This is a genomic window from Paenibacillus sp. LX16 (assembly GCF_036252815.1).
GTDB lineage: Bacteria > Bacillota > Bacilli > Paenibacillales > Paenibacillaceae > Paenibacillus > Paenibacillus polymyxa_B.
Genome location: NZ_CP141152.1, coordinates 1,087,501 through 1,145,171 on the forward strand (window position 1 = coordinate 1,087,501; position 57,671 = coordinate 1,145,171).

38 protein-coding genes, 14 tRNA genes and 2 rRNA genes (2 of these 54 only partly in view) are annotated in these 57,671 nt (G+C 48.5%); 46 read left to right on the top strand and 8 right to left on the bottom strand.

The genetic code is table 11. The annotated features are described in order from the left end of the window. From T3H97_RS04915 to T3H97_RS04990, 16 genes are all read left to right on the top strand, one after another. Positions 1–2,138, top strand: a 23S ribosomal RNA gene (locus T3H97_RS04915) (it extends 788 nt beyond the left edge of the window). Between the two features lie 150 nt (positions 2,139–2,288). Further along, positions 2,289–2,405 (top strand): 5S ribosomal RNA (gene rrf, locus T3H97_RS04920). Between the two features lie 70 nt (positions 2,406–2,475). Next, positions 2,476–2,551, top strand: a tRNA-Ala gene (locus T3H97_RS04925). A gap of 4 nt (positions 2,552–2,555) precedes the next feature. Continuing rightward, positions 2,556–2,631: transfer RNA gene (locus tag T3H97_RS04930), tRNA-Asn, on the top strand. Positions 2,632–2,634: 3 nt separating this feature from the next. Continuing rightward, a tRNA-Ser gene (locus T3H97_RS04935) sits at positions 2,635–2,726 on the top strand. Positions 2,727–2,746: 20 nt separating this feature from the next. Continuing rightward, positions 2,747–2,818 (top strand) — tRNA-Glu (locus tag T3H97_RS04940). Between the two features lie 9 nt (positions 2,819–2,827). Then, positions 2,828–2,903 (top strand) — tRNA-Val (locus T3H97_RS04945). Positions 2,904–2,913: 10 nt separating this feature from the next. Continuing rightward, positions 2,914–2,987, top strand: a tRNA-Met gene (locus T3H97_RS04950). Between the two features lie 26 nt (positions 2,988–3,013). Beyond that, positions 3,014–3,090: transfer RNA gene (locus T3H97_RS04955), tRNA-Asp, on the top strand. A 13-nt stretch (positions 3,091–3,103) separates the two neighbouring features. Beyond that, positions 3,104–3,179, top strand: a tRNA-Thr gene (locus T3H97_RS04960). A gap of 4 nt (positions 3,180–3,183) precedes the next feature. Beyond that, positions 3,184–3,269, top strand: a tRNA-Tyr gene (locus T3H97_RS04965). Positions 3,270–3,276: 7 nt separating this feature from the next. Further along, positions 3,277–3,352, top strand: a tRNA-Lys gene (locus T3H97_RS04970). Between the two features lie 12 nt (positions 3,353–3,364). Then, positions 3,365–3,445 (top strand) — tRNA-Leu (locus tag T3H97_RS04975). 10 nt (positions 3,446–3,455) lie between these two features. Next, a tRNA-Gly gene (locus tag T3H97_RS04980) sits at positions 3,456–3,530 on the top strand. Between the two features lie 7 nt (positions 3,531–3,537). Further along, positions 3,538–3,614: transfer RNA gene (locus tag T3H97_RS04985), tRNA-Arg, on the top strand. 12 nt (positions 3,615–3,626) lie between these two features. Further along, positions 3,627–3,706: transfer RNA gene (locus T3H97_RS04990), tRNA-Leu, on the top strand. Positions 3,707–4,287: 581 nt separating this feature from the next. Here the strand turns inward: T3H97_RS04990 and T3H97_RS04995 are convergent. Then, complete coding sequence (locus T3H97_RS04995) at positions 4,288–5,409, bottom strand: NADH-dependent flavin oxidoreductase (protein WP_328801863.1); 1,122 nt, start codon at positions 5,407–5,409, stop codon at positions 4,288–4,290. Between the two features lie 170 nt (positions 5,410–5,579). Between T3H97_RS04995 and T3H97_RS05000 the strand changes: the two genes are divergently transcribed. Next, complete coding sequence (locus T3H97_RS05000) at positions 5,580–6,002, top strand: MerR family transcriptional regulator (RefSeq protein WP_328801864.1); 423 nt, start codon at positions 5,580–5,582, stop codon at positions 6,000–6,002. Positions 6,003–6,235: 233 nt separating this feature from the next. Here the strand turns inward: T3H97_RS05000 and T3H97_RS05005 are convergent, their stop codons facing one another. Continuing rightward, the gene (locus T3H97_RS05005) at positions 6,236–6,556 is read right to left on the bottom strand and encodes a hypothetical protein (RefSeq protein WP_328801865.1); all 321 of its coding nucleotides are present in this window, start codon (positions 6,554–6,556) and stop codon (positions 6,236–6,238) included. Between the two features lie 553 nt (positions 6,557–7,109). On the opposite strand from T3H97_RS05005, the gene T3H97_RS05010 reads away from it, so the two are divergent. Continuing rightward, a complete protein-coding gene (locus T3H97_RS05010) occupies positions 7,110–7,574 on the top strand; it encodes a DUF8821 family protein (protein WP_025721510.1) in 465 nt (154 codons plus the stop codon). 490 nt (positions 7,575–8,064) lie between these two features. Here the strand turns inward: T3H97_RS05010 and T3H97_RS05015 are convergent, their stop codons facing one another. Both T3H97_RS05015 and T3H97_RS05020 read right to left on the bottom strand, forming a co-directional pair. Then, positions 8,065–8,895, bottom strand: a complete 831-nt coding sequence (locus T3H97_RS05015) for an SDR family oxidoreductase (protein ID WP_328802777.1) — start codon at positions 8,893–8,895, stop codon at positions 8,065–8,067. A 47-nt stretch (positions 8,896–8,942) separates the two neighbouring features. Beyond that, on the bottom strand, positions 8,943–9,695 hold the full coding sequence (locus tag T3H97_RS05020) for an SDR family oxidoreductase (RefSeq protein ID WP_134902808.1): 753 nt from the start codon (positions 9,693–9,695) through the stop codon (positions 8,943–8,945). A 148-nt stretch (positions 9,696–9,843) separates the two neighbouring features. Here T3H97_RS05020 and T3H97_RS05025 point away from each other — a divergent pair, with 148 nt between their 5' ends. Together T3H97_RS05025 and T3H97_RS05030 are read left to right on the top strand one after the other, a co-directional pair. Further along, on the top strand, positions 9,844–10,521 hold the full coding sequence (locus T3H97_RS05025) for a TetR/AcrR family transcriptional regulator (RefSeq protein ID WP_328801866.1): 678 nt from the start codon (positions 9,844–9,846) through the stop codon (positions 10,519–10,521). Between the two features lie 407 nt (positions 10,522–10,928). After that, the gene (locus T3H97_RS05030) at positions 10,929–12,245 is read left to right on the top strand and encodes a collagen-like domain-containing protein (protein ID WP_328801867.1); all 1,317 of its coding nucleotides are present in this window, start codon (positions 10,929–10,931) and stop codon (positions 12,243–12,245) included. Positions 12,246–12,503: 258 nt separating this feature from the next. Here T3H97_RS05030 and T3H97_RS05035 read toward each other — a convergent pair whose 3' ends face one another. Continuing rightward, on the bottom strand, positions 12,504–13,355 hold the full coding sequence (locus T3H97_RS05035) for an aldo/keto reductase (protein WP_328801868.1): 852 nt from the start codon (positions 13,353–13,355) through the stop codon (positions 12,504–12,506). A 640-nt stretch (positions 13,356–13,995) separates the two neighbouring features. On the opposite strand from T3H97_RS05035, the gene T3H97_RS05040 reads away from it, so the two are divergent. Beyond that, positions 13,996–14,376, top strand: coding sequence for a winged helix-turn-helix transcriptional regulator (locus tag T3H97_RS05040; RefSeq protein WP_025685981.1), 381 nt, complete (start codon positions 13,996–13,998; stop codon positions 14,374–14,376). A 46-nt stretch (positions 14,377–14,422) separates the two neighbouring features. Here T3H97_RS05040 and T3H97_RS05045 read toward each other — a convergent pair whose 3' ends face one another. Beyond that, on the bottom strand, positions 14,423–15,493 hold the full coding sequence (locus tag T3H97_RS05045) for an SDR family oxidoreductase (RefSeq protein WP_328801869.1): 1,071 nt from the start codon (positions 15,491–15,493) through the stop codon (positions 14,423–14,425). 913 nt (positions 15,494–16,406) lie between these two features. Next, positions 16,407–16,808 (bottom strand): VOC family protein, encoded by a 402-nt coding sequence (locus tag T3H97_RS05050; protein ID WP_328801870.1) that lies wholly within the window; start codon positions 16,806–16,808, stop codon positions 16,407–16,409. Positions 16,809–17,332: 524 nt separating this feature from the next. Here T3H97_RS05050 and T3H97_RS05055 point away from each other — a divergent pair. The 20 genes from T3H97_RS05055 (at position 17,333) to T3H97_RS05150 (ending at position 48,934) form a co-directional block, all read left to right on the top strand. After that, entirely contained in the window at positions 17,333–21,358 is a 4,026-nt protein-coding gene (locus tag T3H97_RS05055; protein ID WP_328801871.1) for a DUF5695 domain-containing protein, read from the top strand. Between the two features lie 135 nt (positions 21,359–21,493). Then, positions 21,494–22,792, top strand: a complete 1,299-nt coding sequence (locus T3H97_RS05060) for an alpha-glucosidase/alpha-galactosidase (RefSeq protein WP_328801872.1) — start codon at positions 21,494–21,496, stop codon at positions 22,790–22,792. A 13-nt stretch (positions 22,793–22,805) separates the two neighbouring features. Beyond that, a complete protein-coding gene (locus T3H97_RS05065; RefSeq protein WP_328801873.1) occupies positions 22,806–24,632 on the top strand; it encodes a cache domain-containing sensor histidine kinase in 1,827 nt (608 codons plus the stop codon). A gap of 16 nt (positions 24,633–24,648) precedes the next feature. Next, on the top strand, positions 24,649–26,241 hold the full coding sequence (locus T3H97_RS05070) for a response regulator (protein ID WP_328801874.1): 1,593 nt from the start codon (positions 24,649–24,651) through the stop codon (positions 26,239–26,241). A 123-nt stretch (positions 26,242–26,364) separates the two neighbouring features. After that, a complete protein-coding gene (locus tag T3H97_RS05075) occupies positions 26,365–27,720 on the top strand; it encodes an ABC transporter substrate-binding protein (protein WP_328801875.1) in 1,356 nt (451 codons plus the stop codon). A gap of 33 nt (positions 27,721–27,753) precedes the next feature. After that, positions 27,754–28,659, top strand: a complete 906-nt coding sequence (locus T3H97_RS05080; protein ID WP_328801876.1) for a carbohydrate ABC transporter permease — start codon at positions 27,754–27,756, stop codon at positions 28,657–28,659. After that, positions 28,656–29,582 carry a carbohydrate ABC transporter permease gene (locus T3H97_RS05085; protein WP_190298712.1) on the top strand — a complete coding sequence of 309 codons (927 nt, stop codon included), beginning with the start codon at positions 28,656–28,658 and terminating at the stop codon, positions 29,580–29,582. Before T3H97_RS05080 ends, T3H97_RS05085 begins: the two co-directional genes overlap by 4 nt. A 175-nt stretch (positions 29,583–29,757) precedes the next feature. Further along, positions 29,758–30,867: a M24 family metallopeptidase gene (locus T3H97_RS05090; RefSeq protein WP_442955634.1), complete on the top strand. Its 1,110-nt coding sequence runs from the start codon at positions 29,758–29,760 to the stop codon at positions 30,865–30,867. A 71-nt stretch (positions 30,868–30,938) separates the two neighbouring features. Next, the gene (locus T3H97_RS05095) at positions 30,939–32,465 is read left to right on the top strand and encodes an Ig domain-containing protein (RefSeq protein ID WP_328801877.1); all 1,527 of its coding nucleotides are present in this window, start codon (positions 30,939–30,941) and stop codon (positions 32,463–32,465) included. 46 nt (positions 32,466–32,511) lie between these two features. After that, positions 32,512–33,720, top strand: a complete 1,209-nt coding sequence (locus tag T3H97_RS05100) for an NAD(P)/FAD-dependent oxidoreductase (RefSeq protein ID WP_328801878.1) — start codon at positions 32,512–32,514, stop codon at positions 33,718–33,720. Next, on the top strand, positions 33,717–34,718 hold the full coding sequence (locus T3H97_RS05105) for a proline racemase family protein (protein ID WP_328801879.1): 1,002 nt from the start codon (positions 33,717–33,719) through the stop codon (positions 34,716–34,718). The genes T3H97_RS05100 and T3H97_RS05105 overlap by 4 nt, the downstream gene beginning before the upstream one ends. 63 nt (positions 34,719–34,781) lie before the next feature. Further along, entirely contained in the window at positions 34,782–35,669 is an 888-nt protein-coding gene (locus T3H97_RS05110; RefSeq protein ID WP_328801880.1) for a dihydrodipicolinate synthase family protein, read from the top strand. A 15-nt stretch (positions 35,670–35,684) separates the two neighbouring features. Further along, on the top strand, positions 35,685–37,121 hold the full coding sequence (locus tag T3H97_RS05115) for an aldehyde dehydrogenase family protein (RefSeq protein ID WP_328801881.1): 1,437 nt from the start codon (positions 35,685–35,687) through the stop codon (positions 37,119–37,121). After that, a complete protein-coding gene (locus tag T3H97_RS05120) occupies positions 37,114–37,428 on the top strand; it encodes a (2Fe-2S)-binding protein (protein WP_328801882.1) in 315 nt (104 codons plus the stop codon). Before T3H97_RS05115 ends, T3H97_RS05120 begins: the two co-directional genes overlap by 8 nt. Next, complete coding sequence (locus T3H97_RS05125) at positions 37,425–37,760, top strand: (2Fe-2S)-binding protein (protein WP_023987257.1); 336 nt, start codon at positions 37,425–37,427, stop codon at positions 37,758–37,760. The genes T3H97_RS05120 and T3H97_RS05125 overlap by 4 nt, the downstream gene beginning before the upstream one ends. Continuing rightward, the gene (locus T3H97_RS05130) at positions 37,757–38,980 is read left to right on the top strand and encodes an NAD(P)/FAD-dependent oxidoreductase (protein ID WP_328801883.1); all 1,224 of its coding nucleotides are present in this window, start codon (positions 37,757–37,759) and stop codon (positions 38,978–38,980) included. Before T3H97_RS05125 ends, T3H97_RS05130 begins: the two co-directional genes overlap by 4 nt. Before the next feature lie 86 nt (positions 38,981–39,066). Continuing rightward, positions 39,067–41,367, top strand: coding sequence for a glycoside hydrolase family 127 protein (locus T3H97_RS05135; protein ID WP_328802779.1), 2,301 nt, complete (start codon positions 39,067–39,069; stop codon positions 41,365–41,367). A gap of 434 nt (positions 41,368–41,801) precedes the next feature. Next, positions 41,802–42,746: a copper amine oxidase N-terminal domain-containing protein gene (locus T3H97_RS05140; RefSeq protein ID WP_328801884.1), complete on the top strand. Its 945-nt coding sequence runs from the start codon at positions 41,802–41,804 to the stop codon at positions 42,744–42,746. Between the two features lie 3 nt (positions 42,747–42,749). After that, positions 42,750–46,043: a DUF5704 domain-containing protein gene (locus T3H97_RS05145; protein WP_328801885.1), complete on the top strand. Its 3,294-nt coding sequence runs from the start codon at positions 42,750–42,752 to the stop codon at positions 46,041–46,043. Positions 46,044–46,417: 374 nt separating this feature from the next. After that, positions 46,418–48,934 carry a rhamnogalacturonan lyase gene (locus T3H97_RS05150; protein WP_328801886.1) on the top strand — a complete coding sequence of 839 codons (2,517 nt, stop codon included), beginning with the start codon at positions 46,418–46,420 and terminating at the stop codon, positions 48,932–48,934. 347 nt (positions 48,935–49,281) lie between these two features. Here the strand turns inward: T3H97_RS05150 and T3H97_RS05155 are convergent, their stop codons facing one another. Beyond that, the gene (locus T3H97_RS05155) at positions 49,282–50,322 is read right to left on the bottom strand and encodes a substrate-binding domain-containing protein (RefSeq protein ID WP_103049025.1); all 1,041 of its coding nucleotides are present in this window, start codon (positions 50,320–50,322) and stop codon (positions 49,282–49,284) included. A gap of 501 nt (positions 50,323–50,823) precedes the next feature. On the opposite strand from T3H97_RS05155, the gene T3H97_RS05160 reads away from it, so the two are divergent. The 5 genes from T3H97_RS05160 to T3H97_RS05180 all read left to right on the top strand — a co-directional run. Continuing rightward, complete coding sequence (locus T3H97_RS05160) at positions 50,824–51,144, top strand: glycoside hydrolase family 32 C-terminal domain-containing protein (RefSeq protein WP_328801887.1); 321 nt, start codon at positions 50,824–50,826, stop codon at positions 51,142–51,144. 92 nt (positions 51,145–51,236) lie between these two features. Further along, positions 51,237–54,494, top strand: coding sequence for a glycoside hydrolase family 32 protein (locus T3H97_RS05165; RefSeq protein ID WP_328801888.1), 3,258 nt, complete (start codon positions 51,237–51,239; stop codon positions 54,492–54,494). Between the two features lie 189 nt (positions 54,495–54,683). After that, positions 54,684–54,836 carry a hypothetical protein gene (locus tag T3H97_RS05170; protein ID WP_328801889.1) on the top strand — a complete coding sequence of 51 codons (153 nt, stop codon included), beginning with the start codon at positions 54,684–54,686 and terminating at the stop codon, positions 54,834–54,836. 240 nt (positions 54,837–55,076) lie between these two features. Beyond that, entirely contained in the window at positions 55,077–56,813 is a 1,737-nt protein-coding gene (locus T3H97_RS05175) for an ABC transporter ATP-binding protein (RefSeq protein ID WP_328802780.1), read from the top strand. Beyond that, on the top strand, positions 56,794–57,671 hold the start of the coding sequence (locus T3H97_RS05180; RefSeq protein ID WP_328801890.1) for an ABC transporter ATP-binding protein. The gene runs 961 nt beyond the window's last position; the window shows 878 of its 1,839 coding nt (coding positions 1–878); it begins with the start codon at positions 56,794–56,796; the stop codon falls past the right edge of the window. The genes T3H97_RS05175 and T3H97_RS05180 overlap by 20 nt, the downstream gene beginning before the upstream one ends.

The window sequence follows — 57,671 nt, forward strand, 5'->3', positions numbered from 1 at the left end:
CGCATGTTGAAAAATGCGGGGATGAGGTGGGGGTAGCGGAGAAATTCCAATCGAACCCGGAGATAGCTGGTTCTCCCCGAAATAGCTTTAGGGCTAGCCTCGGAAATAGAATCGTGGAGGTAGAGCACTGATTGGGTGCGGGGCCCGCAAGGGTTACCAAGCTCAGTCAAACTCCGAATGCCATAGATTTAGTTCCGGGAGTCAGACAGTGAGTGCTAAGATCCATTGTCGAAAGGGAAACAGCCCAGACCATCAGCTAAGGTCCCCAAGTGTGTGTTAAGTGGGAAAGGATGTGGAGTTGCACAGACAACCAGGATGTTGGCTTAGAAGCAGCCACCATTGAAAGAGTGCGTAATAGCTCACTGGTCGAGTGACTCTGCGCCGAAAATGTAACGGGGCTAAACACACCACCGAAGCTATGGCTTGATGCTTGCATCAGGGGTAGGGGAGCGTTGAATGCGGGTTGAAGGTGTACCGTAAGGAGCGCTGGACTGCATTCAAGTGAGAATGCCGGTATGAGTAACGAAAAGATCTGTGAGAATCAGATCCGCCGAAAGCCTAAGGGTTCCTGAGGAAGGTTCGTCCGCTCAGGGTAAGTCGGGACCTAAGGCGAGGCCGATAGGCGTAGTCGAAGGACAACAGGTCGAAATTCCTGTACCACCGTAATCCGTTATGAGCAATGGGGTGACGCAGTAGGGTAGTGACGCGGACTGATGGATGTCCGTCTAAGCAGTGAGGCTGATGTGTAGGCAAATCCGCACATCGTAAGGCTGGGCTGTGATGGGGAGCGAAAATTATAGTAGCGAAGGTCATGATCTCAGACTGCCAAGAAAAGCCTCTAGCCAGGAGAAGGTGCCCGTACCGCAAACCGACACAGGTAGGCGAGAAGAGAATTCTAAGGCGCGCGGAAGAACTCTCGTTAAGGAACTCGGCAAAATGACCCCGTAACTTCGGGAGAAGGGGTGCCTCGGTAGGGTGAATAGCCCGAGGGGGCCGCAGTGAAAAGGCCCAAGCGACTGTTTAGCAAAAACACAGGTCTGTGCGAAGCCGCAAGGCGAAGTATACGGGCTGACGCCTGCCCGGTGCTGGAAGGTTAAGGGGAGTGGTAAGCCCTTCGGGGCGAAGCTATGAACCGAAGCCCCAGTAAACGGCGGCCGTAACTATAACGGTCCTAAGGTAGCGAAATTCCTTGTCAGGTAAATTCTGACCCGCACGAATGGCGTAACGACTTGGGCGCTGTCTCAACGAGAGATCCGGTGAAATTTTAATACCTGTGAAGATGCAGGTTACCCGCGACAAGACGGAAAGACCCCATGGAGCTTTACTGCAGCTTGATATTGAATTTGGGTACGATCTGTACAGGATAGGTGGGAGCCGTTGAATCTTGAGCGCCAGCTTGAGAGGAGGCATCCTTGGGATACCACCCTGATCGTATCTAGGTTCTAACTTGGTACCGTGATCCGGTACGAGGACAGTGTCAGGTGGGCAGTTTGACTGGGGCGGTCGCCTCCTAAAGAGTAACGGAGGCGCCCCAAGGTTCCCTCAGAATGGTTGGAAATCATTCGAAGAGTGCAAAGGCAGAAGGGAGCTTGACTGCGAGACCTACAAGTCGAGCAGGGACGAAAGTCGGGCTTAGTGATCCGGTGGTACCGCATGGAAGGGCCATCGCTCAACGGATAAAAGCTACCCTGGGGATAACAGGCTTATCTCCCCCAAGAGTCCACATCGACGGGGAGGTTTGGCACCTCGATGTCGGCTCATCGCATCCTGGGGCTGAAGTAGGTCCCAAGGGTTGGGCTGTTCGCCCATTAAAGCGGTACGCGAGCTGGGTTCAGAACGTCGTGAGACAGTTCGGTCCCTATCTGTCGTGGGCGTAGGAAATTTGAGAGGAGCTGTCCTTAGTACGAGAGGACCGGGATGGACGTACCGCTGGTGTACCAGTTGTTCCGCCAGGAGCACCGCTGGGTAGCTATGTACGGAAGGGATAAGCGCTGAAAGCATCTAAGCGTGAAGCCCCCCTCAAGATGAGATTTCCCAATTAGTAAGACCCCTTGAAGACGACGAGGTAGATAGGTTGGGGGTGGAAGTGCAGTAATGCATGGAGCTGACCAATACTAATCGGTCGAGGGCTTATCCTAAAATAAAACGCAAATGAGTTTCGGATCCAGTTTTCAGGGTGTAACCTTGAAGGTATGTAGAAATACATACAACAAGCGCATGGCTATTCATTCACACGATAAGTGATGAACCGAATAACCGTACGGAAGAATTTGCTCAGCAAATTCATGTTTGGTGGCGATAGCGGAGGGGTTCCACACGTACCCATCCCGAACACGACCGTTAAGCCCTCCAGCGCCGATGGTACTTGGACCGCAGGGTCCTGGGAGAGTAGGACGTCGCCAAGCAACCCCATAATGGGGATTTTTTTTCGCCTATCATGCTATTGATTATACATACAAAATTGAATTTTTAGATGGGGCTATAGCTCAGCTGGGAGAGCGCCTGCCTTGCACGCAGGAGGTCAGGGGTTCGATCCCCCTTGGCTCCACCAATATTCCCTGATAGCTCAGTTGGTAGAGCACTCGACTGTTAATCGAGTTGTCACAGGTTCGAGTCCTGTTCGGGGAGCCATGTGGAGAGGTGTCCGAGTTGGCCGAAGGAGCACGATTGGAAATCGTGTAGGCGCCAAAAGCGTCTCGAGGGTTCGAATCCCTCTCTCTCCGCCAGCTCTTAATAATAGATATATGGCCCGTTGGTCAAGGGGTTAAGACACCTCCCTTTCACGGAGGTAACAGGGGTTCGAATCCCCTACGGGTCATAGTAATTCGGAGGCTTAGCTCAGCTGGGAGAGCATCTGCCTTACAAGCAGAGGGTCGGGGGTTCGATCCCCTCAGCCTCCACCATATTTTATGTCGCGGGGTGGAGCAGTTCGGTAGCTCGTCGGGCTCATAACCCGAAGGTCGCAGGTTCAAATCCTGCCCCCGCAATTACTTCATCTAAGAAAGTTTCCTCTGGAACCGTGGTGTAGAGGCCCAACATGCCTGCCTGTCACGCAGGAGATCGCGGGTTCGAATCCCGTCGGTTCCGCCATTTAACTTAATATGCCGGTGTAGCTCAACTGGTAGAGCAACTGACTTGTAATCAGTAGGTTGGGGGTTCAAGTCCTCTCGCCGGCACCATTTTGGAGGATTAGCGAAGTGGCCAAACGCATCAGACTGTAAATCTGCTCCCTTACGGGTTCGGTGGTTCGAATCCATCATCCTCCACCAGTTTTACGAGCCATTAGCTCAGTTGGTAGAGCACCTGACTTTTAATCAGGGTGTCGAAGGTTCGAGTCCTTCATGGCTCACCATTATCATTGTATGCGCGTGTGGCGGAATTGGCAGACGCACTAGACTTAGGATCTAGCGTCTTTGACGTGGGGGTTCAAGTCCCTCCACGCGCATCTTGTATTTGCGGACGTGGCTCAGCGGTAGAGCATCGCCTTGCCAAGGCGAGGGTCGCGGGTTCGATTCCCGTCGTCCGCTCCATTTATTAGTCCCCTTAGCTCAGCTGGATAGAGCGTTTGACTACGAATCAAAAGGTCGGGAGTTCGAATCTCTCAGGGGACGCCATTAACTTCATAAGCCGGTGTGGCGGAATTGGCAGACGCGCGCGACTCAAAATCGTGAGGGAAACCGTGGAGGTTCGAGTCCTCTCACCGGCATCTTTTTCGGGAAGTAGCTCAGTGGTAGAACTCAGCCTTCCAAGCTGGTAGCGTGGGTTCGATTCCCATTAACCGCTTTATATAGATGAAAAAGGAGAGATGGCTTATTTTTATGCCATCTCTCCTTTTTTACTTTTAAACTATTTCTATCGATATGACAGCCAGTAGAAACCCCAAGGCAATATCAGCATGCAGACAGAAAACCTCATCAGAAATTGCCCCGCCTCCAGCACCCCGCAACCTAACTCTGGTATCGGCGAGAGAAGCAACTGGATCTGGTGACCACGATAGTTAAACACACAATGTTGAGCAGGCGCTTCAAGTCTGCTCTTTTTATTAAACTAACGGGCAGGTTAACGTACAATATTCTGGAGCGGTAGTCTTAGATTCAGGTTATTTAACGCCCCCTATTTGCAAAGGCCTTCAAGATCGAAACATACGCAGTATGTGTGTCCGCAACAGCAAGAATTGCCCTACCGAACTACGGATGGACGGAGCACCTTAGAATCAGCAAAAGAAACCCGAAGTCTCATAAAAGACTTGGGTTTCTCGTCAATCTGAGTAGCCTTTAGGACTACTCTCTATTTACTAATATTAAACCAACCTGGCATTGCTTGAATTACATTCCAAAGTTTTTCTGGAATATTAAGCTGGTCGGGTTTCGAAACGATCAATTCAGAATCAACCTCGGCTTCACGTCCATTTGCGACCTTTTCAACCCAGTTAGGATCCATAATTAACGCATGCCCAATGGCGACGAGCGGCAAACCTAATTCCATAGCTTTAAGAGCATCATCCGGTGTTATTATGGAACCAGCAGCCATCACAGGTACCTTACCGTTTGCTCTTTCAAGAATTAATTCAAGCCGTGTTTTTTCATCTTGACTATCTACTGGCTTTGAAGACACATTATCTAATGAAGCATGTATATAATCTAAATCCTGTTCAACAAGAATATCAATTAATTCATACGTGTCTTTCATACGTAATCCGTCCACTTTGGAGGATTCTTCAGGGGAGAATCGGAATCCTAAAATGAAAGGTTTTGTAGCATGTTTTTCAATGACATTTTTGATTTCTCTAATAATTGCCAATGGAAAACGCAAGCGATTTTCAAGTGATCCTCCCCATTGGTCCGTCCGTTGATTTGTCGCTGGCGACCAAAAATTCTGAATTAAAAATCCATGAGCCCCATGGATTTCGACGCCATCAAATCCGGCCTCAATTGCTCGTCTTGTTGTGTCTCCAAAAGCACGTACAATCGACAAGATCTCCTCATGTGATAGTTCTCTTGTTTCTGAAGTTGAACCTAAATTAGTAACTTCGGGTTGCAATGCACTCGCACTAACTGCATCCAATCCAGGCACGGCTTTATTGCCAGCATGGAAAATCTGTAGGATCGCAGGAGCGCCTCCACTTTTCGCTGCCTCAGCTAATTTTCGTAAACTTGGAGTAAATTCATCATTATACCCAGCGAATTCATTTGTAAAACCCTGCCCATTAGGTGTAACATGAGTACACCCTGTAATGACGAGTCCTACTCCATTCACTCTTTGTTTGTAATACTTTACTTCGTCATCCGAAATGGTAAGATCGTCATTACTTGACCAGGTTGTCATAGGTGCCATAACGATACTATTCTTAATTGTTATTCCATTTTTGAATGTGAAGGATTCAAATAACCTACTGTATTTCTGATTCATTTCATTAACCTCGCTCTCATATTTTCTTTTCTATTTCAGTTTAATTGGTTGCCGTTACGGTAAGTCAAGGGTTTATTTTTATATGATTACATATAGAATTGTTGTTGTTGTCATTCTCTTTATGATATATATTTAGTTACAGTAACTGTAACTAAAGGTGGGACAAGTAGATGTTGTATTCAATGACATATGTAGTGGAGAATTTAAATGTATCTGCAAAGACACTTAGGTTTTATGAAGAGCAAGGGATATTACCAAATATATCTCGTGACGAAAAAGGCCGTAGAGTTTATAACGAACAACAATTAGATTGGATTTCTTTTATTCGTTGTCTCAAAGAGACAGGAATGCCTCTTTCAAAAATAAAAGATTACAAGGAACTTTATGAATCGGGAAATAGTACCTTTTTGAAAAGAGAGGAAATGTTGATTCAACATAAATTGGAAGTACAGAAGAAAATTGACGAAAGTTTTAAACACTTGGAAGAAATAAACTATAAAATTGCCATGTATGAACTTCAGAAAGAAGAGGTTATGAAAAATCCTAACTATAACTTTAAATGTCACGGTCTGGAGAATAAGATAGTGAATTAATGTACTTAAGCTAACGGGAAACGTTAGTTAAATAAAGAACAGCGGTAGTCTAGGACTTTCCTCTTTTTCAGTCCAAGGCTACCGCTATTTCTATATTTAATTCCCGACCTCTGATGCCGTTCTGAAAGCCGGTGTCTGATAAAAATATAGTATTACGCCCCTTGTTTTATAATGCTCAAAGTCTTCTTTGTAGAACTAGGATCATCATCGGTTGATTACTCCTCGGGTAAAAGTTATGAACGGTTTACCTTGGCTTCAAAACGATTTTCCAAATCGACCCAGTTGGGGGTAGGGACCCGGGTCTGTTCCTTCCAAAGGTGAAACACGCGGCTCAAAGCTACGATTTCCCCTACGGGTCCGTCAACCAGCCGACTGATCGGCATCCTATGATAAATTTTCATAAAAAGGCGCATCAACGCCGGTCGTTTGCGGATTAGTGAAGCTTGCGCGGCCGGCGTTAGCGGATATCGTAAGGCCTCTAACACGCGAAAGCCTTCGTCCATAGCCGCGCTCATCTCCGCAACAACTTGTCGTCTCCGGCGATTTTTTTTCATTTGGCGCTCGTGTATAACCGTTACAAAGTTTAGCGCAATTACAGGCACGATATGATTCTTCAGCTATGTATCTATATTTTCATGATAGATAGGCATCGTACTCATTTGGTTTACGTATGCGGGTACTCCCCTTCCATGTAGAGGGGCTTTCCAAATAAACATGGCCTAACGGCCACCATCATGAATGAAAATATCTTGGCTTGTGAATCTGAACCTCCTTAATGGAAGTATAGGGCACAGGCCGAGACTTTTTTGGTAGGACATACTCTGAGTCCTTAATTTCCCGACCTAGAGGAACTCGTATTTGTCTCGCTGGTCGAATATTTAAAGCGGTGTTTGTGAATACCAGTCTATGTGAACACTATTTAACAAACTAACAAATTCGCCATTCAAAATCTTCTCTTGAATCAATTTTGGTATACTATGTGGTAGATAAGAGAATTAATTTGAAGTCTGGCTATAAGTGTGTGTCTACAACAACTTGAGAAATGAATTCGATTTTGGTGAAATGCGGAAGCTGTTAGGGCGTAAAGAGAGAAGAGGAGGAATGGAAATGTCGTATCTCGTTGATTTTAAAGATGTATCTACGGTTGGTTTAGAGTCTTCACCTGTAGCAGAAGCGCTTGCTGGTTTACGTGCTAATGAAGCCCGTTATTTTATGAACAAATACAAGCATGAATTTACGGTTGTACCAGCTAGTGAAAGCCAGGAGAGCCTTGATTATGTGAACCGAATTTTGATAGAAGAACGTGATATTGTGTTTGCGGCTAAACCTTTAGAAACGTCGCGTTTTCAAGTGGAAAATATCCAATTTACCTACGTTTTTTATGAGGATGGTCTTGCAATCAATGTCATGTATACGGTGGATGACCCTAAAAAGCGGGCCGTTGGTTTTAAGCTTTCTGAGGGGATGGAGGTACCAAAAGAGTTAGAAGGGAAGTTTAAGTTTGCTAGGCAGAAGTCTAAACTAGCTGGAACAATTCGGGGCTCGTTTTTTGTAATTAAAGGACAATATTAAAGTAAGCAAAAGCGCAAATAGAGGAATCCAGTCCCTCATTCTCTTTGCAAAAAATGTGAAATTAAAGAAAGGGCTATCCCGCAAAAGGATGGCCCTTTTTTGAAAGAATGATGAAAAGCAATTTTGATTGAGAAAATTCTAGAAAGAAGAGGAAAAGCTACCGCTTATCGTATGATTACCAAACAGGAAGATCACGTGTAGTCTCTGATAAGGAGACTATTTTTTTGAAAACTTGCCCCTTCAGCCAACGCGGTGAACCATACCATAAGTGAAGAAATTTTCTTGTGGGAAGTGACCTAACAATACGATTAGCCAGAATAGTTTGATGCGAATGAAGATAACAACACTTAGTGTGGTATGCACTTGTGTTGATCTCGTTTTAATATGCAAACTTCTATTTTATACATGTTGTTGTTAGTCCATGTCTTGCTTCGCTTTTCTCAAGTGCTTTATTAAGCGGCCCAAGATCGATTCTCGGTCTCGTCTCCAATCAGTTGTTGAAGTAGTGAGACTGTTCAAGGTCGTGGATCAGTGCAGGTTGCACAGGCCGCCATCCCAGAAGTTCCTGAGTTGCAACGCTTGATCTCGGGATATCGAGCGCTGCAAGTGTGCTGAGGAAGCCGAAGTGGGCGTCTGCTTCTTCACGTGAAATGCTGACTACAGGCACGTTCAGGTGTTTACCGATAACACTTGCGATGTCGCGAAATGGCACGCCTTCATCTGCGACCCCATTTAGTCGTGAACCTGCGGGTGCCTTTTCTAACGCAAGGCGGTATAGATGTGCGGCGTCAAGGCGGTGCACAGCCGGCCAGCGGTTGCTCCCCTCTTCCACATAGGCTGAGAAGCCCTTCGTTTTGGCAATGTTGATCAGTCTCGGCACAAATCCTGTGTCCCCCTCACCGTGTACCGAAGGACAAAGCTCTACGATCGATGTCCGCACTCCGCGCTCAGCCAGCAATAACATTACGTTTTCTGCTGCCACTCCATTGGCGTGCGTGGTGATCACGAACGGCTTCCCGGACCCTTCCAGCGCCGTCCCCATTGCTTCGACGGCGTGCAGATCTGCTGTGAGTGCCCTGGCGAAGTTCGAGAAGTCGTGATTGAATGCCAGATGAATAATGCCATCCGCAGCAGCCGCACCACTACGAAGGCTGTCGAGATCGTCGATGTCACCGCGGTGTACTTCGGCCCCGGCCTCTTTTAGTTTCGCAGCGCTATTGTCTGAGCGCACAAGACCGACGACCTGATGACCCGCATCAATGAGTTCACGGACGACAGTGGAACCGATGTAACCTGTTGCTCCTGTTACGAAAACACGCATCATGAAATCCCCCTTAAGCTACTAATCATTGTTTGTATAAATTATAATTACCACGCGATGGGTCCATCCTCATCTGAAAACGTTCCTGTTGGACCGTCCGCACCAATCATCGCAAGCCGGACCGCTTCACGCGCCCCTTGTTCAACACTACGAGTGCCAGCAAAATTATTGAGCGCAGTCGATGTAAAACCTGGACATGCCGCATTGACCTTGATGTTTGTCGATTCAAGCGCAAAGGCAAAGGCAAGTGTGACCGCATGAACAGCCGATTTTGATGCCGAATAGGCCCCAAACATCGCACGATGTGAGTTTTCCGGAATGGAGTTCCAGCTAAGGGAGCCGCCGGTGCTGCCCATGTTGACGATGCGTGCTGCCGAAGCCTCACGTAAAAGTGGCAACATGGCCTGGGTGACAGCAATGACACCAAAAACATTAGTTTCATAAACCGAACGAATGTCTTCGAGCGAAGCAACGGTCAAAAGACCGCTCGTCGCGCCACTGCTCGGAAACGGATCGCCCGCTTTACCTGCATGTGATATGGCCGCATTGTTCACCAGTACATCAAGACGACCAAATTCGTTCCGAATACGCTCTGCTGCAGCAACAATGGAGTCCTGATCGGTAACGTCGAGCTGGAGAGCGTGCGCATCCGAACCGATGCTTTTGGAGGCAGTTTCTCCATTCTCGAGGCTGCGTGATCCGACGAGCACGGTGAAGCCGTGTTCCGCTAGATCCTTCGCAATTTGTAAACCTATTCCTTTATTGGCACCGGTGATCAAGGCTACGGGTTTGTCCTGCATGGTCGTAAACTCCTTTTTGGTATGGGGTACCATCTATATATTTCCCGTTGGATGTGGGATAATGATATTAAATCACACAAAAACGAAACTGTAAAGTTCCGGAACTGATAAGTTCCCTTAAATATATATTTTAAAAGGAGCTAAGTTTATGAGTAAAATAAAAAAGAAATTGTCTGAGAGGGGCGAATTATCTGAGGTTGTGGCAGAAAAGCCTGCGCAAACATTGGGCCGCAAGCGAGATCACACGCGGGATGATAAAATCCTTGAGGCGGCAATCGCCATCCTCGCCGATACGAGTTTCGATGGTATGACAATGGACATGGTCGCGGCTCGAGCAAAGGCTGGGAAGGCGACGGTTTACCGCCGCTGGTCTTCCAAGGCGGAGTTAGTCCGAGACGCCTTGGCATGGATGAATCGGAATCATCTTGAGCTCGAAAGCTTGCCTGATACAGGAACCTTGCGCGAAGATCTCCTCGTGCTTTTGAAGCCGCAATCGATCGCGGAAGAAGAACGCAAATTTCGAGTCCTAGCGGGCCTAGGCTCCTTTTTGCAGCATCCGGAATTTGCCGAAGCAGGAACAGCCGGGATTTTCGAGCCATGGGTTGTTGTAAACCGCGAGCTTATGAACCGAGCCGTCGTCCGCGGTGAAATTCCTGCTCACGCGGACATTGAGATGGCTTGCCAGGTCATTACTTCAATGGCTTCTTTTCGCGGACTCATCCAGCGCAAACCGTTCGACAAGCCTTTCTTTACAGCGCTAATCGATGGTATTCTACTGCCTGCACTCAAAAACCCGCAAACAGCTCCAAATATCATGGACCGATGATGACCAGGCGCTTACCAGAAGAATCTACAAGGTGGATCAAGATGTGAGCAGGATTGGTTTCAGGATAGTGAGCCTAGGAGAAAAATATTACGGAGTCGTACGCTTTGTTGTATTATCACAGAAATGATTCAATTAACGGGAACGATACTTGAATTTAGAACAGGGAGCATACTGCCACTGTGAGGTACAAAAAAAGAACCAAATGTGATTTTGGTTGACGCAGTGAAGGACGATTTAAATTATGTAATTATACTGAAAGAGTGGTGTGGTTTGTGGTATAACATCACCCTACTAAACACCCAATATTCTAAAAATGGATTTTAGTCTAGCGAATAACCGGCTATTCGTCCATGCCTAAAATAAACAACTCACGTACACTGAACCATATTTATAGGGAGGTGTCGTTGTTGAGTTGTCCGGATAAAAAAAAACGTGCAAAAAGAAAACCACAATTGTTTGCCATCCAAAAGAAAAGAAAAAAGAAACTGTTGAGTTTTCTGGATAAAAAAAAATCGTGCAAAAAGAAAACCGCAATTGTTTGCCATCCAAAAGGGAAAAAAAAGAAACGACGTCTTCTAGTTATTAAAAAAATAGTGCGGGTACCGTGTCCTCCACCTAAAGGTCAGCAATTACTTCAAGGACTTGCGGGAGCAATTGCAGAAGCTGGACCTCAAGGACTTGTAGGAGCACTTGGCCCCCAAGGATTGGCAGGGCTTGCAGGAGCGATAGGCGCACTTGGTCCCGAAGGACTTGTAGGAGCACTTGGCCCCCAAGGATTGGCAGGGCTTGCAGGAGCGATAGGCGCACTTGGTCCCGAAGGACTTGCAGGAGCACTTGGCCCCCAAGGATTGGCAGGGCTCGCAGGAGCGATAGGCGCACTTGGTCCCGAAGGACTTGCAGGAGCACTTGGCCCCCAAGGACTTGCAGGGATTGCAGGAGCAATTGGCGCACTTGGCCCCGAGGGACTTGCAGGAGCACTTGGCCCCCAAGGATTGGCAGGGATTGCAGGAGCGATAGGCGCACTTGGCCCCGAGGGACTTGCAGGAGCACTTGGCCCCCAAGGATTGGCAGGGATTGCAGGAGCAATTGGCGCACTTGGCCCCGAAGGACTTGCAGGAGCACTTGGACCCCAGGGACTTGCAGGGATTGCAGGAGCAATTGGTGCAGCTGGATTGGCAGGACCAACAGGAGCAGCAGGACCAGCAGGACCAGCAGGACCAGCAGGACCGGTAGGACCAGCGGGACCAGTAGGAGCAGCAGGAGCAACAGGTCCAGCGGGACCCGCAGGGCCGGCAGGTGGAGTATTAGGCTTTGCAGACTTTTTTGCCTTGATGCCTCCTGATAATGCAGCAACTGTTGCTCCCGACACGGACGTAAGCTTTCCGCAAGATGGTCCAATCAGTGGGACTGCAATTACCCGTATAAATGCGAGCTCTTTTAACTTGGCTACAATTGGCACTTATCAGGTTTTGTTTCAAGTAGGTGTAAACGAACCGGGTCAACTCATTTTAACACTCAACGGCGCTGACCTGGCTTATACGGTGGTCGGGCGTGCAACAGGTACTTCTCAAATAGTAGGAATGGCTCTTGTGCAAACAACGGTCATTAATTCAGTACTCACAGTGCGAAATCCTGCTGGCAATGCCGCGGCACTCACGATCACTCCATTAGCTGGAGGAACAAGACCAGTTTCCGCGCACCTTGTTATTACGCAGGTTGCATAGAGGGAAAGAAATGCAGTATTTTTCGATAATAATGCCAATATCAACGATAGTTCAATAAACACGAGGAGACGGCAGACGATAAAGTGGCTGTCGTTTTCTCAACTAACGAGCAGATTAGCTTAATAAATACATTGATACCGTAAACGAAAAAGAGGAGTAGATTTCCTTAGGGCATCTACTCCATGCTTTTAACGTTAATGTTAAATTGTTGGTTCTTTTGGCGTAATCAAAACCTACGGGTGATCTTTTGAAAGATGGTTAGATATCGAGTTTACGGCTACCGATCCATTTCACCATGTCAGGATCGCGATGTGAAAAGAACAGGCTCTGTTTTGTATCTAACGTAGTAATCGACTCCATATCCTCTTGGCTTAACTCAAAGTCAAAGATATCGAAGTTTTCGATAATTCTCTCTTTACGAACAGACTTTGGAATCACAACAACTTCTCTTTGTGTCAACCAGCGTAAAACCACCTGAGCAACGGATTTATTATACTTTTCAGCTATGGATACCAATATTTCATGCTGGAACAAGTTATTTTTCCCTTCAGCAAAAGGCGCCCAGGATTCGATCTGAACATTATTCTCTTTCATGAATTTTGCATTTTCAATTTGCTGGTTGAATGGGTGCGTTTCAACCTGGTTTACGGCAGGAACTACTTCATTATGAATAATCAAATCGATCAGGCGATCCTCATGGAAGTTACTAACGCCGATTGCGCGAACCTTTCCTTCCCGATACAACTCCTCCATAGCGCGCCAAGAACCAAACACATCTCCATATGGCTGGTGAATTAAATACAAATCCAAATAATCCAACTGCAATCTTTCCAGTGATTTTTCAAATGCCTTTTTTGTACGCTCATAACCCGTATCCTGAACCCAAAGTTTCGTAGTGATAAATAACTCCTCTCTTGTCACGCCACTACGTTCGATCGCTCTGCCAACTGCTTCTTCATTTAAATAAGAGGCAGCGGTATCTATCAGCCGATAGCCTGCCATAATAGCGTCATAAACGCTTTGTTCACATTCATTTGCATCTTGGATCTGATAAACACCAAAACCGAGTATGGGCATCTCGACCCCATTGTTCAAAGTTACTTTTTGCATATAAAATCCTCCAGTATTTTTAATTATTATATGTAAATCAACTACAATCCATATTCATAACAGACACCCACTTCACATCCTTATTATGCACCAGATGACAAAGCGATCGTTATCCCGTTCGTGCCAAATGATTGCCTAATCCTCTTACTACCACCTATTTAACAGATAAATATGGACTATAATCAAACTAATAAGGAATGACGGAACGGGAAGGATCAAATGTCTGAAATAATCACTAAGCAGCAAAATGAACGTGCCAAAATGATTAAATGTTATGCAGAAACCGATGGTGTTCACGCTACAGCCATTCCGTCATTAGTTTTCATACGCGACTCTAAAAGCGTCTAAAAGCATAAAAAGGTTCAAAATATAACGAAACCAGTTAAGGGAAGGGAAATACTTTTACGGAATGTAAGCAAAACTTAATTTAATTCGGGGTTCAACTAACGGGAAACGATAGTTGAATTTAGAACAGGAAGCATACCGCTGCGGCAAATGCTCCCTGTTTCATTGAAGTAACGGGCAGGATAGCCTAATATTTTGGTTGTCGTTATAATGTTTAATAGGGACATTTAATGGCTCCAATTCATCAGGAGTTACCAATGACCAGTGTCGAAATATTCGAAAAGGGGCAAGTTGTGTGAAAAAGACTGAAAAAATTTACAACACTGCAGTTGAGGCAACTTTAGAGGTAATTGGTGGAAAATGGAAACCTGTTATTCTCTTTCATTTGACATTCGGTAAGAAACGTAATAATGAATTTAAGAGCTTAATTCCCGCAATTACTCAAAAGATGTTAACGCAGCACCTTCGGGAGCTTGAAGAAGAGGGCGTCATCTTACGTATTTCCTATAATCAGGTACCACCTAGAGTTGAGTATGAGTTGACAGACTACGGCTGGAGTCTAAAGGAACTCCTACATCTGATGTGCCGTTGGGGGGATTCGCATATAGAGAGAAAGTACGAGGGAAAGGCTACTGTTCTGGCTAATCCAATGCTTACAGACGTAAATAACAGTTAAGAAACCGACCCAATACAAGGTCGGCTTTCTTATTTTATACGGTAGTTTACGGGATGACTTTACGCTTGCGGAAGTCGTTGAAGATGTTCATAAACATTGCCTCGGTATCGACGAATTCGTGAAAGCCTAAACGACGAGCCTTAGTTCCGTCGGCAAAAAAATCGTAATCCCATGCAAACACGAAATCGCCGAATAGCCAAGATGATACGTCTTTATAGGAATTCCGAGCAAGCCCATGCTTCTCAACCATTTTGTTCCAAAGCTGCTCCTTGTCCTCCATGACAACGTCCAGAGACATCTGCAACGGAGGCGCTGTTTCCATACCAAAGTATTGAGCGATCTTCGGCCATAACTCATTCCAACGGAACAGATCGCCGTTCGTAATGTTGAATGCCTGATTCGCACAGCGCTCGTCGGTCGCCGCCCATACTGTTGCCTTTGCGAGAAGCCCAGCGTCTGTCATCTCCAAGAGGCTGTTGTAAGCTCCCGACTTACCTGGAAACCGCAAAGGTATTCCAAGTTCCTTCGAAATTGAAGCGTAAATCGCTATGACCATTGCGAGGTTCATCGGATTTCCAAGCGAGAAGCCACAGACTACAGAAGGACGGAGTGCAGACCAAGTCCAAGCCTTACCTATTTGCCGTTGTTCTAAGAAATCTTGTTGATCAATATTGAACTCAGGAGGCATGTGGTTAGCGTCTGTCTCACGAGCAGGAGTTTTGAACGGGCCGAGATGTGCGCCGTATACCTTATATCCCTGCATCAGACTGACATGTTTCAAGCCCGACGCGATTGGTTCGATCACTTCTACGATGTTCACTAACATGGCGAGGTTCGGTGGAACAAGTTCAGCCCAAGTTTGACGGTCTTGGTAAGCAGCATAAAAAATGTGTGTTACCCCAGTTAAATCGCTTAACTTCTCGTGAAGATCGTCTATATTGAGTAGATCCGCAGCTACATATCGAACATGGTTGCTAGATTTTCCACCGCGACGCGATACGCCGATCACGTCCCAATCAGGAAGAGAGATGAGGTGATCAATGAGGTTGCGACCGATAACACCATTCGCACCTACGACCAAGGCGACTTTGCGTGTTGTTGTAGATTCATTATTCATAGTGTTTCAGCTCCTTCTGTACATTCTTTGTACAACATTATTTTGCATCAACTAACCATACATAGGAAGTACGCACTATAAAGTGACATAAGCACTTTAAAGTAATCGAGGTATAGTTTCTTAATTGGGAGTATTGCTCCAGATGTTGTCCATGTAAGAGGGAATGTGACAAGAAGTGAAAAGGGTATTACACATTTTGTTTGTGAAGAAAGATTTCCTAGTATTGAAGTACTTAAGGAAAGATGCCAGTATTACTTAAACCTAAATGATGAGACTAACTGGAAAGATTACATACTGGGGTATTTTGCTCATATCTATGCGGACATAAGATGGACGGAAACAGCTTATTCGAATTTTTAATTTAATTAGGAGAAAAGAATGGGCTGAAGCCGTTCTCAACAAGCTCTATGTAGGAAATGCCTATAGTATTGAACCATTGCTAACTCAAATTGAAGTAAGCCAATACCGAGATATAAAACTACAGTGGCTACGCAATAAGGACAATGAACCCCAGATTACCGCAATTTATTTAAAAGAAGATTTGATTAAGAGTTTTGTTACAAAGACATCACATGAGCTTAACGACTTATATAAAGAATGGGGAATCGAGTCTCTCTAAGCAAATTTGAGTTAAGGGGACACGGTAGTTGAATAGAATATCACGCATTGTTGAGCAGGCGTTACAATCTGCTCTTTTTATTAAACTAACGGGCAGGTTAGTTCAAATATGTGTTAATATTGATTATTTATGTAAGACCAATAAATTAATACGGGCTAATCCAGGTGATTTTGTATAAGTTTAACCCACGAATTTTTCCTTCTAAGCAACTATTTTGATTTGAATTACAGATATGAGATTATAGGGGGTGTAAAAAACGCCGGTGACCTTAAGCAGGTGACCGGCGTTTTCATATTAGCGTTTCGGCATTTTGCTCTCATCCATGTACAGCAGGTTCCAGCGGTGACCATCCAGGTCGGCAAATCCTGCGCCGTACATCCAGCCGTCAATTTCACTCGGCTTGCCAAAGATGTTTCCTCCGGCAAACTCTACTTTTTGAATAAAGGCATCTACTTCTTCTCTGCTTTCAGCGCCAATGGAAAATATTACTTCTGCGGTATGGGAAGTATCTGCGGTTTTTGAACCTGTAAATTTCTCAAACGCCGCATCCGGGAACAGCAGAATCGTTGTTTGGCCTATGGCAAGCTTGGATCTCTCGTTACCAACGCTCACCGCATGGAATCCAATCTCATTGAAAAAGGCAGTTGACCTCTCAACATCTTTGACCGGCAGGTTAATCCAGATCTCCTGTGACATGGCTGTAGCCTCCTGGAATATATTTTCAACTACTCCTACTATACTCTACTTCTGGCAGCAGAAGCGAATCTTATAAAAGAAACCGCAAGGTATGACATTCCTGTCATGCATTCTACGGTTTCCTTAGTAAACTTATTTACTTGTCTGCTCCAGCATCGTCTCCGTCAAGGTATCGATCTAGCCAAGAATGGATTTCGCATCAAAGTAGAAGTTCGTTTTGTAATCCAGTCTATGGAGAAGCACCCTCAGCACGAAACATATAATTACTTAAATTAAATTTTTGGGACTAAAGTAGAATTAAAACATTGAACTAACGGGAAACGATAGTTCAATGATAAAGCGGTGGTCTCGAAAGGTTGAAATCCTATATAAATCGGTTGAAAATGTTGATTTTACCAATGGACAAGGATTTGTACAATAGAGTTGTAGCGCTTACATTTCCAAGGAGGTTGCGGCGAAATGAAGAGACTTCAGGTGATTGGCAAGCAAATCAGGACCCCGAGATCCAAAAGGAGGCCGTGTTGATGAAATTTAAGGGAATATTGGCGGCATTTTTGTTATTAACCACAGCGTCTGTGTTGTTTGGGACGCATACGGCAGAGGCCCATGAACTATCTAATGACAAGCTGACGATTCAGACAGGCGAGCATGGAGAAATTTCATCAATACGTATCAAAGGAGATGCTTTTCCGACTGAATATGTGATGAACGCAACGGTTACACCTGAGCAGAACACCGCAGATCATCAATGGCTAGGGGAGCTGATGTTCACGTACCGATTGGATGGAGGCAGCTGGACGAAGGCATGGACGAACAAGTCGGCAGACGCACGTAAGATCACAACCAGTGGTAACCGTGTCACTGTCACGTACGAGAATTCTACTAATGCAGAAGGCATACGCAATTTTAAAGTCATTGAAACGTATTCGGCAGAGTCGAATGGTTCGGTGTTGTGGAATATACAGGTGCAGAATACAAGTGGAAAAAAATTGGAGATTGGCGATTTCGGTTTGCCTCTGCCTTTTAATGAGCAGTGGACCAACGGTGATGCGATCTACGAAACTAGAGTGGTGACGCATTCCTTTGTCGGCAATAACAGCTCCTATATTACAGCTGGGCGTCCCAGCGGCATTGGTTCTTCCCTGCTGCTGATTCCCGATTCCACAACGGGTGCGGGCTTTGAGTATCAGGATCACTGGCGGGATGAGGAGCATCCAGGCAGCAAATGGGCCTGGAACCCAGCCAACGAAGGCAAATGGCTGGAAGGACTCAATGTATTTTATATTCATTCCAATGTCATCAAGTCCACCAATCGGGGGTATTTGCCCAATACAAGCCTGATCCTGAATCCTGGTCAAAGCAAAAACTATGGCTTCAAGTTTCTGGCGGTGAAGGACGAGCATGATGTAAAAGATACGTTGTACCAAGAAAACTTGGTGGATACAACAGTCGTACCTGGCATGATCGTGCCTACGAATCAAAAAGCGAAGGTGGACCTGCGCTCCAAGCAGGCGATCAGCAAAGTAACCTATCCAGATGGAACCGTTATTCCGCAAACGGATAGCAAAGCCGGAGGACATTACATTTATGAACTGAAATTTACTAAGCTGGGCCCGAACTTTATAACGGTAGAATACGGCAACGGCAACAAAACGGTGTTACAGTTCTATGCCATCGAGCCGATTGATCAGGCGTTGCAACGGCATGCTACATTTGTGGTCGACAAAACCCAGTGGAATGTGCCGGGTGATCTGCGCGACAAGGTATTTGACGATTGGATGATGCATACCAAATCCAAACGCAACATTTTCAACGGCTATTGGGGCTGGGGAGACGATTGGGGTCTGACCCACGGACAGTTCCTGGCTGAGAAAAACACACTGTCTCCAGTCGCCAAAGAGGTGCGGGCAGTAGACGATTATTTGGAGACGGCGATCTGGACAAATCTGATGAACGGACATCATGAGGATTATTTAATTCATGATTTCTTGATGCCGGAGCCTAACGATACACCGACCTATCGAGGGTATGCGTATCCGCACGTATACAACACGTATTTCAGCATGTACAAGATTGCCAAGGAATACCCGGATCTTGTCACTTACAAGCATCCAAAGGAAACCTATTTGCTGCGGGCGTATAACATTTTCAAAGCATTGTATGAAGGGCCAGTCGCATACAACTGGGAAACAGGCTTGATGGGCGAACTGACCACACCGGATATTATTCAGGCACTTCATGATGAAGGCTATGATGATGAAGCGAATGATCTCAAGGAAAAAATGGATCGTAAATATAACAATTTTAAAAATACAAAGTATCCTTACGGTTCTGAATATAGCTATGACAATACAGGGGAAGAGGCTGTATATACGTTAGCCAAGCAGAATATAGATACAGAGGGCGAGCAAAGTAAAGCCCTGGAAATGATGAGTAAAATTAATGCCAAAACCCGTGCGGCACGCGGTCACATGCCCGTATGGTACTACTACACCGATCCGGTGACGATTACCGGGGAGAACTGGTTTAACTTCCAGTACACGACTTCGCTTGCTGGATATGCGATGGATGACTGGATTCGCCATCATGAGGACAATCACCGTGAGGAACAACAACGGTTGTCCTATGCAGCTAAAATTGCCAATGTTGGAGCGATTAACTCCGGGCAAATCAGCTCGGACCCTGAGAACATCGGGGCGGTCGCATGGACGTATCAAGCGGAAAAAGGCAATAACGGCACGAACGGCACTGGCGGCGGTAAAAATGTTCCGCTCTTTAACGGCTGGCGCGGCATGAGCGGTGAGGCTGATCTCGGATTGTTCGGTGCGCTCAAAACATTAAGTGCTGATATCACGATTGATCCTATTTTCGGATTGACGGGCTACGGTGCAGAGGTGAGCAAAAGCGGCAACGTGTATACAATCAAGCCGCTGGACGGTCTCTTCAAGCGGGTCAATCTGATCACGGAAAAGCTGTATATCGAGCTGGAAAAGGACCAATATACAGAAGCCAAGTTGGCAACATCCAAGGATTACGTATGGCTCCAACTGAAAAATCAAACGCCGGGCCAAGCCCATTCCACGTACGTTACATTTGACGGTTTGAAGAAAGGAACGTATCTGGTTAAAGTGGGCGGTCAATCGCAAGGAAAGTTTAATGCGTATGCGACCACCAACAAACTTAAATTGGAGATTGGTACAGCATCCTCCTATACGGTAGAGCTGACACCGACCACACCTGATCCGAACAAAGCACCTATCGTGGATGCTGGCAAAGATTCGAAGGTAAAGCTGCCGGATCAGATCATTCTGAAAGGCACGGCTACGGATGATGGGCTTCCGCAAGGAAAGGTGACAAACGAATGGAGTCTGGTCGAAGGACCACAGGACGCGAAGGTCACATTCAGTAACAAAACATCGCTGCGCACGAAGGTGGACGTTTCCGAGCCAGGAACGTATGTGTTCAAGCTGACAGCCACCGATTCTCAGTTGTCAGCGGAGGCTAAAGTAACGGTGATAGCTGAACCGGCGGCTCCGTTACTTGAACAGCTTGCAGTTTACAAGTTTGATGAAACAAGCGGTTCTGTAGTTGCGGATTCATCGGACAGTGGCAATGATGCTGCCGTGAAGGGAACGGCTGCATGGGCTGCGGGTAAAACAGGCAATGCTGTCAGCCTGAACGGCAAGGACAGCTATGTGCAGCTTCCGGCGGGTATTGTCAGTCGGACACAGCAATTGACCGTATCCGGCTGGGTCAAAGCGAACAGCCTGAGCGATTATGTGCGGATTTTTGACTTCGGCTCCGGGACGAATGAATATATGTTCCTGACGCCTAAAGCAGGAAATACCATGCTGTTTGCCATTACCAACCAAGGCAACGGGCAGGGACAGGAGCAGACGATTGAAGGCCCTGTACTGCCGACAGGCGTATGGAAACATGTTGCGGTCACGCTTTCGGGTTCCACAGGTATTTTGTACGTGGATGGAAAAGAAGTGGGACGCAATACCAACCTAACATTGAATCCTACCAGTCTGGGTCAGACCAAAAATAATTTTATCGGCAAATCTCAGTACCCTGATCCGTACTTCAATGGTCTAGTGGATGAATTCCGTATCTACAGCCGTGCTTTGAATGCAACCGAGGTGGCAGGTCTGGTCTCCGGTACAGCACAGAGCTTAACGGGAGCCGAGAAAATCACGGCTTTAAAAGAAGTAAACGTTACGACTCGTACGGGTGAAAAACCCGAACTGCCAAGCGTAGTGGAAGCTACGTATGGAGAAGGCTCCACCAAATGGGTGGCTGTGGAATGGGAGGATATAGACCCTGCACAATATGCTGCTCCAGGTTCGTTTGAGTTGAAGGGCAAAGTAGAAGGGACAGAGTTAAAGGCAATTGCGAAGGTAACCGTGATTGAGGCTGGGGCTGCGGATTCATCGGTAACACCGGTTAGTCCGAAGAATTCAGTAACCCCGCCAACTACGACATCCCCAGTAACATCTGCCTTACCGCCTCGGTCTGTCAGCTCCGCTAAATCAGCGGGGGTATCCTGAATGGGAGGCAACAACGCATAGTCATGAGTAACCTTTCCCATCGTCACTTTCTTCCTATAAAGGGGAGAGTGGCGGTGGGTATCCTTGCATTTGAGGTGCAAAACCGCGAACAAAAAGGTGAATGGGGGAAAAAGTATGAGCAAGATTACATTTCTGGGTGCAGGCAGTACGGTATTTGCTAAAAATGTGCTTGGGGATTGTATGTTGACGCCTGCTTTGCAGGGCTTTGAGCTAGCGTTGTTCGATATTGACCTCGTAAGGCTGAAAGATTCAGAAAATATTTTATCCAATTTGAAAAAAACAACAGGGAGCACCTGTGTGATTCGCTCCTATACTGATCGCAAGGAAGCGCTGCGTGGGGCGAACTATGTGGTAAACGCCATCCAGGTAGGCGGCTATGATCCGTGTACAATTACGGATTTTGAAATTCCCAAAAAATACGGCCTACGCCAAACCATTGCCGATACGGTCGGCATTGGCGGTATTTTCCGCAATTTACGCACGATTCCGGTGATGCTCGATTTTGCGGCAGATGTGCGCGAAGTGTGCCCGGATGCATGGTTTCTCAACTACACGAATCCGATGGCTGTGCTGACGAATGTGATGAACGTTTATGGCGGTATCCGTACGGTAGGGCTGTGTCATAGCGTGCAGGCGTGTATACCGGAGCTGTTCAAAAGCCTCGAGCTGGAGCAGGAAGGTGTAAAGGCAAAAATCGCAGGCATCAATCATATGGCGTGGCTGCTCGAAGTGAGCAAGGATGGTGTAGATTTATATCCTGAGATTAAAAAACGAGCCGCCGCTAAGCAGCAGGAAAAGCATCATGATATGGTGCGCTTTGAAATGATGCTGAAATTCGGCTATTACATTACGGAATCGTCCGAGCATAATGCGGAGTATCATCCGTATTTTATCAAACGGGCATACCCTGAGCTGATTGAGCGCTTCAATATTCCTTTGGATGAATACCCGCGCCGCTGCGTGAACCAGATTGCACGATGGGAAACGATGCGTGAGGAGCTTTTGGGTAATCAGGATCTGCGTCATGAACGGTCAAATGAGTATGCCTCTTATATATTTGAGGCGATCGAAACGAATCAGCCTTTTGCCATTGGCGGCAATGTGATGAACACAGGCTTAATTACCAATCTGCCGAAGGAAGCCTGTGTGGAGGTACCTTGTCTGGTGAATCGTAGCGGGGTTACGCCAACCTTTGTCGGGGATTTGCCACCCCAATGCGCAGCGCTGAACCGGACGAATATTAATACCCAGCTGTTAACGATTGAAGCTGCAATCACCGGGAAAAAGGAGCACATTTATCATGCCGCTATGCTGGACCCGCACACGTCCGCAGAGCTGTCCATGGATGATATTGTTTCTCTGTGTGATGACCTGATTGCAGCCCACGGAACATGGCTCCCAGCCTATGTGTAAGGGAGGCAGATGAATGGGAGGCCGGGGTCGTCAAAAGTTCGCCGGGATTCCTACAATCCGTGGGAAATTCATTGTACTGACGCTGGTACTCACCGTCATTCCGATGGTGGTACTGACCTTTACCTTTTACCGGATCGCGGCCCATTCCCTTGGTGAGAAGTCGGAAGCGCTGGCTATGCAGTCTCGGCAAATGAGTGAAAATTACGTCAATGCGACGCTCTCCGATTTGAATGACCTGACCAATGCCATTCTCAGCAATCCTGACGTGCAGTCTACGCTGGAGACCAAGCCGGAAGATGATTATGAATATTTACGGAGTGATGAAACACTCAGTATGGTGGTCCGTACGCAAACCCAGACCAAGCCGTATATCACGTCCTCTCTCATATATGCCGCCAATGGCGGGCTCAAGCATTCTCTCTATCAGGGGAATGTTTCGGTCCGTTTTGGCGGCCTTCCTACATTAGAGGAAGCACGTGTGTACTATCGCCGCCTACTCGCCGAGCGGCCCATGATGTGGATGGCTCGTTCGCCGTTTGAATCAGGACGCGGGATGGCGGAGGATCGCATATATGTGGGGAAGCTGCTTCGAAAAACGACTGGAGATTATGCACCACTCGGATTTTTGCTGCTGGAAATCGACAAGGCCAGTCTGTTTCGGGGGCTTGCTTTTCATGAGACAGACGGCAATACCCAGATGTGGGTGCTGGATCAGGAGGGCGAGCCTGTATACCGATTGCCGGAGCAGGGTGTTGCGGACCAAGCGCTATTGCGGCAGATTGCCAAATCGGCTGTGGATAGGCCTGTGCTTACGAAGGACTGGAGAAACTGGAACGGCCGCCAGACGATGATCTCTTACGGCCCGTTAAATGAAGGACAATGGACGCTGCTGCAAAAAGTCGATCAGTCCGTGCTGTTCGAGGATGCGCGGAAAATCGGCGCCTGGACCATCTGGACTTTTTTGATTGCATTGATGCTGGGCTGGATGCTGTCTTATCGGCTAAGTGACACGATTCGTCGCCCCCTGCTTCAATTGAGCCGATTAATGGCGGTCGATGGGAGTGTGAATCCTACAGGCTCAGCCCAAGCTTTCGAAGCTCCTACTTCCGTTGTTTTTAATCCTAAGGATGAGGTAGGGCAGATCGGGGAGCGTTTTCTTCATATGATGCAAAAAAATCATGAACTGTACGGTCAGGTCTACGAAGCATTGTTGTCGCGTAAGCAGGCTGAGTTCCGCGCGCTTCAGGCGCAGATTAATCCGCATTTTTTGTACAACACGCTAGAGTCACTGAAGGGAATGGCATTGACGAATGGGCAACGGGATATGGCAGAGGTAATCGGTGCCTTCGGTAAATGTTTTCGCATTTCGCTAAGTTATGGCCGAGAGCAAATCAGTTTGGGACAGGAAGTCGAGCATGTAAGCGCCTATGTGAAGGTGCAGCAGTTCAGGTTTAGGGATTCGTTCGAATGGATTTGCGAGGTAGAGGAGGATATTTGCGGATTTTATGTACCCAAACTAATTCTCCAGCCGCTTGTCGAAAATGCCATTTACCACGGCTTAAAAGGACGCACCGACCGTGGCTATATCATGTTATCCGGTACAAGGGAAGGGGATATGTTGCGTTTGACGGTCAGTGATGATGGGGACGGTATTGGAGCCGAGCGTCTGGACGATATCCGGAAATCGCTGGATGCGGAACGGGGGAATGCTATTGGCTTTGGGTTGCGCAATGTGCATGAACGTCTTCGGCATTATGGTCCGCAATATGGACTATCCCTGACAAGCGAGCCGGGTCAGTACACCTCGGTTACCTTACTGGCACCCATTCGAACCGAATAAGAAAGGGGAGGATGGCATGCACCGGCTGCTGATTGTGGACGACGAATATCATATTCGGGAAGGACTGAAGCTGATGGTGGCGGAAAGTGACCTGTCCGTGGAAGTCAGTGATGTGGCGGAGGATGGCACAACGGCATTGCGTTTGTATACGGAGCGGCGACCGGACATGATTTTACTGGATATTAATTTACCAGATATGAGTGGACTGGATGTAGCCAAAACTATTCGGGAAAAGGATCAGCAGACCCCGTTATTATTCCTGACGGGGTACGAATCTATGACGTATATTCGTCAGGCAGTCTCGCTTCAAGCGGTCGATTATTTGCTCAAGCCGGTGACCAGCGAGGATTTCGAAGCGGCATTGAGCCGGGCTGAGGATCGCATTGCGCAATGGCGAAGAAGCGAGGAGGATGCCATTCACCGCCATCGTTCATTGGAGCCATTGTACAGGGAGCATCTACTGCTGGATTTGCTCCAGCAACGGCGTCCTGCAGCCGAGGTCATCCGGGAGATGGACGGGCCTGGATTTTTCAGTGAGACGAGCGGGCCGCCTTATACCGTGCTGTGCTGCGAGCTGGAGGAGGCGTCGCACCAGGAGGCAGCCGCCACTAGCAAGCCACACGGTTCCATGCATAAAAGCAGCCATGTATTCGCCGAGCTGGCTGGGGAGGCTGCGGCAGCAGCTGGGGCGAAGGCACACAGTGCAGCGGTTTCGCGCGATCGGCGTGTTGTGCTGCTGGCGACGGCATCTTGCAGGGCGGCGGAGCGGACGGCACAGCAGATTCGGCAGGCCGTGCAGGAACAATTGAGCCAGGGCGTGTCCATCGGGATTAGCCGTCCCGTAAAACGGATGGAGCAACTTCCCGAAGCGTATGAGGAAGCTGTGCAAGCAGCAGAGCATCGGGGTTGGGTGGGCTATAGCCAGATCATCCCCTATGAGAGCATTCAGGCGGCCGAGCCGAACAGCAGTCAATTACTGGAGAAGGAACTGCTGATGATTACGGAAATTCGAGCCGGTAATGATGCTGCCGTACATGCAATTTTACAGGAATGGTCAGGACAGTTGGCAGGGTTGCCTGTCAAGCAGGTGAAAATGATTGTCACTCAGCTCGTGCTGTTCGTCATGCGGATCGTTCAGAGTGATGCATTCGTAGGACAAACGTCCATGCAGGAGCAGGACCCGTTGTTGGAGCTGTCCCGATTACGGCATGGACCCGAGATGATTGATTATGTATCGCGCTATTTTGTCCGAGTGGGTCGCCATGTCCGAGAATCACGCGAGAAGGGCATTCCACGCAAATTCCAACGCGCCAAGGAGTGGATTCGCGAGCATCTTCAGGAGGATGGCGGGCTGAACCGTCTTGCAGAGTACATGAATATGAGCCCCAAGTATTTGAGTGCCCGTTTCAAGCAGGTTACAGGTGAAAGCTTCGCAGACTACCAGACGCGTGTTCGCTTTGAGCGAGCCCGAGAACTGTTGCTGGACCCGAATCGCAAGGTGGCAGAGGTAGCGGAGGTTGTGGGATTCACAGATACGAACTATTTTAGCATTGCCTTTAAAAAGCATACCGGACTGACCCCGACGGAGTTCCGTAAAACATTTTTGTAAACGCGCTGTTAAAAAAATCATACCAAAACAAAGAGAGTCTGGAGTCGTTGGGTGGTCGACTCTGGGCTCTCGGCGCATAATAGGCTTGTAAGGAGAAACCAGTTCAGGAAGGGGCCGGTTGATTTGCTGAAACGAAGGTTACGGACATGGATGGCTCTCGTGATGACGGCGATGTTGACAGGGCTGACGGCTTGCAGTGGTAGCACTGGCGAACCGGCTAATCCCAATGCGGTCGAACTCAAGTTCATGTACTGGGGAAGCAATGACGAGAAGCAGGCGATGGAAAAAATGGTCCAAAGCTTTAATGCATCCCACCCGAACATCCGGGTGAAGGGCGAGCATGTCCCTGGTGACTACACGACGAAAATTAACACGTTAATGGCTGCCAATCAGCTTCCTGATATCGCCTACCTGGGCGATTCCCTCACAATGAAATGGGCAAGTGAAGGCAGACTCCTGGATTTATCCTCTTATTATGACGAATATCCCGAATTAAAAAACAAGCTCAAATCCTCCTATCTCTACAGCGAACCCGGCAAGTCTATCGGAAATTACACCGCATTGGAAGTGATGCAGTTATTTTACAACAAGGAGTTGTTTACAGAAGCAGGGGTACCCGTCCCTCCGGCTGATCCTGAAAAAGCGTGGACATGGGATGAATTTCTCGAAATTGCCAAAAAGCTGACCAAGGATCAGAACGGCAAGCATCCGGGAGACAGTGGATTTGATCCGAAAAATATTGTGCAATATGGCTTTGCCTTCGGCAATGACCGCAGCTCCTGGGGACCGCTTTTAGCGAGCAACGGTGGAGGTTTGACCGACAAAACAGGCAAGAAGTACACCCTGAACAGTCCTGAGTCGGTGGAGGTTTTTCAGAAGCTGCAGGATCTGGTGTTCAAGGAGCATGTTTCTCCTGATTTGATCCAGCAGCAGGACATGCCGTCTAATACGATTCGGCTGCAGACGAGGAAGGTCGCGATGGTGGTAGACGGAACCTGGTCCCTGCTCGATTTTTCGAACAACAAGCAGCTGCAATGGAGTATCGGCGTTCTGCCGAAGCTAAAAGAGCCCAAAACGATGATTGTTGCGGGAGCCACAGTCATTTTCCAGAGCACCAAGCACCCGAAGGAAGCGCTCGAATTCTATTTGTACCATAACAACCCCGAAAAGGTGGATCTGTTCAAGTCCGGTCTTTGGATGCCTATCGAGGAAAAATACTATACCGATGAGCAGGCCATCCAGTCATGGACGAACAATGCCGCACATCCACCGGAATTTCAAAAGGCTGGCATTGAGTATGCCAGAGATTATGCGATCAAGCCGTCAACTTCGACCCTTCGCAACTGGCCTGATATCGGTTCCAAGCTGACTCCGGGGCTGGATCTGATCTGGACGAACAAGAAGACGCCGCAGCAGGCGCTGGATGAACTGGAGCCCATCATTCAGCCATTGCTTCAAGGTGTATACCCGGATGAATAATGCGGCGGGACAGCTGCGGAAGGAGAACGGCCCATGAAGCGACCAAAATCAGGAATGATGCGCATGGAGCGAAACTGGGGTCTGCTATTCGCGCTTCCTGCCATCCTCGGATTAATGATATTTACAATTGGACCGATCGCGGCCTCGTTCGTATTCAGCTTAACCGATTGGACGATTGGTGGACAGATGACCTTTATCGGATTGGACAATTACCGAACTATTTTGACCGAGGATGCTACCTTTTCCCAATCCATGTTCGTGACCACATATTATGCACTGAGCAGCGTACCTCTAGGCTTGGCGGCAGCTTTTATCATTGCGCTGTTATTAAATCAAAAGGTGAAGGGTTTGTCGGTGTTCCGCACGATTTATTATTTACCTACCATTGTACCGAGTATTGCCAACACGATGCTGTGGCTATGGATGTTCAACCCGGATTTTGGTCTGTTAAATTCGCTGCTGGAGGGCGTTGGACTGCCGGGGAGCAAATGGATTTATGACGAGAACACTGCAATACCCTCGCTGATCATGATGAGCACCTGGGGGATCGGGAACACGGTCATTATCTTTTTGGCAGGACTTCAGTCGGTTCCCACTCATCTGTATGAAGCAGCTGAGGTAGACGGCGGCAATAGGTGGCATAAATTTTTTCACATTACCATTCCGTCGATGACACCAACCATTTTCTTCAATCTGGTCATGTCTTTAATCAGCACCTTTCAGGCATTCAATCAGGCATATGTTATGACCAACGGGGGACCTAACAATTCAACGTTGTTCTATGTGTTCTACTTGTGGCGTACGGCCTTTACGGAGACTAAAATCGGCTACGCCTCAGCTCTGGCCTGGATCTTATTTTTCGTCATCATGGTGCTAACCGTCCTGATTTTCTCCACATCCAAAAAGTGGGTTCACTATGAAGGAGGGGAACGTTCATGAATCAGGTCACTTCTTCTGTCAATCCTTCTGAAACACCGCAACATCCGCTTCCACAGCCTGAACGCTCCCGAAGTCCTGCTACCGCCACCCGTTCCAAACCATTCCCAATCAGCCGTGTTGTACTGTATGTCGTTTTAATTATAGGCAGTGTTTTAATGCTGTTGCCATTTGCATGGCTCATTCGCAGTTCTCTGATGGGGACATCGCAAATTTTCGTGTTCCCGCCAGAGTGGATACCCTCTCCTTTTCAATGGAGCAATTACCCCGAAGCGCTGACTTCAGTACCGTTCGGCAGGTATTTTATGAATACGTTCATGATTGAGGTATGTGTGCTGGCAGGAGTGATGTTGACCTCGATTGTATCGGCGTTTACCTTTGCCCGCCTGCGCTGGCCTGGACGTAATCTGATTTTTTCCCTGCTGATCGGGTCGATGATGCTGCCTTACGCGGTGACGCTAATTCCCACTTTCGTGATGTGGCGTGAGCTGGGCGGTCTGAATACATTTCTGCCGCTGATTGTTCCTGCATGGTTTGGTGGAGGGGCGTTTAACATCTTCTTGATGCGACAATTCATGCTGACGATTCCACGCGATTTGGACGAAGCGGCTTATATGGACGGAGGTACGCCTCTGACTGTACTATGGCGCGTCATTATTCCTTTATCTTCACCTGCATTGATCGTGATCGGAATATTTACATTTATTGATGTGTGGAACGATTTTTTGGGTCCGATTATTTACTTAAGTGACGAAAAGCATTTTACGCTAGCGCTGGGGCTAGCGACTTTTCGGGGATTGAACAATACCAACTGGCCTTACCTGATGGCGGCTTCCAGCACGATTTTGGCACCGATCGTCCTGATATTTTTTATCGGACAACGCTATTTTATCGAAGGCATCACATTGACAGGGATTAAAGGCTAAAGGAAGCTGGGACGCGCTGATGTGCTTGAAAAGAGGCGGAGAATTGGGCGCAGGACTTACGGGAATGCGGCAGCGAGAAGAGCATACATGTGTTCAAAAGCAAGTGGAAAGTGTGTTCTAAGGTATATGCCTGGTATATGCCTTGAAAAGAGATGTGGAATAAGGAGGCGTACGAGTGAAAGAGGAAGAGAGTCAAAAGACAAAACCGTTACAGGGTGTTCCAGGCAGACTGGCCCGGTTACGCTCGGAATTCCCGGCTCTAGGGATAGATGCACTGCTTATCACACATGGACCCAATCGACGTTATATGACCGGATTTACAGGCTCGGCTGGAATCGCGCTTGTTACGAAGGAAGAGGCTTTTTTGGTGACGGATTTCCGCTATATGATGCAGGCAACAGATCAGGCAGTGGAATATTCAGTGATTCGGCATGAGGCGCAAATCTTCCAAACCGTGGCTGATCTCACAAGTAAATTGGGTGTCCACAGGCTAGGTTTGGAGAGCCGTCATGTCTCACTTCAACAGTCGGGACAGCTTCAAGTCGCGCTGGGCTCGTTGGAGTACGTGCAAACGGAGGATGTCATTGAACGGCTGCGCGATGTGAAAGACGAAGAAGAGATTCGCACCATTGGCGAAGCTGCGCGTATTACCGATGCTGCCTTCACGGAGGTGCTGAATTGTATTAAGCCTGGAGTTACAGAGCGGCGGATTGCGGCGGAACTGGAATATCAGCTTCGGCTCGCAGGCGCGGAATCAGGCGGTTTTGCGTTCATTGTCGCTTCAGGTGAGCGTTCGGCGCTGCCGCACGGACTGGCCAGTGACAAGGAAATTGGTCAGAACGAGTTCGTCACAATGGATTTTGGCGCAAATGTGCGTGGTTATCTATCCGATATCACGCGTACCGTATTCGTAGGCCAGCCCTCAGAACGACATGAGAAATTGTATGCCATTGTGCTGGAGGCAAATATGAAGACGATTGCAGGGCTTCGCCCCGGCATAAGCGGTCGGGAGGGAGACAGTCTGGGGCGGGATGTGATTGCTTCTTACGGCTATGGGGAGCAGTTTGGTCACGGGCTGGGCCACGGCTTTGGTCTGGAAATTCACGAGCAGGTACGGCTGTCCCGCGAAAGTAAGTCGGTGCTCGTACCGGGTCACGTCATTACTGTGGAACCGGGCATTTATATTCCAGGCTTCGGCGGGGTTCGGATTGAGGACGATGTGCTGATCACAGATGACGGTGTCAAGGTACTGACCTCTTCACCTAAGGAACTGCTTTTATTATAAAACGCAGTGGCGTTATAGGTAACTATCCATAGTTTGCAAGTCATCCCAAAAAACGAGATGGAGGGGATCAAATGAACACGCATAAAAGACACACCAAAATATGGCTGACTGCGCTGGCGGCTTCTCTCATTGTGGCTTTGACACCAGCTATTCCGGGTCAACAGGCTTATGCCGAGGCGGAGTCGGATGTAAAAGTCATCGACATCTTTAGTCGGACGGTGAACGATTATGGTATAGATCTGGTTGATTGGCAAGGATATCTGGCGAACCCGTATGTGAAGCTAAAAGTGAAGCCGCCAGCGGATGCCGCTTTTCCGTTAACGGTTACGTTAAATGCGCAGGGCACGTCCCGGCTGATGATGGATCTGCCAAGTACGTTGTCGGCGCAAGGTGCAAGCAAAACGCTGACTTTTGCCAATGCACAGGAGGAAAAAGATTTTCGGTTAGCCATCCATCCTGACCGGATTGGAGGAAACGGTGAAATAGAGGACTATACGCTGTCTATGTCCGTTGCTGGAAATGATGGTCACACGACTACTCAGTCCATTCCAATTCGCGTGTTGGATCAGGACGATAATAAAGAGCCCACAGTCCCTCTCCATTTTGACTACAGATTCGATACGATCATGCCTTATTTCAATGATGCGGCTACCAAAAAAGCCGCAGAACTGGCGGTAAAGGACTGGTTCTATTTCTTTGATCTGGCTCCTTTCGATGAGGTTCCTGCCAACGCGGAGGTAAACCATCTGCCAGGAGACGACTGGCAAAATGAAATACAGGTGACAAATGATAAGCCCTACAAAGGCATGTGGGTGTTTATGAGAGGGCTGAACGGGCCTTATTCTACGGGCTTTCCAGCCACGAACGGCAATTATCATACACGTAACGGTGTGACCGTCCCGGGGAACCTGAACCGTTCCTATAGTTTGATTCTGGATTTCTATGATGATGCGATTCCATTCACATCCGTGGACGATGAAGAATGGTATCAATCCGATCTGTCCAAGGTGACGGATGTGCATGGGCTGATCATGCATGAATTCGGTCATGCGATTGTGTTCAGCGACACATTCCCGGGTGTCAAAGCATTGAAGGAAGCGGCGGGCAATGACCCGGATATTATGGCTTATCAGCACAGACCAGCTGCATTGGACGACAGCTATCATCTCTCCGGAGAGCTTGCAGAAGTCGACAGATTGAGCGGTCAAAATGGAGGCTGGCGCCATCTGTTCCCGACCCGGCGCTGGATGAACACGAAGCTTTCGCTGCTGGTAGCAGAAAAAGCAGGCTGGCCGCTGCGTAAGGACCTGACTCCTTTCCTCGCGCCAGAAATCATGACGAAGGAATTGCCAGCACCTGTCAAAGGCAAAGCGTACTACACGGCCAAGCTGGAGGCCAAGGGAGGCGTTCCATTTTACGATTGGACGGTGACAGGCGGTCAACTGCCCGCAGGGTTCACACTGGACCGCTTTACAGGAACGATTAGCGGAACAGCAGGCAGCGGAGCAGGCAACAAGACGTATACGTTCACCGTACAGCTGCGGGATTATGATGAGCTGAGCAAGCCTGTGAAACAAAGCTTTACGCTCAAGCTGTAAAGAATACCTCACAAACAGATTAAAACGGTCGAAGGGAGGGAAGCGAATGAAACATGATGCCGCGGATCTGGTCATTGTAGGCGGCGGAATCATCGGTACAGCCATCGCTTATTATGCGGCTAAGTCCGGTATGAAGGTCGTGCTGGCTGAGCGAGGGGAGATTGCTGGAGGCACTTCGTCCCGTTGTGATGGAAATATATTGGCAATTGATAAAGAGCCCGGTTTTGACAGTCGAATGTCGTTGGTATCGCAGGAACTGGTGGCAGAGCTGGCTAGGGAATTGGAGGATGAGTTTGAGTATCGTGCGCCTGGCAGTATTCTGGTCTGTGAAAACGATCAGGAGATGCAAGGGGCTGAGCAGTGGGTAACCCGTCAGCAGCAGGAAGGACTTCCGTTTCGCATGCTGGGTCATCAGGATTTGCGAGAGGAATGGCCGCATTTAGCCAAAGATTTGCCGGGCGGACTGGAGTGTGCGACAGATTCCACTGTGAATCCGGTGTTGATGACGTATGCACTGGCCGAGGCCGCGCGTCGGATGGGAGCGAGGCTACTGCCCCGCACACCGATACAATCTGTTCTTAAGGACGAAGAGGGAAACGTCCGCGGGGTAGAGACAACCAATGGCGTTATCCGTGCTGGGGCAGTTGTGTTGGCGGCAGGTGTGTGGACACGCAGCATCGGTCATTCACTCGGTTTGGACCTTCCGATTATACCGCGCAAAGGACATATACTGGTATCTGCCCGAATGCCTTCCATTGGGAACCGCAAGGTAATGGAGTTCGGCTATCTGATGAGCAAGTTTGGAGGTCAGCGGAGTGTGGATGAGCTTTATGAAAAATACGGTGTAGCGCTGGTATTCGAGCCAACCGCATCCCAAAACATTCTGATCGGCAGCAGCCGTCAGTTCGTCGGTATGGACACACGTGTCGATCAGCAGGTGATTCGCTTAATCGCCCGCAGAGCCATTCGCTTTTTTCCTGCTTTAGCCAATGTACCACTGATGCGGGCGTATACCGGCTTGCGTCCATGGACACCTGATCATTTGCCAATTGTATCAGCGGTGGACGAAGTACCGGGGCTGTATATCGCTTCTGGCCATGAGGGAGATGGCATTAGTCTTGCGGCGGTGACGGGTAAGCTGGTGACCGAAATGGTACGCGGTGAATCCACTTGTATTCCGGTGGAACCGCTGCGATATGACCGATTTGGGGAGGCTTTTACCAGCCACGAGGTTCATGGGGAGGTAACCGGATGAGTGTACCGAGCAGAATTACTACCATTGATACTCATACGGGAGGCAATCCGACGCGGACGGTTATTCACGGTGCGCCTAAGCTGGTAGGTCGTACGATGCTGGAAAAAATGACTTATATGGCAGCACATCATGACGATTTTCGCCGTCTGCTGATGTTCGAGCCGCGAGGGCATGAGGTGATGTCGGGCTGCATTTTAACAGAACCTTGTCATCCAGGTGCAGATATGGGTGTGGTCTTTATAGAGACTGGCGGCTATTTACCGATGTGCGGTCACGATACGATTGGAGTATGTACGGCGCTGATGGAAGGCGGGCTGATTGCTGCGGATAAAAAATCAATATTGCTGGACACTCCGGCAGGCCCGGTTCAAGTGCGGCTGGAGGTGGATGCGGGCAAGGTGCGACAAGTAACGTTCACAAACATCCCTTCTTTTGTGTACCGCCGTGAGGTTGAGGTCCAGGTAGAGGATATCGGTCAAGTCACGCTGGATATTGCGTATGGAGGCAACTTTTACGGCATTGTAGAGGCGGCTTCCATCGGTCTTGCACTGGAGCAGAGCAATGGGGCAAAAATTGTACGAACAGCAGTGCAGATTCGGGAGGCAGTGAATGCTGTTGTTGAGGTAGTACATCCTGAAAATCCGGTTATTCAAGGATTGACGCATATTGAATTTTATGGGGAGCCTGTGGCTCCACAGGCCGATTGCCGCAATGTCGTCGTCATCCCACCGGGAGGTATCGATCGTTCTCCTTGTGGCACAGGAACCTCGGCCAAGGTAGCGGTGCTGCACGCCAAGGGAAAACTGGGCTTCAATGAGCCGTTTGTACATGAAAGCATCACAGGTTCCATGTTTCGGGCTGAAATCGTGGGCGAGACGCAGATAGGTCCTTATCCGGCAGTCATTCCACAAATTACAGGCTCGGCTTGGGTGACGGGACATCATCAATTTGTGTTGGACCCCGAGGACCCGCTTAAAGAAGGTTTTTTGCTGATGTGAGCATTTTGCATCATTCCCGAATGCTGAGTATGAAAATAAAGATGGGAAAGGGTTGGTGAGCATATGGCACGTTTTGAAGGTGTATATGTGGCCTTGGTTACACCGTTCACGGCAGAGCTGGAGGTAGACCATAAGCGTCTGATCGAGCTGTGCGAGCATCTGATTGCAAGCGGCATTAGCGGACTGGTTCCTACGGGATCGCTGGGAGAATATGCGGCTTTGTCCCCGGAGGAACGGTCGCAGGTTGTGCATACCGTAATTGACGCTGCGGCAGGGCGTGTCCCGGTTGTTGTCGGTTCGGCGGCTCCGTCCACCAAACAGGCGGTGCATTGGATTCAGCATGCGAAGGATGCCGGGGCTGCGGGTGTTATGGCACTGCCGCCCATTAATTACAATCCACTGCCTCACGAGGTAACGGCCCATTATGAAGCATTATCGGAGGTGGGCTTGCCGATCATTGCGTATAACAACCCCCATGATTACAAGGTTGACTTGACTCCAGATATTCTTGCGGACTTGTCGCGAATTGAAAATATCGTAGCAGTCAAGGAATTTTCCGGTGATGTACGGCGTATTCACGCTATTTTGGATCAGACAGAGCTGGAGGTCATGGTCGGAGTAGATAATCTAGCGATGGAGGGGGCATTGTTCGGCGCGACAGGCTGGATTTCGGGGGTGCCTAATGCATTGCCCAAGGAAGGGGTAGAGCTGTTCCGACTTGCGCAGGCGGGAAATATGGCAGAAGCGTCCGCGTTGTATCGCAAGCTGCTGCCGCTGTTCCACTATGATGCCAGCCCACAATTAGTACAGTCCATCAAATATATGATGGAGCTGGCTGGATTTCCGGTCGGTCCGACACGTCCGCCCAGACTTGCGCTGCCGCAGGCGGATTATGACCGCATTCGCGAAGCATTTGAGGTGGCGGTTCGTCCAAGCGAAGTATCATCCTGAATGGAGGTGAAGACGATGGAGAGCCGAAATTGGATCGGTGGTGAGTGGCTGAGCCCTTCCGGCGAGGAAATGGTGGTTCACAATCCTTCAGCCTTAAAGGAGGAGGTGGGAGTCGTCCATTTTTCAGAAACGGGCGATATTACACAGGCCGGGGATGCGGCACGGCTGGCTCAGGCGGGCTGGGCCGCTTTAAGTCCCGCAGCGCGGGGAGTTTATCTGTTCAAAGCAGCCGGGTTACTAGAAGCAGCATTACCTGAATTGGCTGAGCTGGCCAGCCGTGAGATGGGTAAGCCGATTACCGAGATGCGCGGAGAGGTCATGCGAGGTGTCCATCTGCTCCGCTACTATGCGGCAGAAGGCGTACGTTCCATCGGTACAGTCATTCCTTCCAATGAGCCGGGAGTGCTCCAATACACGAAGCGCATTCCGCTGGGGGTAACGGCTGTCATTACGCCGTGGAATTTTCCGGTAGCTATTCCGCTATGGAAAATCGCCCCTGCACTCTTGTGCGGAAACACGGTCATCTGGAAGCCTGCCGAACATGCTTCATTAACTGCAGTGCGGGTTGCCGAGCTATTCGAGGCGGTGCAGCTTCCGCCCGGCGTATTGAATCTCGTCGTTGGGCAAGGTAGCCACATCGGCGATGCCTTACTGGAGCATCCGGTACTGGATGCGGTAAGCTTCACGGGTTCTACTGCTACAGGTTTGGGCATTGCGGGACGGTGCGCACGCCGTAATATCAAGTACCAGACCGAGATGGGCGGTAAAAATGCCGCTGTAGTGCTGAAGGACGCGGATGTGGCGCAAGCAGTAGCGATGATTGTTAGCGGAGCTTTCCGTTCAGCCGGGCAAAAATGCACGGCCACCAGCCGGGTGATTGTGGAACAGTCTGTCTATGAGACGTTCACGGAAGCCTTACGCCAAGCGGTGGAAAAAATACAGATCGCTCCGGCGCTTGACCCCAGTGCGTATCTTGGACCTGTGGCATCCGCAGGCCAGTATGAGAAGGTCATGTCCTATGCATCACTCGCCCGCCGGGAGGCTCACATTTTGGCCGAAGGTGGAGCCAACGCCGGGACGGAGAACGGGTATTATGTGCGCCCACTGGTGGTGACTGGACTGAATTCGTCCCATCCTTTGATTCAGGAGGAGATTTTTGGACCTCTGATGGGGGTAGTGCAGGCGGACGACTTCGAGGATGCGATTCGACTGTGCAATGATTCTATTTATGGATTAAGCGCCTCTCTATTCACCCGCGATTTGCGGCTGGCTCACCGGTTTCTGGATGAGGCGAACGCCGGTATGGTCCGGGTTAATCAGGAGACGGCTGGTGTTGAATACCAGGCTCCGTTTGGCGGTCTGAAGCAATCCAGCTCACATACCCGGGAACAGGGCCAGGCGGCGCTGGATTTTTATTCAGCGATTAAAACCTGTGCGATCAGCTATGAGTAAGCGGGCGACGGGACGAAGTGAGACGGTTGGAAGCGCATCAGGTCATTTGCTCGTATGTCGCTGTGAAGAAGTGAGTATCGCACAGATGGAGCAGGCCTGCCGCATGGGCGTGGACACCGTTCGCCAGCTTAAAATGGCTACACGGGTGACGATGGGGGCATGTCAGGGTAGGGTATGCCGACAATTGGTGGAGTCATGGTTTTACAATCAGTATCCTGCCGCCCGCCGGGAGGCGGAGCTGTTATCCCAAAGGCCTCCCGTGCGTCCCATAACGTTCGGGCAGCTGGCAGAGGGAGGTTCTTTATGAGCCGCATGCGTATTGTAAATCATCCTATTTTGGGACCAAAGCCGGAACGGCGTCAGGTATCTTTTATTTTTGACGGTCGTCCCATGCAGGGATTGGCTGGAGAGCCATTGGCAGCAGCGCTGCTAGCCAGCGGGGTCCGTCTGCTGAGAAGGCATGAGGAATCCGGTACGGCCAGAGGTGTATACTGCGCCATTGGGCATTGTAACGAATGCCGCCTGACGGTTCATCCGTTCGGTACCGTCCGTTCCTGCCTGACCAAGCTGGAGGAAGGCATGGTGGTGGAAACCGGACGGCAGCTTTCGAATGAAATCACAGGGAGAATTGTGACATGAATGAAATGGCGCATCTCATCGTCATTGGGGCGGGTCCCGCCGGATTGTCCGCAGCGGTATCGGCTGCTGAGCAAGGATTGCCAGTCACGGTACTGGATGAGTTTACAGAGCCGGGTGGACGCATGCCCGGGCAATATCATGAGGAAGGCAGTCAAGGCTGGTGGGTTGGAAAACACGTTTCGGATGAGCTGATTACCCATTGCGGAGAGCTTGGGGTGGACATTCGCTGCGGCGTTTCCGTGCATGGTATGGAATATACGACGACGTGGGAAATTTTCACTTCCTGTGGATTGTTCACTGCGGATTACGTATTACTAGCGACTGGAGCTGCCGAAATTCCCGTTCCGCTGGATGGCTGGACGCTGCCCGGCGTAATGTCCATCGGGGCCGCGCAGGTGATGACCAACGTTCATTACGTCAAGCCGGGAGAACGCGGCATCATCGTAGGCATGAACGTATTGTCGATGGCGATTGCCCGCGAGCTGTCCGTCGCCGGGGTGAAGGTGGCGGCGATTACACTGCCGTGCGCCAATCCGCTGGCTGGTGCGGCGGCAGATCCGACAGCCTCCGCGAAGCTGCTGCTTCAGCTGTCGGGGCTGGCCCCTGCCGCCTGGATGCGTGCAGGCGGCAGGCTGGCAGCTGCGATGCGGATGGAGAAACTCATCGCGTGCTGCTATCCCCACAGAGGCTTCCGTCTGTGGGATATCCCGATCCGTTTGCGGACGGCGGTGTTGTCCGTCAACGGGCAGGACCGGGTCGAATCCGTGACCCTGGTCCACGTTAAACCGGACGGCTCGCCTATTCCCGGCAGCGAGCGCGTCGAACCCGCCGACTTCGTGGCGCTGAGCGGCGGCTTGTATCCGCTCGCTGAGCTGGCGGCGGTAGCCGGGTGCAAATTCGTGTACAGCCCTGAGCTAGGCGGGCATGTTCCACTGCATGGTGAGCGAATGGAAACCTCGCTCAAAGGGCTGTACGTTGCCGGCAATATTACCGGCATCGAAAGCGGGCTGGTCGCGATGGCCCAAGGTCGACTAGCCGCCGCTTCCATGCTCCATGCCGCTGGACTCGGCGGAGCAGGCGGGGAACAGCGGGTACAGGAGGCGATCCGTGAGGTCCATTTTGCACGCAAGCATGCGCTGATTCAGTTTCATCCCGGCATTACAGAGGCGAGAACGCAGCTGTACCAGCAGTGGGGGCAAACCTCTGGCAGTGGCGCGTAACGGCTCGTTGTGTTTGATATGCGTTTTTTTATCCTAAACTCGCCTTAAAGGAGGAACGGAAAGTGACTCTTAAAGCAAAAGCCCATATGAAAGCAAGGCCGTTTGCACTGAACGAGGTGGTATTGGCTGAAGGTCCCTTCAAACAGGCGATGGAGCTGAACCGATCTTATCTGTTGGAGCTTCAACCAGACCGCCTGCTGGCGCGTTTTCGGGAATATGCCGGACTTACGCCCAAAGCACCCCAATATGAAGGCTGGGAAGCGATGACTATTTCCGGTCATACACTGGGACATTATTTGTCCGCTTGCTCTATGATGTATGCTTCGACGGGCGATGAGCGTTTTAAAGAAATTGCACATTACATTACGGATGAACTAGACGTTTGTCAGGCGGCGCATGGTGACGGATATGTATCCGGTATTCCAGGGGGAAAGGAACTTTTTGAAGAGGTGTCTGCTGGAAATATTCGCTCGAAGGGCTTTGACCTGAACGGTGCCTGGGCCCCCTTGTATACACTGCACAAGTTATTCGCTGGCCTGCGGGATGCGTACCATTTGACAGGCTGTGATAAGGCATTAGATGTAGAGCGCAAGCTGGCGGACTGGCTCGAAGGAATTATGAAGCCGATGAGCGATGAGCAGATGCAGCAGATGATGTTTTGCGAATATGGAGGCATGAATGAGGTATTGGCCGATTTGTATGCGGATACCGGGGAAGAGCGCTACTTGTGGCTGGCTGAGTGCTTCTGGCACAAGCTGGTGCTGGACCCGCTTAGCACGCAGGAAGACTGTTTGCAGGGCATTCATGCCAATACACAAATTCCGAAGCTGATCGGGCTTGCCAAGGAATACGAGCTGACCAATGATACGAAACGCCGGGCAACGGTGGAGTTTTTTTGGGAGCGGGTGGTGGATCATCATTCGTATGTCATTGGCGGGAATAGCTTTGGAGAATATTTTGGAGCGCCAGATGGCTTGAATGATCGCATCGGGCCTCATACGACGGAGACGTGCAATACCTATAACATGCTCAAGCTGACTAATCATCTGTTTCAATGGAATGTTTCCGCCAAGGAAGCAGACTTTTATGAGCGAGGTCTATTCAATCATATTTTGGCTTCGCAGGACCCGGTTTACGGGGGCGTAACATATTTTCTGTCGCTGGCGATGGGCGGGCACAAGCATTTTGAAAGCAAATTTGACGATTTTACGTGCTGTGTCGGCACAGGAATGGAAAACCATGCGAGCTACGGCAGCAGCATTTATTTTCACGATCACGATAAGCTGTATGTCAATCAGTTCATTGCTTCCACGCTGGAATGGAAGGACACAGGCGTTACGCTAAAACAGAATACTTCCTATCCAGAAACGGATCATACGACGCTGGAGATTCAATGCGATCAACCTGCCTCATTTATGCTACTCATCCGCTATCCATATTGGGCTGAAAAAGGAATTATCATTCGTGTAAATGGCAAGGAGCAATCGGTTGTATCGGAACCGGGCAGCTTTGTCTCTATCGCCAGAACGTGGATTGATGGTGATGTTGTAGAGGTGACAATTCCGATGTCGCTGAGACTGGAGCAGATGCCGGATAACCCGGATCGGGTGGCTGTTATGTATGGACCGCTGGTGCTGGCAGGCGACCTGGGACCCTTAGAAGATCCTAAAGCCAAGGAGTTTCTGTACACACCGGTATTCATCCCCCAAACGGAAAAGCTGGATGCCTGGATACAGCCCGTGGAAGGCAAGACCAATACGTTTCGTACCTTGAATGCAGGGCATCCCCGGGATGTGGAATTGTCTCCTCTGTATAAAATGCATGACCGTACGTATTCCGTATACTGGGACATTTTTACGAAGGAAGCGTGGCAGGAGGCGGAACAGGAATACACAGCGGCACGCGAAAAGCTGGCGATTCTGGAGCAGTGTACGATTGACTTTGCCCAACCCGGAGAAATGCAGCCGGAGCGGGATCATAACTTCCAGGGAGATGCTTCGACTCGCACCGGATATGTGAACAACCGACCTTACCGGAATGCGGGAATTGACGGCTGGTTTTCTTTTGATCTGAATACAGATCCGTCTGCTCCGATGCTGTTGGTCATTACCTACACAGCTACACTGGAAATGCCTAACTGCGGTTTTGATATTTTGATTAATGGTCATCCGCTTGAGCATTTTAGTGAAGGTTTTGATGAGGCCGATAAGTTTTACAACGTTAATGCCGCTATTCCGGCTGCATATCTGGAGGGGAAGGATCAAGCGACGGTGACCTTCAAGGCCAAGCCGGGACAGCGTATTCGCAGATTGTTTGGGCTGAGGATGGTCAACAAGGACGTGTATGAGCAACTCTATCAAGCTGGAAGTTCAGGTATACATGAATGATCTTTGTAATATTTCGTCAGAAAAAAGTAACGTTTGATTTTTAGTCCGGTATGATTTATGATGTAAGAAATATTGGATGATGCTGGAATAATCCATATGGTGGTATGAGCTGATATATTCATAGTTTTGTTGCGCGTGAAGCACACGGGCTGTTTCTTCCTTCATAGGGGAGAGGCAGCCCTTTTTTGTTGGGATTTTCAGAAATATAACTTTTTTAAGGAGTCAGCTCTATGATTTAGGGGGGGGATTGCTCAATAGAGTCTATTTTTTGGAATACTTTATATTAGAAGTTTTTCTTATAGATTTTGTAATAGGGAAACCCTATAATATATAAGTTGTATCCAGTATTTTCCGAAAGTGGGGATGCGATAAGTTTATGAGATTAGAGATGATATACATAGTTTAAAGTTTAAGCTGACAAAGGGGATAGAGAGATGAGTATGAAAAAATGGATGTTGAGTTTGACCGCAGTCACGTTGCTATGGGGGGCGACAAGTACGATTCCAACGACGGAGGCAGCAAGCAGCACCAAACCCATTGAAGTTTTGTTAAACGCGAAAAAAATACAGTTTCCAGATGCTAAACCTTTTCAGGATAGTAACGATTATGTGATGGTTCCCATTCGTTTTGTATCCGAAGCGCTAGGGGCTAAGGTAGGCTGGGAGAAAACAGGCGGCCAATTGGCTGTGTCGATTAAAAATGATGCCCATGCTGTTAACATGACAGTGGGTCAAAACACCGCTACCGTGGATGGGCAGACCAAAACGTATGAAACGAAGATTATTTTGAAGCAGAACCGTACTTTTGTGCCGCTGCGGTTGGTAAGTGAAGGCCTGGGACAGACGGTGGAGTGGGATAAGGTTAGCCGCTGGGTCTGGATTGGGAAGAAGGAAATTGCTGCGCTGGAGGATACAGGGCATCAGGCAGTGAGTATTGAGCCGTATAAGAAGGCGATTGGCACAATGCCTGGTCTTCTAAACAATGTTGTCGGTCAGCCGTATGACAAAGTAGTGATCTTTAAACTGTCCGACTTGCCTATTAAGTTGTTGCGCGATATTTATTCAGTCGAGCCTTATACGAGTCCAAAGGGAGTTCCATACCTGAAAGTGCGGGCCAAAACAAAATCTACAGCAGGCAGCCTTTTTTACTTGACTAAAAATAAGGATGTGCGCCTTCGCCCTGCACTAGATGAAATGACGCAAGATAATGGAGACGGTACAAAGATGCTCTATTACAAAATATATTCGTACGCTGACGCTAACCTTTATGGCAACAAGGATTATAAAACTTTTAAGCTGCAAGACATTGAGTATATTGGTTTTGATCTCGCGTCGAGAGACTACATCCCAATAATGGTTAACCCGTGGAAAGGTAATTAAGACATGGGGAAAACTGAACGCATTCTGGCCGTATTGCTGGTGGGGGTACTGCTTTTGTTGCAGCTCCCACCTTTTTCTTTTCCCATCGATAAGGCGGCAGCCGATACAGAAATTACTCCGCTGTCCTACTATGCAGACAAGAATAATCGTTACTTTGTCGGTATGATGTATTTCGATATGTGGAAGAATATCGCAGGGACGTGGGTCACAAACGGTGGTAAACAGCCTGGAAAAGGGATGCATGGTGAGGCTACTTTTACTTACAAATTTAGTTTCCCGGGTAGAAAAATAAAAAGTGTTGAAGCATCACTTTATAAACCTAATGATGAGAACAACAAACTGAACCCTGACTATATCAAATATTTTGAGAAATCTCGTTCTGATAGCTATGAAGAATACGTACGTTACATAAGTAAAGGCACAGTGAAGGACGATATTCGTTCCTATCAATTAGAGGGGGTTGGAACGGACTCCACCATTATTCCAATTACAGTAAACATGATGCTTAATGCGGAAGTCATAGCCAAAGATATCAAGGAAGAGAGTTGCCCTACCTGCGCAAAGGAAGTAGAAGCCTGGCGTATCTATCAGCCCATTTTATTCAAAATCGAACTGGATAGTGGTTTAATCGTCAAGCATTTTACCACTGATGGAAAATCACTTAACAACGTATTTACACCAATAGAAGATGAACTAAAAGCTGATCAACCGTATGATTTTACCCCGCCAACCAACCCGAAATATGAGTATGTGGGTTATAAGAAAAGCACGACAGGTAAACCGCCAAGCGGAGATATTTTACCGGGAATTGTACCCGGATTTACCTATGACGGTTCTTTTGAGCAGTTTACCGCTTATTTGTATTACAAAGAAGCTCAGGGCTGTCCTAAGCCTGGAGAAAGCCAAGAGGGGGCACCCTCAGATTGCCAAGATAATGAACAGCCAACAAAAGGTGTTGTCTGCTCCCGCCCCGTTCCAGGTCTGCGCTTGGAAACTGCCGAATTGGACCCGACAGTATCTGCTGTTATCAAAGCGGACCAGCGTGGTCGGGAACGATTTGACGTATCCAAAGGTATTCCTACATCTGAAAGCCTATACGGTCATGTGCAAGCGAAGAGATACCTTTTTCAACATAAGTTTGTGAACATGACAGGCCAGTGTACATATACGGTGAATGTAAAACGGGAATATCGGTTAAGCTGGCGGCCCAAGAAAAAATCTACGAGGAGAGAAACTGTGAAGCGAACCTATACTTATCAAATCGTCCGTCCGTATTCTTATTGGACGATAGATAATTTGGAGGTGTATGGCATCAAGGAGGCTGCGCTCCGAAATTATGCGTTACCTAATGAAACAATCACCCTGCATCCGCAATCCTATACACCTCCTTCCTATGTTGCAGCGACTCAGGGCTATTTTTATCCGCCCCCTGCACCCGGGACAGTGGATGGCGGCAGCCGTAGCAAAAACGGTGGCAGCAGCAAGCCAAGTGTGCCTGATGACCGCAGTGTACTGAAATCCAAGGCAGAGGGGGCCGTTAAGGAAATCGAAGTGGAGAACGATACTCTGACCTTTGAAAATAAAATCATTATGAATCCGGAGCGCGTTAAGGTGAATGGCCCTAGGCCAGGCGTTATACCCTCTTCCGGAGCGATTGGGCCGGATGTGCTGTACAGCCCGGATCATGTGATTGATAAGCATAAGGTAAATAAGTCCAATACGCCTAGCAGCGGTGACATCACTTACGCTATTCTCAAAGGAAATATCAATGGAGGTGAGGATAAAACGTTCCCAATACAGGGAATTAATACGGTGACTGTCCACACTCCCGTAGTGAATCTGTCTAGTGTGTCGGACGATGCTGCTCATAATCAGAAAACCCAACCTACGAAGGGACGATCGGCGCTTATTTTGGAGCGCCCTTTCCGGGTGACGATCTCGACAGCAGGCCCACATTTGAACATTCCCGGCTATGGTGATCGGGAGTATGCCAAATATGTACGAACCAAGCAGGTGCGATTTCCGTTCGATGTTTACGACAAAGGAAAGACACTATTTTATCCACGAGGTACCTGGATCGACATTCCGGTGCTGCAGCTCGACGCAGACTTTTATTTGCCCGTATGGGTGGATGAAGGTAACTATACAGTAGAGTTCCGTACCATTGCCGAGAATGCACCGGACGGTTTCACCGAACAGCGCCATGCCAACACAGATATTGCCCATCATGTTGCCAATGATGTGGTAAATATAGAGGTCATCGGACGGATGTATGATTTTCATATCACGGATATTGCCGATTACCATTGGGAGCGGGTGTTTCGGCAGCGAAAAGGAAGCCCCACGCATAGTGGCCTGTCCTATTGGACGGGGCTTGGCAATATTGACGGGTTGCCTAGAGGGAACCCGGAGCCATTCACCTTGCCCGTTCGCCCCGGCAGTCACCCATATGAAGGTTATGCAAATGTGGCGGTCAAGACAGGCTATCATTTCAAGTTTGACCTCAAAACAAAAGGCAATATGTTTAGTGCCAAGGACGGTATTCGCATCACGCCATCGTTCTATTGGGTGAGCAAAGATGGGCGACAGCGGGAAGAGGTGGATCTGTATACACATGCCGGCAGTCGAAAATTTATCCGTTTGGGATCGGCGGAGGACCGGGAAAAGCGATATGTTATTTTGAATGAACGGCTACGCAATGTGCCGATGGAGGAAATGCAGGACGCGGCAGCCTACCAATACAAGCATGAGCTGAGTGAAGCACAGCAAAGCCAGTTAACACTGGAACGTTATGTTTCCCTGTATGCCCACCGTATTGCACGCAGCAAGAGCTGGATTGGACGTTACGACTGGCTGGTGCTGCCTGCGGCTGTGCGTACCTTGATTGGTCCGAAGACAGACCTGCCCAATGGGGTCAACGTGGATCGCGCTAATGCCTCGATTCAGCGCTGGTATGGCGAATATAGCCTGCCTGCTGATGTTTACGCAGTCACCAAAGATACGGATTTGCGCGAGGTCAGTCGCCGTCAGGAGCTAAACGAGCATACAGATATATTCAAGAAAACGGGTTTTATCGTCGTCCGCTTTAATGTGGAGTCACTGCGTCAGGGGGACGCTGAGCATCCGCATTTACAGTATATAAATGGTCCGCTATTGAACCAGTGGCAACTGGAGGGTTACCGCCGAGAGATTAAAGACCCTTACGGGCATATCTTTCATTTACAGGACGGGGATGTAGTATTTTATCATGCAGATCAGTCCAGTCGGGACGATTTCAGTTCATTTGTCCCTCACTAGCTTGTAGTAATCAAGACGAATCCTAATCCATAACTAGCGCGAAAAATACGAAAACGGACAATGGGAACAATCCACTGTCCGTTTTTTTATATTTCCTTTTGAGTTTATGCGAATATGATTTTGCCTACTTCCTCTACCTTCATGGGGAGTTTGGCGGTGTTCAGCCCTTAGCATGCCGTTTTCATACAGGCTTGGTGAGGGCTGTTTTATTTGGAATGAGTAAACAACACGGATTTGTGTAGAGAAATCCTCGGATATTTAAACGCGTTTGGGGGAATGGCAAAACTATAATAATAGGGAATTTAATTTATGTAAGCGCAATCATTTTGGCGTACTTGCTTGTCATCACAATACAATTGAGGAGGACGACTTGAATGGCTCAAAGGAAAGGCGCATGGCGAAAGGGAACCTTGACCGCTGCGCTGGCAATCATGCTGGCGATGACGGGCACGACTGGAGGAGTGGCTGCAGAAGATTTGTCCGAACCGACACTACAGGCGGAATCAGCCATTGCAGTTGAACAGAACCGTAGCAGCAGCATTCAGCTGGAAAAGCTGGATCGCGGACTGGTAGCTGCGGTGACGCAGGAGGGGGTATTTTTAAGCTGGCGGTTATTGGCTCAAGAAGTGAACGGCTACGGTTCAACGGGGCTGACAGGAGCGGACTTTAACGTATACCGTGACGGTAAGAAGATCGCGACGGTGACCGACAGCACCAACTATGTGGATAAGGAAGGAACCGGAAATGCGGTGTACAGAGTAGCTTCAGTCGTAAAAGGCAAAGAAAAGGATCGTAGCGCCAAAGTGAAGCCATGGCAGCAGGGTTACTATGAGCTTCCTCTTCAAAAGCCTGCCGATGGTGTAACACCAGCGGGTGAATCCTATACTTATTCGGCCAACGATATGAGTGTGGGGGATGTGGATGGAGACGGACAATATGAATTTTTTGTAAAATGGGACCCTTCGAACTCCAAGGATGTATCTCAGAAGGGGTACACCGGAAATACGTATGTTGATGCGTATACGGCCGAAGGCAAACTGTTGTATCGGATCGACCTGGGCGTGAATATTCGATCTGGTGCGCATTATACACAGATGATGGTTTACGATTTTGACGGCGATGGTAAAGCCGAGCTGATGTTCAAAACGGCTCCAGGGACCAAAACGATTTCTTTTGATAAGAAGGGCAAGCCGAAAAAAGAAAAGTATATTACTCTGCCACGTGAGGATCGCAAAGCAGGGATTACACATGAGGACGATTACCGTTTGAGCCGCTCGGATTATTATGAGCATGTGGTGAACATGTTCATGAACTGGACGAAACATGAAGAAGTGGTCAAGGGACAATGGCCTGCTACGCTGGAGGAATGCTTTGGCATCGCTCCGAAGTACAGTTATCCGTTATCCCGAAAGGATGCGGAAAGCCTGACAGACTACTTTATGGATGTATATGCACCATCACGGAGCGACAAAAACAAGCTGAGAGAGTTCGAGGGCTTTATTGTCGATGGACCGGAGTATTTGACGATTTTCAAGGGGAAAACGGGTGCTGAGCTGGATACCATCCGCTATGAGCCGGAGCGTCATGACGATGGCCTCATGTGGGGCGACTACGCTATGGCCCGAATTGAACCCGCCAACCGTGTAGACCGCTTCCTGGCAGGTGTGGCTTACCTGGACGGACGCAAGCCGTACGCCGTATTTGCACGCGGCTATTATACGCGTTCCACCTTGGCCACCTACACATGGGATGGCCGCCATCTCCAAAAACATTGGATGGTGGACAGTGGCTGGACACCAATGACCAATCCATTTAACGATAGTCCGCACGGGCGTGATGGAACGGACCCGAAATTTGGCACCTTGACCACACAGGGAGCGCATTCTTTGAGCGTGGTGGATGTGGACGGTGACGGCAAGGATGAAATCGTATACGGTTCCGCCACGATTGACCATGATGGCAGCCTGTTGTACAGCTCATTTGATGTCATGCCTCCTGAAAGCGCAACTCCGGGTCAAACCGCCAGATTGGGACATGGCGATGCGCTGCATGTAACCGATATTGACCCGGATCGCCCCGGCAAAGAAATCTTTATGGTACATGAAGGTGGCACCTACGCTCCATATGGCTATTCTTTGCGGGATGCCAAAACAGGTGAAATCATTTACGGCGCATATTCCGGCAAGGATACAGGTCGGGGAATGGTCGGTGACATAGACCCGGATCAGCGAGGTCTGGAGACGTGGGCCATAGGCCTGTGGACCGCAGCGGGGAAACAGCTGGATACGAAGATGCCGGGTACCAATATGAGTATCAAATGGGCAGCTGATATGACCACACAAATCGTAAACGGCGCAATTGATGTAACCCCAACCATTGAGGATTGGAAACGAGGTACATTGTTGACCGCTACTGGAACCAAAACGAACAACTATACGAAAGGAACTCCATCGCTGGTAGCCGACATTTTCGGAGATTGGCGGGAGGAAATGCTCGTCCGCACAGCGGATAGCTCAGCAATCCGTATCTATCTGAGCACAGAACCTACGACGCATAAATTGTACACGTTAATGCATGATCCGCAGTATCGCACGGATGTGGCGCGTCAAAATACTGGGTATAACCAGCCGTCCTATACAAGCTTTTACTTTGCATCCGATATGGATTGGGCGAATGTACCGATTCCCAAGCTCTACACGCCAAAAGCCTTGATGGATGGAGATAGCAGCGACGAAGCGGATGAAGTAGAGGCAACGGAGGTGGATGAAAAAGAAGTCGATGAAATGAAAATCGATGAAACGAAAGTCGATGGTGCGGAAATAGATACGAAGGAAATAGAGGGAGAGTCAGCAGTCCCAGTAGTTCCTGTAGTTCCAGCAGAGGATTTATAAACCAATAGCTGAAGACTAAGATCTATTTCGGCGTATAAATTAGTTAATGGATTTAGAAAAAAGGCAAGTCTCTGGATTATTTAGAGGCTTGTCTTTTTGCTTTCTTAGAGCTTTCACAGTAGAGGTAGCTCTATCCAAGGTCTATTTTGATGGTTAGAAAATCCTTAATAATGAGGGAAACGCTGAAAGCAGCGGAGAGGACGGAGCGATTGCGAAAAAGCGTGAGTGGTCGCCTTTGTATTCGGATTTTTACCACTAGGCTATTTAATAAAATCCGGATACAACAGCGATTGGAGCAACGTTCCGTTCGCGGAGCGTCGTAAGAACACCTCTTTTACTCTCACCTTCTATCGCAATGTCGGAGTTGACTCTCTAAATATCGGTTCTGTTCTGATATGCGTGATTTGATAAGGTCTGGAAGGATCTTTGACCCGCGCCAATAGCATCTCAGCCGCCGTAATGCCCATTTCGTTGTTGTAGATATGCACGGTGGATAAATGAGGTTCCACAATCCGGGATTCAGGAGCGTTATCAAACCCAAACACGGCAATATCGTCAGGAATTTTCAAGTTTTTATTTTTGAGCGCTTTCATGACACTGACGGCAATAAAATCATTGGCGCACACGAACGCAGAAGGTAACACGCTCATGCCGTCCAATTGTTTATCCATCCAATCCGATTCGGAGAAAAAATTTCGGTCCTGATCGACGATACAGCAAGATAAATCCACATTCAGACCTGCTTCGATTAAAGCTCTGTTATATCCAACCCACCGCTCGTTGAAGCTTTTGCAATGCTTATAATCCCCAGCAAAACCGATCCGCGTAAATCCACGACGAATCAGGCTTTTGGTGACAGAATAAATGCTATGTTCATTTTCCATCAACAATAAATCCGCTTTCAAATCAGGGTAAAAAATGTCCACAGAACAATCAATAAAGATCGTGGGCAGTCCCAAATCCGTAATAAGCTCACTATATTGTGGATCAAACATTTCAATACAAATAATTCCATCCACCTTGGAGGCTTCAAAATTATTAGGAAGCGTTCCTGCATGGATTTCATTTTCCCGCACAATATGAATCGACAGATTATACCCTTCTGCGCTTATTCTTTTCTCCAAACCACTGATGAGTAAGGAGCCAAAATGTGAGCTGTTCGGCAGATTGCATGTGACCAGGGCAATGTTACCTTGATTTTTCGGGATGATACTCTCCGTTTCCACATAGGCAAATTGCTTATATTTAAGTTCTATCGCTTTTTTAATGACCTTGTTCCGAGTATCAACCGGGATGCTATCATTACCGTTAATTGCTTTGGACGCGGTATTTCGGGAGATTCCCAAAGCGTCGGCAATGTCTTGAATAGTGACTTTTTCTTTCTTCATAGACAGGTTCCACCTTCAATAAAAAATGGATTGCCTGAGAGGTACAATTTCCTCTTACGGCTCTTCGTTCAGACCTTAAATGTATAATAGTTCGCATAAAATAGCAATGTTTACCTTGCAAATGAACAAATAATATTTACATTTGTAAGGTTTATTTGATAACTTTTATTTAACTCCATCGGATCGACAAATGAATTTGAATTCAATCTTATATAAGCTGGACAAAAAAAAGTGCGCATGGGAAACAGAGAGGACAGATCCATGCTGTATAAGTAAAGCGGTCATTGTTAATGGGTAACTTTCAAAGTTGGATTATATACTATGACTGTTATCATTTCTTCTTGCAAAAGCATAATTTATTAATGCCACATTTAGTCAAATGTAAATGAATTTTTTACAAAAATAATTGACGAATGACATTTCGATTTGGTAAATTGAAGATGGAAAATGTAAGCCTTTTCAAATTTGTTGTACAGACGATTTATTACAGATTGGGGGGGATTGCAAGTATCAGAAGAACAGGAGACGCTCGTCGGCTATGCTTCCGAATCACAGGAAGTATATGTAGACCGGACAAGGTCAGGCTGTTCGGATTTTCATGAGGAATTTGCAGGGAGACACGCAGTCCCACTGGAAACGGCAGAAAACCGATTGGACCTTCATATCTATGTGGATCGTTCGTCCATTGAAGTGTTTTTTAACCACGGGCAGGTGGTAATTACCGATTTAATATTTCCTGATGCAGAATCTAGGGGTCTTGAAAAATTCACAGCGGAAGAGCAGATCACGTTGTTTTCGCTGGAGCTTTATGCGCTGAAATGAGATTTTCTTCATGATGACCTATACAGTGATTTCCCTGTTGTTTTGTAGTGGAAGCGCAGTGTTAATCCGTACTGGAAGGCAGGAGGTTGGGAATGGAGATGGAGTTGGCAAACACGCGAACGAACCTGACCGGCTGGCAGATTAAAGGACAAGGGCACATAGAAGATAACATCCAGGGACTTTTGCTGAGGTCGGAGCCACAGGAAAATGTGATGGCTATGTCCGGAACAACGTCTCAGGATTTTACTTTTGAGGCGGATGTGATGGTCACTGACACACAGGCGGATGCTACGCTAGTATTCCGTTCCAGTGAGGACGGGTTGTCTTCCTATATGCTCCAGATCGTACCAGCTGCCGGATTGTTGCGGCTGCGGGATGCTGCCGGGGATATTGGAAAACTGAAAGAGGAACGTCAGGCCAATTTAAAAAAAGGAGCTATTTATCATCTCAAGGTGAGCGTAGAGGGCTCCCATTTTAAGGTGTTCTGGGATAAGGGATATAACCCGATTATAGATGTGTTCGATACGACTTATACATCAGGATATTTGGGGCTGAATGTTTGGAATGGATCGGCGTTATTTCAGAACATTCAAGTCAGTGATATGGATACGAATCTAAGCGGACCGCTCCTGATCCGTGGAAAATGGCAACCTGACCTGCGGGGGCTAAGGGCGGAGGGAGTAAGTACAGAGGGTGCATTGAAAATATATGGACCCGCAGCTGCTGACCTGGTGCTGGAAGGCGGTGTGACGCTGAATCCTTCTGAACCGGGAATGGAAGCAGGACTATTTTTCAGAGGGAGTCAGGATGGGAAGGATGGATATGTTGCTTCTGTGCAAGGCGAAGGCAATCAGGTTCGCGTACAACTGAAGAAGGCGGACGGAACGTTGATTACAAGGTCGGCGCAGACATATCCGGGTGGGTTCAGCGGCAAACACCACTTGGAAATCATCGCTCATGGAGGGCGGATTCAGGTGTTTATAGATGGCTATACGCCTGCGGCAATTGATAGCATGGATAGCAGCTATACCAACGGCTTTACAGGCTTGAAAGTAACCGGAGGAATCGCTTATTTTCAGGATTTCTACCTTACCTCTGTCTCGAATTACTATACAGAAAAATATCGCCCGCAGTATCATTATTCCCCTGCTAGAGGTTCCGCGAGCGATCCGAACGGATTAGTTTATTTCGAGGGGGAGTACCACCTGTTCCATCAGGATGGTGGACAATGGGCGCATGCGGTCAGCCAGAACTTGCTGGATTGGAAAAGGCTTCCGTTTGCATTGGAGTGGAATGATCTTGGCCATATCTGGTCCGGCTCGGCTGTAGCTGATCTAACCAATACTTCCGGCTTGTTCGGTGACTATGGAGGAACAGGGCTGATTGCCTATTACACTTCCTTCAATCCCGATCAGCCCAAGGGAAACCAGAGAATCGGCCTTGCTTACAGCACAGACCGGGGGCGCACATGGCAATACCCGAAAGACCGTCCAATTGTAATAGAGAACCCGGGCCAAAGTGAAAATGATCCTGGCAATTGGGATTTCCGTGATCCTAAAGTAGTGTGGGATGAAGCCTATCAGCGCTGGATTATGGTAGTGTCGGGAGGCGATCATATCCGTTTTTTTACCTCCACCAACCTATTGGATTGGCGCTGGACGGATAACTTTGGCTATGGTGATTATATACGTGGTGGAGTATGGGAATGCCCGGATCTATTTCAGCTTCCGTTAGACGATGGTAACACTTCTAAATGGGTGCTGATGATTAGCACTGGAGCCAGCGCGAATACTCAAGGCTCGGATGCGGAATATTTTATCGGTGAACTGACGCCTGATGGCAAATTTCAAAATGATCATTCACCGGGGAAGGTGTTGAAAACCGATTGGGGCAAGGAATTCTATGCCTCAATGTCCTTCTCTAATGTACCCGACGGGCGGCGTATCATCCTGGCATGGATGACGAATTGGGACTATCCGTTCAGCTTTCCGACTTCTCCCTGGAAGGGACAGTTTAGCATCCCAAGAGAGTTATCGCTAAAAACAACCCGTGAAGGCATCCGTTTGATACAGCATCCGATATCCGAGCTGACTTTGCTGCGTTCCCGTTTATTTTCGATAGAAAATCAAAGTGTCACGGAATCTTCTCCGAATATACTGGAAGGTTTGAATGCAGGTGCCTATGAGATTGAGGCGGAGTTCGAACTGTCTTCTGTTGGGGCTGCCTCGACATTCGGGTTTTACGTGCGGGATGGCGGTGAGCAAAGAACGGCAGTCGGCTATAAAACAGATGTACAACAAATATTTGTAAACCGTGCTGATTCAGGACTTACTGATTTCTCTACTCTGTTTTCAACGCTTCATAAAGCATCACTTGCACCTATTGAAAATCGAATTCAAATGCGTATATTTGTGGACGAATCCTCGGTTGAGGTGTTTGGGAATGATGGAGAAGTCGTATTTTCGGAGATTATTTTGCCCGATTCGGCGCGAAGAGGGATGGGCTTTTACACCCAGGGGGGTGAGGTGAAAGTTGTTTCCCTCCATGTTTATGCCTTGCGGAACAGCTGGAGGATACCAGAAGCTTCGTCCACCAGAGTGATCATGGATCACACTTATGTGGAGCTTGCGAGGGAGCAGACGAAGCGTCTGTACGCGAGTGTGGAGGATGAGTCTGGAGAAAAAGAAAACTCGCTGATTTGGGTTTCTAACAATCCTGAGATTGTAAAGATCACTGCGTCCAAGGACGGGAGTGTGCTAATGGAGGCGATTGCCCCAGGAGAAGCTGTTGTTACGGCTTCCGACCCGGAGGATAAGGTGCGTGACAGTACCTTGGTTAAGGTGAACGACGGGGTGTTTCATACCAACCTTACAGGTTGGAAGCCGGATGTTTCCGCATCGCGGTGGATTGTGACAACGGATGGGATGCGAGGAAGCTATATCAGCGATGCGAATTATATGGCTACTGAGCAGGCGGAAGATTTTACGTATGAGGCTGATATGAAGCTGCATGGAAATGGAAGTGCTGGATCCATGATTTTCCGCGCCAATGCTGACGGATCGAGTGGCTATTATCTGAATTTGGACCCCAATCTGAAATCGATTCGCCTGTTCTATAAAAAAGACGGCCGTTTCGAGGAGCAGCAGGTGCTTGCCAAGGTTCCAAGATTCGTTTTGCCGGAAATGTTTCATCATATTAAAATCGTGGCGGAGGGCCGGCGCATTTGCATTGATGTAGACGGTGAGCAGGTCATCGACCTGGAAGATAGTACGTTCGCCGAGGGACATGTGGGTGTGAATGTATTTGGAGGGCAGGCATTTTACCAACATGTAAGGATCGAGCCAATTTGAATTTCTTATCTCAAAAGGAGAGCCGTATTTACGGACTCTCTTTTTTTACGTCTTGATGTTATTGAGAATATGAAATGTAACCGCGCACATGTAAAGGGTGTGACATCTTACCTAACGTAAAATTTGACACACTTAAATTGCCATCATGCTGGACTCGGCGAGCATTCGGGCAGAAGTGCAGTTCAATATATGCTGGAGCAGGAAGGAATCGAGGCAGGCTCCGGTGAAATCAAGTTCCTGCTGGAGCGGCTTCGCCTAGTCGGTGAAGATCCCAAGCGTGTCATCCATAGCGAGGATTTAAGGCGCTGGCTACAGTATTATCCGGCAGAGCTGCCGAAATAACCGAAAAGCGTTCCCGTCCGGTAAGTGTGACCGTGACTGGAACGCTTTCTTGCGTATCTTTTAATTTCACAACCAGAGTCTCCAATTTGCTGGTTAAACGAAGCCGTTCAGAAGGGTATAATAAAATATAGTGCTGTATAAAGTGCGTATTTATGGTTTTACAGCAGGTCTTGATTCATATAACCATTACACGCTGATCTGGAAGGACGGCTATGGGCAATTGGAGGAATGCTTGTGGGAATGATGTTTTCTTTTCTAAAAAAATATCGGGTTCCAGCCATCGCAGCGCTCGTGATGATGTTGCTGGAATTGACGGTAGAGCTATCACAGCCATATTTGATCTCTAAAATCATTGATGAGGGCATCCGACAGCAGGATTTGTCTGTCGTCTGGTTATGGGGCAGTGTACTGGTGGGGAGTGCTGTTATCGCTTTTATGGCGGGTATATCCAGCTCTTTTTTTGCTTCACATGCAAGTCAGAGCTTCGGCTATGATTTGCGGGAAAAGCTGTACCGTAAAGTGCAATCCTTTTCGTATCCTGTGTTTAAACGTTTTGCCACTTCGTCGCTGATTACGCGCCTGACCGGGGATGTCACGCAAGTACAGGATACGGTGTTTATGAGCCTGCGGTTTATGACACGGGTTCCGCTTGTAGTCATCGGCAGTATTGTGATGGCACTGGTTGTGCATTTCAGGCTTGGGCTGCTATTGGCGGTTATGGCTCCGGTGCTGTTCTTGTTTGTGCTAGTGATGATGCGGCGAACGGTCACTTTGTTTAAGGGTGTCCAGCGACGCTTGGATGACGTTAACGGAGTAATCCAGGAGAACCTGACAGGCATCCGTCTCATCCGGGTTTTTGTGCGGATGCGGCATGAAATCGAACGTTTTGCCCATTACGGAGGGGAATTGATGAAAGGGACGGTGTCCGCTCTACGCTGGACAGAAACGACGATGCCGTTCATTTTGTTTACGATGAACGCAGGGATTATTGCAGTACTATGGTTCGGACGCGGCCAAATTTCCACTGGGGATGCCAGTGTAGGACAGGTTGTCGCAGTCGTCAATTATTCACTGCGGACGATTGGAGCCTTGTCTGCCTTATCGGGTATCGTTGTTGTATTTTCCCGGGCAACTGCATCTACCGGGCGGATTCGAGAGGTATTGGAAACATCTAATGAAAATGAGCAAGAACTGGAGCCTGTTTCAACGCATCATACACGGATTGAGGGACAGGTGGAAATGGACCGGGTGAGCTTTCATTATCCGGGCAGTGATCTGGCTGTCCTAAAGGATATATCTTTTAAGGCGCGATCAGGCGAGCGGATAGCTATTATGGGGGCCACTGGCTCGGGCAAATCCTCACTTGTTCAGTTGATTACGCGTCTGTATGAAGAAGATGAAGGTCATGTGCGCTTTGACGGAAAGGACGCTCGTGAACTGGATGCGTCCATATTGCGAGAAGCTATTGGCTATGTCCCTCAGGAGGTACTGCTATTCACCGGCTCGATTCGGGATAATATTGCTTGGGGGCTGGAGAATGCCAGCCTGGAGCAAATTAAGGAAGCCGCACGCATGGCGCAAATCCATAATATGATTGAACGCTTGCCGCAAGGCTATGACACGATGCTCGGGCAGCGTGGTGTCAATCTGTCTGGCGGACAGAAACAGCGGCTTTCGATTGCCCGCGCACTGGTGCGCCAGCCGACAGTGCTGATTTTGGACGACAGCACAAGTGCATTGGATGTAGGGACAGAAGCAGCACTACTGAACGCACTCGATGGCCTGTCCTGCACGACATTTCTCATTACGCAGAAGATCAGCTCGACCGCATCGGCAGATCAGATTTTACTGCTGGATGAGGGTCGCCTGATGGCAAGTGGAAGTCATGAGCATCTCATGGATAGCTCGGATCTATATCGGCGTATCTATGAATCACAATACGGAAAGGAGGAGTCGCATGTTCAAGGAACTCATTGAACCGTTCCGTCAGCCTACACCGCCGTCCGGTGTGCTGCGAAATCCGGCGGGAGCTGAAGGACGCCGCAAGGCCAAAGCGAAGAATTGGTCTGGCACGTTAGGACGGATATGGGCTTATCTGGCCCGCCGTAAGGCCAAACTGATGCTGGTACTGTTCATGGTACTGCTCAGCTCCGGGCTGGCTCTGCTGGGTCCATATCTGGTCGGCGTAGCGGTAGATGATTTTCTCGAAGGTCCGGGTGGACGCACGTGGATTTATTTTCTCATCGGATTAGGAGCTGTATATCTGCTCAACTCGCTGACCTCCTGGCTGCAAAATATCTGGATGATCGAGATTGCCCAAGAGACGGTGTACCGCATGCGTTTCGATCTGTTTTCACATTTGCATCGACTACCGATTCCTTTCTACGGCAAACGTCAGCAGGGAGAGATTATGAGTCGTCTGACCAATGATATCGAAAATGTCAGTTCTACGCTTAACAGCTCCGCCATTCAGATTTTTTCAAGCATATTGACGCTAATCGGTACACTCACGGTGATGCTGTGGTTAAGCCCGCTGATGACCCTGTTGACCTTTATCGTGGTACCGCTAATGGCTGCCGGGATGCGCTGGATTACACGTCGCACCGGGCCTTTATATAAGGAACGCCAGAAGAATGTGGGCGAACTGAACGGATACATCGAAGAAACACTGTCTGGACAGCAGATTATTAAAGCATTTTCGCAGGAAAAGAGAGTCATCCGTGGTTTTGGCGAGCGTAATGACCGTATTCGGCTGTCGGGCTTCTGGGCCCAAACGATTTCAGGCTTTATACCGAAGCTGATGAACGGACTGAATAATCTCAGCTTTGCTATTGT

Excerpts from the sequence above, each read along its gene's own strand:
- T3H97_RS05155 (WP_103049025.1), bottom strand. The coding sequence starts at position 50,322 with ATGAAGAAAGAAAAAGTCACTATTCAAGACATTGCCGACGCTTTGGGA.
- T3H97_RS05120 (WP_328801882.1), top strand. The coding sequence starts at position 37,114 with ATGAGTAAGCGGGCGACGGGACGAAGTGAGACGGTTGGAAGCGCATCA.
- T3H97_RS05045 (WP_328801869.1), bottom strand. The coding sequence starts at position 15,493 with ATGAATAATGAATCTACAACAACACGCAAAGTCGCCTTGGTCGTAGGT.
- T3H97_RS05065 (WP_328801873.1), top strand. The coding sequence starts at position 22,806 with ATGGGAGGCCGGGGTCGTCAAAAGTTCGCCGGGATTCCTACAATCCGT.
- T3H97_RS05175 (WP_328802780.1), top strand. The coding sequence starts at position 55,077 with ATGATGTTTTCTTTTCTAAAAAAATATCGGGTTCCAGCCATCGCAGCG.
- T3H97_RS05010 (WP_025721510.1), top strand. The coding sequence starts at position 7,110 with ATGTCGTATCTCGTTGATTTTAAAGATGTATCTACGGTTGGTTTAGAG.
- T3H97_RS05115 (WP_328801881.1), top strand. The coding sequence starts at position 35,685 with ATGGAGAGCCGAAATTGGATCGGTGGTGAGTGGCTGAGCCCTTCCGGC.
- T3H97_RS05005 (WP_328801865.1), bottom strand. The coding sequence starts at position 6,556 with ATGAAAAAAAATCGCCGGAGACGACAAGTTGTTGCGGAGATGAGCGCG.
- T3H97_RS04995 (WP_328801863.1), bottom strand. The coding sequence starts at position 5,409 with ATGAATCAGAAATACAGTAGGTTATTTGAATCCTTCACATTCAAAAAT.
- T3H97_RS05165 (WP_328801888.1), top strand. The coding sequence starts at position 51,237 with ATGGAGATGGAGTTGGCAAACACGCGAACGAACCTGACCGGCTGGCAG.
- T3H97_RS05025 (WP_328801866.1), top strand. The coding sequence starts at position 9,844 with ATGAGTAAAATAAAAAAGAAATTGTCTGAGAGGGGCGAATTATCTGAG.
- T3H97_RS05105 (WP_328801879.1), top strand. The coding sequence starts at position 33,717 with ATGAGTGTACCGAGCAGAATTACTACCATTGATACTCATACGGGAGGC.
- T3H97_RS05150 (WP_328801886.1), top strand. The coding sequence starts at position 46,418 with ATGGCTCAAAGGAAAGGCGCATGGCGAAAGGGAACCTTGACCGCTGCG.
- T3H97_RS05020 (WP_134902808.1), bottom strand. The coding sequence starts at position 9,695 with ATGCAGGACAAACCCGTAGCCTTGATCACCGGTGCCAATAAAGGAATA.
- T3H97_RS05140 (WP_328801884.1), top strand. The coding sequence starts at position 41,802 with ATGAGTATGAAAAAATGGATGTTGAGTTTGACCGCAGTCACGTTGCTA.
- T3H97_RS05145 (WP_328801885.1), top strand. The coding sequence starts at position 42,750 with ATGGGGAAAACTGAACGCATTCTGGCCGTATTGCTGGTGGGGGTACTG.
- T3H97_RS05055 (WP_328801871.1), top strand. The coding sequence starts at position 17,333 with ATGAAATTTAAGGGAATATTGGCGGCATTTTTGTTATTAACCACAGCG.
- T3H97_RS05035 (WP_328801868.1), bottom strand. The coding sequence starts at position 13,355 with ATGCAAAAAGTAACTTTGAACAATGGGGTCGAGATGCCCATACTCGGT.
- T3H97_RS05085 (WP_190298712.1), top strand. The coding sequence starts at position 28,656 with ATGAATCAGGTCACTTCTTCTGTCAATCCTTCTGAAACACCGCAACAT.
- T3H97_RS05125 (WP_023987257.1), top strand. The coding sequence starts at position 37,425 with ATGAGCCGCATGCGTATTGTAAATCATCCTATTTTGGGACCAAAGCCG.
- T3H97_RS05170 (WP_328801889.1), top strand. The coding sequence starts at position 54,684 with ATGCTGGAGCAGGAAGGAATCGAGGCAGGCTCCGGTGAAATCAAGTTC.
- T3H97_RS05135 (WP_328802779.1), top strand. The coding sequence starts at position 39,067 with ATGAAAGCAAGGCCGTTTGCACTGAACGAGGTGGTATTGGCTGAAGGT.
- T3H97_RS05060 (WP_328801872.1), top strand. The coding sequence starts at position 21,494 with ATGAGCAAGATTACATTTCTGGGTGCAGGCAGTACGGTATTTGCTAAA.
- T3H97_RS05100 (WP_328801878.1), top strand. The coding sequence starts at position 32,512 with ATGAAACATGATGCCGCGGATCTGGTCATTGTAGGCGGCGGAATCATC.
- T3H97_RS05050 (WP_328801870.1), bottom strand. The coding sequence starts at position 16,808 with ATGTCACAGGAGATCTGGATTAACCTGCCGGTCAAAGATGTTGAGAGG.
- T3H97_RS05080 (WP_328801876.1), top strand. The coding sequence starts at position 27,754 with ATGAAGCGACCAAAATCAGGAATGATGCGCATGGAGCGAAACTGGGGT.
- T3H97_RS05095 (WP_328801877.1), top strand. The coding sequence starts at position 30,939 with ATGAACACGCATAAAAGACACACCAAAATATGGCTGACTGCGCTGGCG.
- T3H97_RS05130 (WP_328801883.1), top strand. The coding sequence starts at position 37,757 with ATGAATGAAATGGCGCATCTCATCGTCATTGGGGCGGGTCCCGCCGGA.
- T3H97_RS05070 (WP_328801874.1), top strand. The coding sequence starts at position 24,649 with ATGCACCGGCTGCTGATTGTGGACGACGAATATCATATTCGGGAAGGA.
- T3H97_RS05015 (WP_328802777.1), bottom strand. The coding sequence starts at position 8,895 with ATGCGTGTTTTCGTAACAGGAGCAACAGGTTACATCGGTTCCACTGTC.
- T3H97_RS05110 (WP_328801880.1), top strand. The coding sequence starts at position 34,782 with ATGGCACGTTTTGAAGGTGTATATGTGGCCTTGGTTACACCGTTCACG.
- T3H97_RS05000 (WP_328801864.1), top strand. The coding sequence starts at position 5,580 with ATGTTGTATTCAATGACATATGTAGTGGAGAATTTAAATGTATCTGCA.